Annotated in this window: 50 protein-coding genes and 3 tRNA genes (2 of these 53 cut by a window edge); 18 read left to right on the plus strand and 35 right to left on the minus strand. The window is 61.9% G+C overall.

Annotated features, from left to right (window positions below; genetic code table 11):
* From clpX to KI243_RS22405, 6 genes are all read right to left on the minus strand, one after another.
* Positions 1 to 142: the 5' end (the start) of an ATP-dependent Clp protease ATP-binding subunit ClpX gene (gene clpX / locus KI243_RS22380; protein WP_008048848.1), read on the minus strand. The gene continues 1,142 nt to the left of window position 1, outside the view; 142 of the gene's 1,284 nt are visible here — the first part of the coding sequence; the start codon lies at positions 140 to 142; its stop codon lies beyond the left edge, outside the window.
* Positions 143 to 254: 112 nt separating this feature from the next.
* Positions 255 to 890, minus strand: coding sequence for an ATP-dependent Clp endopeptidase proteolytic subunit ClpP (clpP, locus tag KI243_RS22385; protein WP_017129550.1), 636 nt, complete (start codon positions 888 to 890; stop codon positions 255 to 257).
* A gap of 93 nt (positions 891 to 983) precedes the next feature.
* On the minus strand, positions 984 to 2,294 hold the full coding sequence (gene tig / locus KI243_RS22390) for a trigger factor (protein ID WP_103032735.1): 1,311 nt from the start codon (positions 2,292 to 2,294) through the stop codon (positions 984 to 986).
* A 414-nt stretch (positions 2,295 to 2,708) separates the two neighbouring features.
* Positions 2,709 to 2,793 (minus strand) — tRNA-Leu (locus KI243_RS22395).
* Positions 2,794 to 2,851: 58 nt separating this feature from the next.
* Positions 2,852 to 2,927: transfer RNA gene (locus tag KI243_RS22400), tRNA-His, on the minus strand.
* A 32-nt stretch (positions 2,928 to 2,959) separates the two neighbouring features.
* Positions 2,960 to 3,036, minus strand: a tRNA-Arg gene (locus KI243_RS22405).
* A 279-nt stretch (positions 3,037 to 3,315) separates the two neighbouring features.
* Here KI243_RS22405 and folD point away from each other — a divergent pair.
* Positions 3,316 to 4,170, plus strand: a complete 855-nt coding sequence (folD, locus tag KI243_RS22410) for a bifunctional methylenetetrahydrofolate dehydrogenase/methenyltetrahydrofolate cyclohydrolase FolD (protein WP_017129552.1) — start codon at positions 3,316 to 3,318, stop codon at positions 4,168 to 4,170.
* Between the two features lie 63 nt (positions 4,171 to 4,233).
* Here folD and KI243_RS22415 read toward each other — a convergent pair whose 3' ends face one another.
* The 6 genes from KI243_RS22415 to KI243_RS22440 all read right to left on the minus strand — a co-directional run bounded on the left by KI243_RS22415 (position 4,234) and on the right by KI243_RS22440 (position 10,218).
* Positions 4,234 to 6,000 (minus strand): ABC transporter substrate-binding protein, encoded by a 1,767-nt coding sequence (locus tag KI243_RS22415; protein WP_177086585.1) that lies wholly within the window; start codon positions 5,998 to 6,000, stop codon positions 4,234 to 4,236.
* 70 nt (positions 6,001 to 6,070) lie between these two features.
* Entirely contained in the window at positions 6,071 to 6,343 is a 273-nt protein-coding gene (locus KI243_RS22420; protein WP_017129554.1) for a DUF2160 domain-containing protein, read from the minus strand.
* Positions 6,344 to 6,354: 11 nt separating this feature from the next.
* Positions 6,355 to 7,155: a carbohydrate ABC transporter permease gene (locus tag KI243_RS22425; RefSeq protein WP_017129555.1), complete on the minus strand. Its 801-nt coding sequence runs from the start codon at positions 7,153 to 7,155 to the stop codon at positions 6,355 to 6,357.
* A gap of 8 nt (positions 7,156 to 7,163) precedes the next feature.
* Positions 7,164 to 8,030, minus strand: coding sequence for a sugar ABC transporter permease (locus KI243_RS22430; protein WP_017129556.1), 867 nt, complete (start codon positions 8,028 to 8,030; stop codon positions 7,164 to 7,166).
* Positions 8,027 to 9,124, minus strand: coding sequence for an ABC transporter ATP-binding protein (locus tag KI243_RS22435; RefSeq protein WP_017129557.1), 1,098 nt, complete (start codon positions 9,122 to 9,124; stop codon positions 8,027 to 8,029). The genes KI243_RS22430 and KI243_RS22435 overlap by 4 nt, the downstream gene beginning before the upstream one ends.
* Positions 9,124 to 10,218: an ABC transporter ATP-binding protein gene (locus KI243_RS22440; RefSeq protein ID WP_042937131.1), complete on the minus strand. Its 1,095-nt coding sequence runs from the start codon at positions 10,216 to 10,218 to the stop codon at positions 9,124 to 9,126. Before KI243_RS22440 ends, KI243_RS22435 begins: the two co-directional genes overlap by 1 nt.
* A gap of 294 nt (positions 10,219 to 10,512) precedes the next feature.
* Here KI243_RS22440 and KI243_RS22445 point away from each other — a divergent pair, with 294 nt between their 5' ends.
* The gene (locus tag KI243_RS22445; protein WP_177118377.1) at positions 10,513 to 12,351 is read left to right on the plus strand and encodes a sigma-54-dependent Fis family transcriptional regulator; all 1,839 of its coding nucleotides are present in this window, start codon (positions 10,513 to 10,515) and stop codon (positions 12,349 to 12,351) included.
* Between the two features lie 60 nt (positions 12,352 to 12,411).
* Here the strand turns inward: KI243_RS22445 and cysS are convergent, their stop codons facing one another.
* Together cysS and KI243_RS22455 are read right to left on the minus strand one after the other, a co-directional pair.
* Entirely contained in the window at positions 12,412 to 13,794 is a 1,383-nt protein-coding gene (cysS, locus tag KI243_RS22450) for a cysteine--tRNA ligase (protein WP_177086583.1), read from the minus strand.
* A gap of 18 nt (positions 13,795 to 13,812) precedes the next feature.
* A complete protein-coding gene (locus tag KI243_RS22455; protein WP_017129560.1) occupies positions 13,813 to 15,510 on the minus strand; it encodes a glutamine--tRNA ligase/YqeY domain fusion protein in 1,698 nt (565 codons plus the stop codon).
* A gap of 244 nt (positions 15,511 to 15,754) precedes the next feature.
* Between KI243_RS22455 and KI243_RS22460 the strand changes: the two genes are divergently transcribed.
* Both KI243_RS22460 and lpxH read left to right on the plus strand, forming a co-directional pair.
* A complete protein-coding gene (locus KI243_RS22460) occupies positions 15,755 to 16,258 on the plus strand; it encodes a peptidylprolyl isomerase (RefSeq protein ID WP_212809927.1) in 504 nt (167 codons plus the stop codon).
* Positions 16,255 to 17,001: a UDP-2,3-diacylglucosamine diphosphatase gene (gene lpxH / locus KI243_RS22465; RefSeq protein ID WP_017129562.1), complete on the plus strand. Its 747-nt coding sequence runs from the start codon at positions 16,255 to 16,257 to the stop codon at positions 16,999 to 17,001. Before KI243_RS22460 ends, lpxH begins: the two co-directional genes overlap by 4 nt.
* 13 nt (positions 17,002 to 17,014) lie before the next feature.
* Here lpxH and KI243_RS22470 read toward each other — a convergent pair whose 3' ends face one another.
* The 4 genes from KI243_RS22470 to KI243_RS22485 form a co-directional block, all read right to left on the minus strand.
* Positions 17,015 to 18,544, minus strand: coding sequence for a DHA2 family efflux MFS transporter permease subunit (locus tag KI243_RS22470; RefSeq protein WP_017129563.1), 1,530 nt, complete (start codon positions 18,542 to 18,544; stop codon positions 17,015 to 17,017).
* A 63-nt stretch (positions 18,545 to 18,607) separates the two neighbouring features.
* Positions 18,608 to 19,810 (minus strand): HlyD family efflux transporter periplasmic adaptor subunit, encoded by a 1,203-nt coding sequence (locus KI243_RS22475; RefSeq protein ID WP_212809928.1) that lies wholly within the window; start codon positions 19,808 to 19,810, stop codon positions 18,608 to 18,610.
* Positions 19,811 to 19,825: 15 nt separating this feature from the next.
* Positions 19,826 to 21,295, minus strand: a complete 1,470-nt coding sequence (locus KI243_RS22480; RefSeq protein ID WP_103032663.1) for an efflux transporter outer membrane subunit — start codon at positions 21,293 to 21,295, stop codon at positions 19,826 to 19,828.
* Positions 21,285 to 21,767, minus strand: coding sequence for a MarR family transcriptional regulator (locus KI243_RS22485; protein WP_017129566.1), 483 nt, complete (start codon positions 21,765 to 21,767; stop codon positions 21,285 to 21,287). Before KI243_RS22485 ends, KI243_RS22480 begins: the two co-directional genes overlap by 11 nt.
* Positions 21,768 to 22,073: 306 nt before the next feature.
* Here KI243_RS22485 and KI243_RS22490 point away from each other — a divergent pair, with 306 nt between their 5' ends.
* Positions 22,074 to 22,256: a type II toxin-antitoxin system HicA family toxin gene (locus KI243_RS22490; protein ID WP_017129567.1), complete on the plus strand. Its 183-nt coding sequence runs from the start codon at positions 22,074 to 22,076 to the stop codon at positions 22,254 to 22,256.
* Between the two features lie 23 nt (positions 22,257 to 22,279).
* On the plus strand, positions 22,280 to 22,684 hold the full coding sequence (locus KI243_RS22495; RefSeq protein ID WP_017129568.1) for a type II toxin-antitoxin system HicB family antitoxin: 405 nt from the start codon (positions 22,280 to 22,282) through the stop codon (positions 22,682 to 22,684).
* Here KI243_RS22495 and miaE read toward each other — a convergent pair.
* On the minus strand, positions 22,681 to 23,295 hold the full coding sequence (gene miaE, locus KI243_RS22500; protein ID WP_017129569.1) for a tRNA isopentenyl-2-thiomethyl-A-37 hydroxylase MiaE: 615 nt from the start codon (positions 23,293 to 23,295) through the stop codon (positions 22,681 to 22,683). The two genes, KI243_RS22495 and miaE, sit on opposite strands and share 4 nt — an antisense overlap.
* A gap of 239 nt (positions 23,296 to 23,534) precedes the next feature.
* On the opposite strand from miaE, the gene KI243_RS22505 reads away from it, so the two are divergent.
* Positions 23,535 to 24,395, plus strand: coding sequence for a universal stress protein (locus KI243_RS22505; protein WP_017129570.1), 861 nt, complete (start codon positions 23,535 to 23,537; stop codon positions 24,393 to 24,395).
* A 30-nt stretch (positions 24,396 to 24,425) separates the two neighbouring features.
* On the opposite strand, the gene KI243_RS22510 is transcribed toward KI243_RS22505, so the two are convergent.
* On the minus strand, positions 24,426 to 24,896 hold the full coding sequence (locus KI243_RS22510) for a DUF1289 domain-containing protein (RefSeq protein WP_017129571.1): 471 nt from the start codon (positions 24,894 to 24,896) through the stop codon (positions 24,426 to 24,428).
* A gap of 404 nt (positions 24,897 to 25,300) precedes the next feature.
* Between KI243_RS22510 and acnB the strand changes: the two genes are divergently transcribed.
* Positions 25,301 to 27,901, plus strand: a complete 2,601-nt coding sequence (gene acnB, locus KI243_RS22515; protein WP_017129572.1) for a bifunctional aconitate hydratase 2/2-methylisocitrate dehydratase — start codon at positions 25,301 to 25,303, stop codon at positions 27,899 to 27,901.
* A 204-nt stretch (positions 27,902 to 28,105) separates the two neighbouring features.
* Here the strand turns inward: acnB and queF are convergent, their stop codons facing one another.
* Both queF and KI243_RS22525 read right to left on the minus strand, forming a co-directional pair.
* Positions 28,106 to 28,936: an NADPH-dependent 7-cyano-7-deazaguanine reductase QueF gene (gene queF / locus KI243_RS22520; RefSeq protein ID WP_177086581.1), complete on the minus strand. Its 831-nt coding sequence runs from the start codon at positions 28,934 to 28,936 to the stop codon at positions 28,106 to 28,108.
* Between the two features lie 81 nt (positions 28,937 to 29,017).
* Complete coding sequence (locus KI243_RS22525) at positions 29,018 to 29,554, minus strand: cupredoxin family protein (protein ID WP_017129574.1); 537 nt, start codon at positions 29,552 to 29,554, stop codon at positions 29,018 to 29,020.
* Between the two features lie 155 nt (positions 29,555 to 29,709).
* Between KI243_RS22525 and KI243_RS22530 the strand changes: the two genes are divergently transcribed.
* Positions 29,710 to 30,387 (plus strand): heavy metal response regulator transcription factor, encoded by a 678-nt coding sequence (locus KI243_RS22530; protein ID WP_177086580.1) that lies wholly within the window; start codon positions 29,710 to 29,712, stop codon positions 30,385 to 30,387.
* A complete protein-coding gene (locus KI243_RS22535) occupies positions 30,387 to 31,757 on the plus strand; it encodes a heavy metal sensor histidine kinase (protein ID WP_177086579.1) in 1,371 nt (456 codons plus the stop codon). Before KI243_RS22530 ends, KI243_RS22535 begins: the two co-directional genes overlap by 1 nt.
* A gap of 116 nt (positions 31,758 to 31,873) precedes the next feature.
* On the opposite strand, the gene KI243_RS22540 is transcribed toward KI243_RS22535, so the two are convergent.
* The 3 genes from KI243_RS22540 to KI243_RS22550 form a co-directional block, all read right to left on the minus strand.
* Positions 31,874 to 33,118, minus strand: a complete 1,245-nt coding sequence (locus tag KI243_RS22540; RefSeq protein WP_212809929.1) for a lipoprotein-releasing ABC transporter permease subunit — start codon at positions 33,116 to 33,118, stop codon at positions 31,874 to 31,876.
* A 70-nt stretch (positions 33,119 to 33,188) separates the two neighbouring features.
* A complete protein-coding gene (gene lolD, locus KI243_RS22545) occupies positions 33,189 to 33,872 on the minus strand; it encodes a lipoprotein-releasing ABC transporter ATP-binding protein LolD (protein WP_167331660.1) in 684 nt (227 codons plus the stop codon).
* A 7-nt stretch (positions 33,873 to 33,879) separates the two neighbouring features.
* Positions 33,880 to 35,130 carry a lipoprotein-releasing ABC transporter permease subunit gene (locus KI243_RS22550; RefSeq protein ID WP_212809930.1) on the minus strand — a complete coding sequence of 417 codons (1,251 nt, stop codon included), beginning with the start codon at positions 35,128 to 35,130 and terminating at the stop codon, positions 33,880 to 33,882.
* Between the two features lie 111 nt (positions 35,131 to 35,241).
* On the opposite strand from KI243_RS22550, the gene KI243_RS22555 reads away from it, so the two are divergent.
* Both KI243_RS22555 and KI243_RS22560 read left to right on the plus strand, forming a co-directional pair.
* Entirely contained in the window at positions 35,242 to 35,829 is a 588-nt protein-coding gene (locus KI243_RS22555) for a PilZ domain-containing protein (RefSeq protein WP_017129580.1), read from the plus strand.
* Between the two features lie 63 nt (positions 35,830 to 35,892).
* Positions 35,893 to 36,615 (plus strand): glycerophosphodiester phosphodiesterase family protein, encoded by a 723-nt coding sequence (locus KI243_RS22560; RefSeq protein ID WP_212809931.1) that lies wholly within the window; start codon positions 35,893 to 35,895, stop codon positions 36,613 to 36,615.
* Positions 36,616 to 36,657: 42 nt separating this feature from the next.
* On the opposite strand, the gene sthA is transcribed toward KI243_RS22560, so the two are convergent.
* On the minus strand, positions 36,658 to 38,052 hold the full coding sequence (gene sthA / locus KI243_RS22565) for a Si-specific NAD(P)(+) transhydrogenase (protein WP_042937136.1): 1,395 nt from the start codon (positions 38,050 to 38,052) through the stop codon (positions 36,658 to 36,660).
* A gap of 181 nt (positions 38,053 to 38,233) precedes the next feature.
* Positions 38,234 to 39,211, minus strand: coding sequence for an FAD:protein FMN transferase (locus KI243_RS22570; protein WP_212811246.1), 978 nt, complete (start codon positions 39,209 to 39,211; stop codon positions 38,234 to 38,236).
* A 353-nt stretch (positions 39,212 to 39,564) separates the two neighbouring features.
* On the opposite strand from KI243_RS22570, the gene KI243_RS22575 reads away from it, so the two are divergent.
* Positions 39,565 to 40,863 (plus strand): MFS transporter, encoded by a 1,299-nt coding sequence (locus KI243_RS22575; protein ID WP_017129584.1) that lies wholly within the window; start codon positions 39,565 to 39,567, stop codon positions 40,861 to 40,863.
* Between the two features lie 87 nt (positions 40,864 to 40,950).
* On the opposite strand, the gene KI243_RS22580 is transcribed toward KI243_RS22575, so the two are convergent.
* The gene (locus tag KI243_RS22580; protein WP_042937138.1) at positions 40,951 to 42,414 is read right to left on the minus strand and encodes a glyceraldehyde-3-phosphate dehydrogenase; all 1,464 of its coding nucleotides are present in this window, start codon (positions 42,412 to 42,414) and stop codon (positions 40,951 to 40,953) included.
* Positions 42,415 to 42,765: 351 nt separating this feature from the next.
* Here KI243_RS22580 and mfd point away from each other — a divergent pair, with 351 nt between their 5' ends.
* From mfd to KI243_RS22595, 3 genes are read left to right on the plus strand one after another with little or no spacing between them, the layout of a single operon-like run.
* The gene (mfd, locus tag KI243_RS22585; RefSeq protein WP_017129586.1) at positions 42,766 to 46,215 is read left to right on the plus strand and encodes a transcription-repair coupling factor; all 3,450 of its coding nucleotides are present in this window, start codon (positions 42,766 to 42,768) and stop codon (positions 46,213 to 46,215) included.
* A gap of 12 nt (positions 46,216 to 46,227) precedes the next feature.
* Entirely contained in the window at positions 46,228 to 46,794 is a 567-nt protein-coding gene (locus tag KI243_RS22590) for a CsiV family protein (RefSeq protein ID WP_017129587.1), read from the plus strand.
* A gap of 19 nt (positions 46,795 to 46,813) precedes the next feature.
* A complete protein-coding gene (locus tag KI243_RS22595) occupies positions 46,814 to 49,504 on the plus strand; it encodes a DEAD/DEAH box helicase (RefSeq protein WP_177086878.1) in 2,691 nt (896 codons plus the stop codon).
* 3 nt (positions 49,505 to 49,507) lie between these two features.
* On the opposite strand, the gene nagZ is transcribed toward KI243_RS22595, so the two are convergent.
* Both nagZ and KI243_RS22605 read right to left on the minus strand, forming a co-directional pair.
* A complete protein-coding gene (nagZ, locus tag KI243_RS22600) occupies positions 49,508 to 50,506 on the minus strand; it encodes a beta-N-acetylhexosaminidase (RefSeq protein WP_177116377.1) in 999 nt (332 codons plus the stop codon).
* A gap of 36 nt (positions 50,507 to 50,542) precedes the next feature.
* Positions 50,543 to 51,253, minus strand: coding sequence for a TetR/AcrR family transcriptional regulator (locus KI243_RS22605; protein ID WP_177086576.1), 711 nt, complete (start codon positions 51,251 to 51,253; stop codon positions 50,543 to 50,545).
* 251 nt (positions 51,254 to 51,504) lie between these two features.
* Between KI243_RS22605 and lexA the strand changes: the two genes are divergently transcribed.
* Positions 51,505 to 52,113, plus strand: coding sequence for a transcriptional repressor LexA (gene lexA / locus KI243_RS22610; protein WP_042937141.1), 609 nt, complete (start codon positions 51,505 to 51,507; stop codon positions 52,111 to 52,113).
* A 10-nt stretch (positions 52,114 to 52,123) separates the two neighbouring features.
* A complete protein-coding gene (gene sulA / locus KI243_RS22615; RefSeq protein WP_017129591.1) occupies positions 52,124 to 52,591 on the plus strand; it encodes an SOS-induced cell division inhibitor SulA in 468 nt (155 codons plus the stop codon).
* Positions 52,592 to 52,695: 104 nt separating this feature from the next.
* On the opposite strand, the gene KI243_RS22620 is transcribed toward sulA, so the two are convergent.
* The 5 genes from KI243_RS22620 to fadA form a co-directional block, all read right to left on the minus strand.
* Positions 52,696 to 52,929 (minus strand): hypothetical protein, encoded by a 234-nt coding sequence (locus KI243_RS22620; protein ID WP_010449609.1) that lies wholly within the window; start codon positions 52,927 to 52,929, stop codon positions 52,696 to 52,698.
* A gap of 129 nt (positions 52,930 to 53,058) precedes the next feature.
* Positions 53,059 to 53,580: a DUF6586 family protein gene (locus tag KI243_RS22625; protein ID WP_177129453.1), complete on the minus strand. Its 522-nt coding sequence runs from the start codon at positions 53,578 to 53,580 to the stop codon at positions 53,059 to 53,061.
* 180 nt (positions 53,581 to 53,760) lie between these two features.
* Positions 53,761 to 56,382, minus strand: coding sequence for a type I DNA topoisomerase (gene topA, locus KI243_RS22630; protein ID WP_017129593.1), 2,622 nt, complete (start codon positions 56,380 to 56,382; stop codon positions 53,761 to 53,763).
* A 115-nt stretch (positions 56,383 to 56,497) separates the two neighbouring features.
* Positions 56,498 to 56,734, minus strand: a complete 237-nt coding sequence (locus KI243_RS22635; protein ID WP_177086572.1) for a DUF1653 domain-containing protein — start codon at positions 56,732 to 56,734, stop codon at positions 56,498 to 56,500.
* Between the two features lie 88 nt (positions 56,735 to 56,822).
* On the minus strand, positions 56,823 to 57,671 hold the 3' portion of the coding sequence (gene fadA, locus KI243_RS22640) for an acetyl-CoA C-acyltransferase FadA (protein WP_040063197.1). Its footprint extends 327 nt past the window's final position; 849 of the gene's 1,176 nt are visible here — the last part of the coding sequence; its start codon lies off the right edge, out of view; its stop codon occupies positions 56,823 to 56,825.

Here is a 57,671-nt window from a genome sequence, read left to right on the forward strand (position 1 = left end):
TGTCGTTGCACAAGTCGACGCACTCGTCGCAGATAAAGACCGAGGGGCCGGCAATCAATTTGCGTACTTCATGCTGGCTTTTGCCACAGAAGGAGCAATAGAGCAGCTTGCCGTTGTCCTCGCCGTTGCGGGTGTCAGTCATTCGTTCGATCCAAATCCGATAGGCTTGCAACACAAGATGAAGGCTATTGCGGGCTTTTTCAAGCCCGCCGGTGATCGGACCTGCCGACCACCCCTATTTTGAGCTGCTTATTTTAAGCGGGGCGCTGGGTGATCACTTCATCGATCAGGCCATATGCCTTCGCAGCTTCTGCACTCATGAAGTTGTCGCGGTTGGTATCGCGCTCGATTTCTTCAAGAGTACGTCCGCTGTGCTTGGCCATCAGCGTGTTGAGGCGTTCGCGAATGAAGAGGATTTCCTTGGCGTGGATTTCGATATCCGACGCCTGGCCCTGGAAACCGCCCAGTGGCTGGTGAATCATCACGCGCGAGTTCGGCAGGCAGAAACGCTTGCCTTCGGCACCGGCGGTCAACAGGAACGCGCCCATGCTGCATGCCTGACCGATACAGGTGGTCGACACGTTTGGCTTGATGAACTGCATGGTGTCGTAGATCGACATGCCAGCCGTCACCGAACCGCCCGGGGAGTTGATGTACAGATGGATGTCCTTGTCCGGATTTTCCGCTTCAAGGAACAGCAATTGCGCACAGATCAGGTTGGCCATGTAGTCCTCTACCGGGCCCACCAGGAAAATCACCCGCTCCTTGAGAAGACGCGAGTAGATGTCATAGGCGCGCTCGCCACGAGCGGACTGCTCGACAACCATCGGGACCAGGCCGCCTGCGGCCTGGATATCAGAGTTCTGCTGAATATAGGAATTACGGAACATGCTCTGCAGTCACTCCCAAATAGTCATGTCTCGAATACGCATAAGCCAGCACGAGGCTGGCTTATGGTGTGTATTTTCCAACGAGTCAGAAAATCAGTCGGCTTGTGGAGCTTCCACCGGCTTGACTGCTTCTTCGTAGGAGACCGATTTATCGGTCACATTCGCCTTCTGCAGAACAGTATCCACAACTTGTTCTTCCAGCACAACCGAACGAACTTCGTTCAGCTGCTGGTCGTTCTTGTAGTACCAGGACACAACCTGCTCGGGTTCCTGGTAGGCCGAAGCCATTTCCTGGATCAGTTCGCGAACGCGGGTTTCGTCTGGCTTGAGGTCGAATTGCTTGACCACTTCAGCCACGATCAGACCCAGCACGACACGGCGCTTGGCTTGTTCTTCGAACAGCTCGGCCGGCAGTTGGTCAGGCTTGATGTTGCCGCCGAACTGCTGAACAGCCTGCACGCGCAGACGGTTGACTTCGTTGTCCAGCAGCGCCTTGGGCACTTCGATCGGGTTGGCGGCCAGCAGACCGTCCATTACCTGGTTCTTGACCTTGGACTTGATCGCCTGACGCAGCTCGCGCTCCATGTTCTTGCGAACTTCGGCGCGGAAGCCTTCCAGACCGCTTTCCTTGATACCGAACTGGGCGAAGAACGCCTCGTTCAGCTCAGGCAGGGTCGGTGCGGAAACGCTGTTCACGGTCACGGTGAACTCGGCGGTTTTGCCCGCCAGGTCCAGGTTCTGGTAGTCAGCCGGGAAAGTCAGGTTCAGAACGCGTTCTTCACCAGCCTTGGCACCGACCAGACCATCTTCGAAGCCCGGGATCATGCGGTTGGAACCCAGCACCAGCTGGGTGCCCTTGGCGGAACCGCCAGCGAACGCTTCGCCGTCGACCTTGCCAACGAAATCGATGTTCAGCTGGTCTTCGTTCTGGGCGGCACGCTCGGCCACTTCGAAACGGGTGTTCTGCTTGCGCAGGATTTCCAGCATGTTGTCCAGGTCGGCATCAGCCACTTCAGCGCTCAGGCGCTCGACGGCGATGGACTCGAAACCGGCAACGGTAAATTCAGGGAACACTTCGAAAGTCGCGACGTATTCCAGATCCTTGCCTTTTTCCAGCACTTTCGGCTCTACCGAAGGCTGGCCGGCAGGGTTCAGCTTCTGCTCGACCACGGCTTCATAGAAGGAAGCCTGGATCACGTCGCCTACCGCTTCTTGACGTGCATCAGCTTCATAACGCTGACGGATCACGCTCATTGGCACCTTGCCAGGACGGAAGCCTGCAATCTTGGCCTTTTGGGCAGTCTGCTGCAGACGCTTGTTGACCTGGGTCTCGATGCGCTCAGCTGGCACGGTGATGCTCATGCGGCGCTCAAGAGCCGATGTATTTTCAACAGAAACTTGCATGGATATTCCTCGTTGCACAGACGTTAGCCGGCCGTTTCCGACCTCAGAAGCAAGGGCATGCATTCTAGTGGGTCATACTCAAGAAGTCACCCTACTGAAAACGGGTAAAAAACAGCAGGCAATTATTCGCCGGAACAGGCTGTTGGCAGCCTGTCCGACAACACGCATTCACTCGCGTCGCAGAGCCTCGGCCGGCCCCTCTATATATAGAAGGATCGTTCGACCGACGCCCCGACGATCGGTCCGCCAAACAGACCGAAGGTTGAACCGGTATCACCCAGCAACAATAGAGTGACGGCAAAGACCGCCACCCTACCCGCCCCGAACCGGCGGCACTCCTGGATCTGCCGGAGCCGGAAACAAAAACGGCGCAGCCCTTTTCAGGTGCTGCGCCGTTTTTTATTTCAAGCTAATTGGTGCGGACGAAGAGACTCGAACTCTTACGCCTCGCGGCGCTGGAACCTAAATCCAGTGTGTCTACCAATTCCACCACGTCCGCGGGTCAAACTTTTAAAGCAAAGACGCCAGATGATTAATCTGGCGTCTTTATTCGAATATGGGGTGGACGATGGGGATCGAACCCACGACAACAGGAGTCACAATCCTGTGCTCTACCAACTGAGCTACGCCCACCATATTGCGTTACTTGTGCCAAAGCTGCCTAATGGCGCACCCGGCAGGACTCGAACCTGCGACCATCCGCTTAGAAGGCGGATGCTCTATCCAGCTGAGCTACGGGCGCCTTATTAATCTGTATTCTATTACGACTACAAACTAAGAGCTTCAATCTTGCTGAGCTAGACATCAACTCTGCTCGACCTTCTCAACCAGTGCTAGGCTGTGCCCGACAAGTGCGACGAATGTTATAGGTGAGCCTGAGGGTCGTCAACTCTTTTTTGAAAAAAATTCAGAAATATAAAGGAGTTAGGGGAATAACCAGACCAAGCGCCTTTGCCCTTGGGCCATGGCATGCGAGAATGCGCACTCTTTTTCAACCCCTTTCGATGGTTAATCACGCGTCATGACTGCACAACTAATCGACGGCAAAGCGATCGCCGCCCGCCTGCGCCAGCAGATCGCCCAACGTGTCGCCGAGCGTCGCCAGCAGGGCCTGCGTACGCCAGGCCTCGCAGTGATTCTGGTCGGCAGCGATCCTGCCTCCCAGGTTTATGTCTCGCACAAGCGCAAGGACTGTGAGGAAGTCGGCTTCATTTCCCAGGCCTATGACCTGCCCAGCGAAACCACCCAACAGGCACTGACCGAGCTGATCGATCGCCTGAATGACGATCCGAGCATCGACGGCGTGCTGCTGCAACTGCCCCTGCCGGCCCACCTGGATGCTTCAAAGCTGCTGGAGCGCATCCGCCCGGACAAGGACGTGGATGGTTTCCATCCCTATAACGTCGGTCGCCTGGCCCAACGCATCCCGCTGCTGCGCCCCTGCACGCCGAAAGGCATCATGGCCCTGCTGGAAAGCACCGGGGCCGACCTCTACGGGATGGATGCGGTGATTGTCGGCGCGTCGAACATCGTCGGCCGGCCAATGGCCATGGAGCTGCTGCTGGCCGGCTGTACCGTGACCGTGACCCACCGCTTCACCAAGGACCTCGCCGGCCACGTCGGCCGTGCCGACCTGGTGGTAGTCGCCGCCGGCAAGCCGGGACTGGTCAAGGGCGAGTGGATCAAGGAAGGCGCCATCGTCATCGACGTGGGCATCAACCGCCAGGAAGACGGCAAGCTGGTCGGCGACGTGGTGTATGACACTGCCCTGCCCCGCGCCGGCTGGATCACGCCGGTACCGGGCGGCGTCGGCCCGATGACCCGCGCCTGCCTGCTGGAAAACACCCTGTATGCAGCCGAGTCGCTGCATGCCTGACGGCCAGCCGTCATCAACGACAAAGGCACCCTCGGGTGCCTTTGTCGTTTTACAGCCCCCGAATTACTTGCGGGCAGCCGCCCAGCTTTTCAGCAGCTCGTTGTAGTTGATGGTCTCGCCCTTGGGCTTCTCGTTGGCCAGCTTGCGCTGCGGTGCGGCGCCACCGGCAGCCTCACCCTTCTTGTACCACTCCTCGGCCGTGGTTTCCGGGTTCATCTTCGGCGCGCAACCGCTCTTCTCCTGCGCCTTGGAACGCTCAAGCCGGGTCAGGATCGCGTCCTGATCCTTGGCCAGGCCATCCAGCGCCTGCTGCGCGGTCTTCTCGCCGGTCACGGCTTCGGCCACATGGCTCCACCACAACTGCGCCAGCTTCGGATAATCCGGCACGTTGGTACCGGTCGGCGTCCACTGCACCCGCGCCGGGCTGCGGTAGAACTCCACCAGGCCGCCCAGCTTCGGCGCCAGCTCGGTCATGGCCTGGGAATTGATGTCCGACTCGCGAATCGGCGTCAGGCCAACGATGGTTTTCTTCAGGGACACGGTTTTCGAGGTCACGAACTGCGCGTAGAGCCAGGCCGCCAGCCGCTGTTTCTCAGGCGTCGAATAAAGGAAGGTCCAGGAACCGACGTCCTGATAACCCAGCTTCATGCCTTCCTTCCAGTAGGGTCCCTTGGGTGACGGTGCCATGCGCCACTTGGGCGTGCCGTCGGCATTCATCACCGGCAATCCCGGCTTGGTCATGTCGGCGGTGAACGCGGTATACCAGAAGATCTGCTGGGCGATATTGCCTTGCGACGGCACCGGCCCGGATTCGGAGAAGGTCATGCCCGCCGCCTCGGGTGGTGCATAGGCCTTGAGCCAGTCGATGTATTTCTGGGTGGCGAAGACCGCTGCCGGGCCGTTGGTATCGCCGCCGCGGGTGATGCTCGAGCCCACCGGATGGCAGTTCTCCACCCGGATCCCCCACTCGTCCACCGGCAAGCCGTTGGGCAGGCCCTTGTCGCCGCCGCCGGCCATGGAGAACCAGGCATCGGTGAAGCGCCAGCCGAGGGACGGATCCTTCTTGCCGTAGTCCATGTGGCCATAGACGCGCTTGCCGTCGATCTCCTTGACGTCCTCGCTGAAGAACTTGGCAATGTCCTCATAGGCCGACCAGTTGACCGGCACCCCCAGCTCATAACCGTACTTGGCCTTGAACTTGGCCTTCAGGTCCGCGCGCTCGAACCAGTCGGCCCGGAACCAGTAGAGGTTGGCGAACTGCTGGTCGGGTAGCTGGTAGACCTTGCCGTCCGGAGCGGTGGTAAAGGACAGGCCGATGAAGTCCTTGATGTCCAGGGTCGGCGAAGTGACCTTCTTGCCAGCATCGCTGGCCATCAGCTCGTCCAGGGACTGCGCCTTGCCATAGCGGAAGTGCGTACCGATCAGGTCGGAGTCGTTGACCCAGCCATCATAGATATTCTTGTCCGACTGCATCTGGGTCTGGATCTTCTCGATCACATCGCCTTCCTGCAGCAGGTCGTGGGTCACCTTGATCCCGGTGATTTCGGTAAAGGCCTTGGCCAGGGTCTTGGACTCATATTCGTGAGTGGTCAGGGTTTCCGAGACCACCTTGATATCCATCCCGCGAAAGGGCTCGGCAGCCTTGATAAACCACTCCAGCTCCGCGAGCTGCTGCTCGGGGGTCAGGGTCGAGGGCTTGAACTCCGCGCCAATCCATTTTTTTGCCGCGTCTTCGTAGGCATCCGCCCAGGCTGTCGCGCTCAAGCCACTGAGCGCCAGCATCGAAGCCAACGTCACGCTATGTCGAAGCTTATTGTTTTTATAGAACATAGACACCTCCAGATGATTCCCACGTAGCTCGCTTCCCAAGAGATCCGGGATCAGTCGCCGTGCTTGCCGGCTAACCCCAGCGCATCACCACCAACAGCCATACCAGGGCCAGCAACGACCCGATCCACAGGCTCCAGTCGGTGACACCGATTACCAGCAGATGCAGGTAGGCGCTGCCCAGGAGCCCGATAAACAAACGATCGCCACGACTGGTGGTGATCGGCAGAAAACCCCGTCGTTCGATACAGGGTGAACGCAGCTCCCAGACCGTCATGCCGATCAGCAGCAGCGCGATAGCCCCGAAGAAGGCGGCGGTCAGTGGAGTCCAGGCCATCCAATCCATCATGCGACTCCTCAGACCCGGCCGAGGGCAAAGCCCTTGACCACATGGTTACGAACAAACCAGATCACCAGCACGCCAGGCAGGATAGTCAACACCCCCGCCGCCGCCAGTACCCCCCAATCGATCCCCGAGGCCGACACCGTGCGGGTCATCACCGCAGCGATGGGTTTGGCGTTGACCGACGTCAGGGTGCGCGCCAGCAACAACTCGACCCAGGAAAACATGAAGCAGAAAAATGCCGTCACGCCGATCCCCGAACCAATCAGCGGAACGAAGATCTTCACGAAGAACTTGGGAAAGCTGTAGCCGTCGATATAGGCGGTTTCATCGATTTCCTTCGGCACGCTGGACATGAAGCCCTCCAGGATCCAGACCGCCAGCGGCACGTTGAACAGGCAATGGGCCAGGGCCACGGCAATTGGCGTGTCGAACAGGCCGATGGACGAGTACAGCTGGAAGAACGGCAGCAGGAACACCGCCGGCGGCGCCATGCGGTTGGTCAGCAGCCAGAAGAACAGGTGCTTGTCGCCGAGAAACCGGTAGCGTGAGAACGCGTAGGCCGCCGGCAGCGCCACCGTGAGGGAAATCACCGTGTTGAGGCTGACGTAGTACAACGAGTTGATGTAGCCGCTGTACCAGCTGGGATCGGTGAAGATCACCCGATAGTTCGCCAGGGTGAAATCCTGCGGAAACAGGGTCAGCCCGCCGAGGATCTCGGTATTGCTCTTGAACGACATGTTCAGCAGCCAGTAGATCGGCACCAGCAGGAACAGAATGTAGATCAGCAGGGGAATCAGCTTGCGTGCATTCATGACGGACCTCAGCGCTTGGCATCGGCGTGGGTCATGGCGGTATAGAACAGCCAGGACACCAACAGGATGATCAGGAAGTACACCAGCGAAAACGCCGCCGCCGGGCCCAGGTCGAATTGCCCGATGGCCATCTGGGTCAGGGTCTGGCTGAGGAAGGTGGTGGCATTGCCCGGCCCGCCGCCGGTCAGCACGAAGGGTTCGGTGTAGATCATGAAGCTGTCCATGAAGCGCAGCATCACCGCGATCAACAGCACGCTCTTCATCTTCGGCAACTGGATATGCCGGAACACCGCCCAGGCCGAGGCCCGGTCGATGCGCGCCGCCTGATAATAGACGTCCGGAATCGCCCGTAGCCCCGAATAGCACAGCAGCGCCACCAGCGAGGTCCAGTGCCAGACATCCATCACCAGCACCGTGACCCAGGCGTCCATGGTATTGGCCGCATAGTTATAGCTCAGGCCCAGGGCATTGAGGGTCCAGCCCAGCAGGCCTATATCCGCGCGACCGAAGATCTGCCAGATGGTCCCGACCACGTTCCACGGGATCAGCAGCGGGATCGCCAGCACGATCAGCACCAGCGAGGACCAGCGCCCCTTGGTCGGCATGGTCAGGGCGATGGCGATTCCCAGCGGGATCTCGATCGCCAGGACACAGGCCGAATAGATGAACTGGCGCAGCAGCGAATCATGCAGGCGCGGGTCCTGCAGCACCTGCCGATACCAGTCGGCGCCGACGAAGTAGCGGCTGGACTGGTCGAAGATGTCCTGCACCGAATAGTTGACCACCGTCATCATCGGCACCACCGCGCTGAACGCCACCAGCAGGAAAACCGGCAGGACCAGCCACCAGGCCTTGTTGTTCTGTACCTTGTTCATGGGTTGGCCTCCAGCAGGCGATCATCGGCATAGACCATCAGCCATTGCGCCGGGAAACTGATCCAGGCCTGGCCCTGCGGCACCGGCTTGTCTTCCTGCAGGCGCACCTTGAGCACCTGGCCATCCAGGTCCAGGGTCATGATCTTGTAGGTCCCGAGATCCTCGACATGCCGGACTTCGGCACACAACGCCTCTTCGTAGGCTTCATCCCAGACATGCACGAACTCCGGACGAATACCGACCTGCAGGCGACTCCAGCCACCGGCGGCGATCCGCTGCTGCAAGGCTTCGGAGAGTTCCAGGTGGGTATCGGCAAAGCCGACGCCGCCGGGCCGGGGCTGCACGTCGATCAGGTTCATCCCGGGACTGCCGATGAAATAGCCGACAAAGGTGTGGCTCGGCCGCTCGAACAGCTCCCGCGGCGTGCCGAACTGGACGATCTGGCCGCCATACATCACGGCGATCTTGTCGGCAAAGGTCGAGGCCTCCAACTGATCGTGGGTCACGTAGACCATGGTGATATTGAATTGCTCATGGATCTGCTTGAGCTTGCGCCGCAGCTTCCACTTCAGATGCGGGTCGATCACCGTCAGCGGTTCGTCGAAGAGAATCGCCGAGACGTCATCGCGCACCAGCCCGCGCCCCATCGAAACCTTCTGCTTCTCATCGGCGCTGAGGTTGCTGGCCTTGCGTTGCAGCAGCGCCTGCAGGTCGAGCACCTCGGCGATTTCCTGGACCTTGCTCAACACCCGCGACTCGGCCATGCCCTGGTTGCGCAGGGGAAAGGCCAGGTTGTCGAACACCGTCATGGTGTCGTAGACCACCGGGAACTGGAACACCTGGGCAATATTGCGTTTTTCCGGGCTCAGGTCGTTGACCACCGTGGTGTCGAACAGCACCTGTCCCTGCGACGGGCTGAGCAGCCCGGAAATGATATTGAGCAAGGTCGATTTGCCACACCCCGACGGCCCGAGCAGCGCATACGCACCACCCTGCTCCCAGACATGGTTCATCTCGTGAATCGCGTAATCCTCGGGCCCCGCCGGATTCTTGCTGTAGCTGTGGGCCAGGTTCTGCAAATGAATCTGCGCCATCAGGCAACCCTCGCGACACGTCGACCGGGGGCCTGGACCAGGCGGCCCTGCCCGTCGAACACAAAGAGTTTATGGGTCGGAATGTAGATACGGATCGAGGCATCGACGTCGTAGGCATGCACCCCGGGCAGATGCAGCACCAGTTGGAAATGCTCGTTGCGCACATGGAGAAAGGTTTCCGAGCCGCTGATTTCCGCCAGCTCCACGGTCACCGCCAGCTCCAGGTCGTCGTCGTTGCTCGGCACCAGGCAGATATGGCTCGGCCGTACGCCGAAACGGAACTCGCCTTCGCCGATGGGGCGCAGGTCGACGTTCAGCGGAAAGTGCACGAAGTTGGCGAAACTGACCTCATTGCCGAGAATCCGCCCCGGCATCAGGTTGATCGGCGGCTCGGAAAACAGCTCGGCCGCCAGCACCGTCTGCGGCTGGTGATAGACCGCCGGCGTGCTGCCGCTCTGGATCACCCGCCCCTCGTGGACAATGGTGGTGGTGCCGCCCAGGGCCAGGGCTTCGTTGGGCTCGGTGGTGGCATACACCGCAATGGTATGGCGCGCCTTGAACAGCTCGCGCATTTCCTGGCGCAGTTCTTCGCGCAGCTTGTAGTCGAGATTGACCAGCGGCTCGTCGAACAGGATCAGCTCGGCATCCTTGACCAGCGCCCGGGCCATGGCGGTGCGTTGCTGCTGACCACCGGAAAGCTCGAGGGGATGCCGCTGCAGGAACTTCTCGATCCGCAGCATCCGCGCGGTCTCCAGGACCTTGGCCTGGATCTGCTCCTCCGGTATCCGCGCCTGGCGCAGGGGCGAGGCAATGTTCTCGAATACCGTCATGGTCGGGTAGTTGATGAACTGCTGGTAGACCATCGACACATTGCGCAAGCGCACCGGACGCCCGGTGACATCCACGCCATTCATCAGCACCCGCCCGCCGTCGGGCTTGTCCAGGCCGGCCATCAGGCGCATAAGACTGGTCTTGCCGGAGAGCGTACGCCCCAGCAGGACATTGAAGGATCCGGGTTCGAAACTCAGGCTCGCCTCATTGATCCAGGTCTGCCCCTCGACCACACGGCTGACGCGTTCCAGCGTTAAAGACATGGCTCGACCTTTTTTATTATTGAAATCAAATGCCACACATCGCCCGAGAGACAGAGCGACATCCGTGCCAGAAACGCAAAACAGCGCGCAACCCCTCGGGGCAGAGCGCCGGACAGTGGAAATCGGAGGGTGTGGCAGATTCGCCAGTGAACAGAAATGAACAACCATCTGTGAACAGATGAACACTCCGGCGGTTGACAATGAACAAATGTGAACAACACTGGATGAATGCTTTTTGGCTCGATCGCGGCCGCCCACAACAAAAACAATAAAGCACCCCGGAGATCGACTGCCATGGCCGTTGCCCCTCTCAGTCACGACACCATCATCCAGGACTCCTGGAGCCGCTGCCGCCGCTTCGGCCTGAGCCACCAGTCCGCGCCGGCGTTCGACCAGTTGCCGGCCAACGAGGTCGCGCACTTGCTGGACAGCCAGCAGGCACTGGTGCAGACCACCCACCAGGAAGTGCTGCCGTACTACGAGAACATTCTCAGCAACTCCAACTGCCTGATCATGCTCGCCGACAATCAGGGCCAGGTCCTCACATCCTGGGGCACCCAACGGTTTATCGAGCCGCAGTTGCTGCGCGGCTTCAGCCCCGGGGCCAGCTGGAAGGAGCACTACACCGGCACCAACGCCATCGGCACCGCCCTGGCCTGCGAGCAGGCGGTGCATATCGAGCACGACGAACATTTCCTCAAGGCCAACCGTTTCATGACCGGCTCGGCGGCACCGATCTTCGACGCCAGCCGGCAGGTTATCGCCGTACTGGATGTGTCCAGCGACAGCTACCTGCCGCCCTCCCACACCCTGGGCATGGTCAAGATGATGAGCCAGACGGTGGAGAACCGGCTGATCCTCAATCTGTTCAAGGGCGAACATTTCCAGCTGGTCTTCAACACCGGGCTGAACAACCTCGACAGCCAGTGGGCCGGACTGCTGATCTTCGATGAAAGCGGCCAGGTGCTGTCGGCCAATCGCCGCGCGGACAACCTGCTGGGCATCAGCCTGTCGCGGGTCGGCATCGACAGCCTGTTCAATGTGTCCTTGCTGGAACTGCTCAATCAGCCGGAAGGCCTGCCGTTTTCCCTGCAGGCCGCGGGTCGCAACCGTTTTCATTGCCTGCTCAAGCGGCCGAAGTACACACCGATCAAGCCGCGGGTATTTGCCGAAACCAGGCCTCGAACCGACACCCCGACCGACAGATCAGGTCTCAAGGCCCTGCATTGGGGCGACAACCGGGTGGAAAAAGCCATTCGACAAGCCGAGCGCCTGCAGGAGAAAGGCATTGCCTTGCTGATCCACGGCGAGACAGGGGTCGGCAAGGAAGTTTTCGTCAAGGCCCTGCACCGGGCCGGCTCGCGGGCCGCACAACCGCTGATCGCGGTGAACTGCGCGGCCATTCCGGCGGAACTGGTGGAATCGGAGCTGTTCGGCTACGAGAAAGGCGCCTTTACCGGTGCCAACCAGAAAGGCCATATCGGACTGATCCGCAAGGCCGACAAGGGCACGCTGTTTCTCGATGAAATCGGTGACATGCCGCTGCCGACCCAGGCCCGCCTGCTGCGGGTGTTGCAGGAACGTTGCGTACAGCCGGTGGGCAGCAGCGAGGCTTATCCGGTGGATATCCGCCTGGTTTCGGCAACCAACCGTTCGTTGCGCCAGCACATCGCCAATGGCCTGTTTCGCGAAGACTTGTACTACCGCATCGGCGGCCTGACCCTGGAGTTGCCGCCATTGCGCGAGCGTACCGACAAGCAGGCGGTGTTCCAGCACATCTGGGAACGACATCGTGAAAGCCCGCAATGGGCCGGGCTGAGCCGGGAGGTGCTGGAACTGTTTGAGCGCCATCCCTGGCCCGGCAACATCCGCCAGCTCGACAGCGTGATCCAGGTGGCACTGGCGATGGCCGAGGACCAGCCGATCCGTGCCGAGCATCTGCCGGATGATTTTTTCGTCGACCTCGGCCTGGACAGTGGAGAATCTGTCCCGTTGCAAAACCCGCAGGCTCTGGACAACGTCGAGGACCTGAACCAGTTACTGAAAGCCTCCGGCGGGAATATTTCCCACCTGGCGCGGCAGCTCGGGGTCAGTCGCAATACCTTGTACAAGCGCCTGCGCGCCCTGCCATGATCGCCTTGCCCGACAAACAGAAGCCCGCACAAGGCGGGCTTCTGTCGATTCAAGGTGTACTCAGTCGGCAACGCGCCAGGTCGTGCCGCCCTTGCCATCTTCCAGCACCACACCCATGGCGGTGATCTGGTCGCGGATACGGTCGGATTCCGCCCAGTCCTTGTTGGCTCGCGCCGCCAGGCGTGCCTGAATCAGCGCTTCGACTTCAGCCGCGTCGACCCGCCCTGCCGCGCCTGCCTGCAGGAAGTCATCGGCTTCCAGTTGCAGGACACCGAGCACACTGGCCAGCTCCTTCAGGCGCGCCGCCAGACCGGCCGCCGCATTGAGATCGTTCTCGCGCAGGCGGTTGATCTCGCGCACCATCTCGAACAGCACCGCACAGGCTTCCGGCGTACCGAAGTCGTCGTTCATCACCTGGGTGAAACGCTCGACAAAGGCTTCGCCGCCGGCCGCCGGCACGTTCGGCAGGCCTTTCAACGCGTGGTAGAAACGCTCCAGGGCGCCCTTGGCGTCCTTGAGGTTGTCTTCCGAATAGTTGATCGCGCTGCGGTAGTGACTCGACACCAGCAGGTAACGCACGACTTCCGGATGGTACTTGTCCAGCACATCTCGAATGGTGAAGAAGTTGTTCAAGGACTTGGACATCTTCTCGCCATTGATGCGGATCATGCCGCAGTGCATCCAGGCATTGGCGTAGGTCTTGCCGGTGGCCGCCTCGCTCTGGGCGATTTCGTTTTCATGGTGCGGGAATTCGAGGTCGCTGCCGCCGCCATGAATGTCGAAGGTCTCGCCCAGGCAGCAGGTGGACATCACCGAGCATTCGATGTGCCAGCCCGGACGCCCGGCGCCCCACGGCGACTCCCAGCTCGGCTCACCCGGCTTGGCGGCTTTCCACAGGACGAAGTCCAGCGGATCCTGTTTCGACTCGTCGACCTCGATCCGCGCACCGATGCGCAGGTCTTCGATCTTCTTGCGCGACAGCTTGCCGTAGCCCATGAACTTGCCGACGCGGTAGTACACGTCACCGTTGCCCGGCGCGTAGGCGTAGCCCTTGTCGATCAGGGTCTGGATCATGGCGTGCATGCCCGGGATGTGATCGGTGGCCCGCGGCTCCATGTCCGGCTTGAGGATGTTCAGGCGCGCCTCATCCTCGTGCATCGCGGCGATCATGCGTTCGGTCAGCGCTTCGAACGCTTCGCCGTTCTCGTTGGCCCGATTGATGATCTTGTCGTCGATGTCGGTGATGTTGCGCACATAGGTCAGGTCATAACCGCTGAAACGCAGCCAGCGGGTCACCAGGTCGAAAGCGACCATGCTGCGGCCGTGGCCCAGGTGGCAGTAGTCGTACACGGTCATCCCGCACACATACATGCGGACCTTGTTGCCATCCAGCGGCTTGAAGACTTCTTTGCTCTTGGTGAGCGTGTTGTAGATGGTTAGCACAAAACGTTCCTTAACTGATCACTGACCCCAGGAGTCGCGCAGGGTCACCGTACGGTTGAATACCGGGGCGCCCGGTTTCGAGTCCTTGATATCCGCGCAGAAGTAGCCTTCGCGCTCGAACTGGAAACGGTCTTCCGGTTGTGCGTTGCCCAACGAAGGTTCGGCACGACAACCCGTAAGGACCTGCAGGGAGTCAGGGTTGATGTTGTCCAGGAAACTTGCGCTGTCTTCGGCCTTCTCCGGATTCGGCGAGCGGAACAGACGATCGTACAGGCGCACTTCACACTCGACGCTGGCCGCTGCCGGCACCCAGTGGATCACGCCCTTGACCTTGCGGCCCTCGGGGTTCTTGCCCAGGGTTTGCGGATCGTAGGAGCAACGCAGTTCGACGATATTGCCCTCGGCATCCTTGATCGCCTCGTCGGCACGGATCACATAGCTGCCGCGCAGGCGCACTTCACCGGTCGGCTCCAGGCGCTTGTAGCCCTTTGGCGGCTCTTCCATGAAGTCGTCACGGTCGATATAGATCTCACGGGCGAATGGCAACTGGCGCACGCCCATGTCTTCTTTCGGATGGCACGGCAGTTCGAGGTTCTCGACCTGGCCTTCCGGGTAGTTGGTGATGACCACTTTCAACGGGCGCAGCACGCACATGGCACGCGGGGCGCTGTGATCGAGGTCGTCACGGATGCTGAACTCCAGCATGCCGAAGTCCACCACGCCGTCGGAACGGTTGGTACCAACCATCTCGCAGAAATTGCGGATGGATTTCGGCGTGTAGCCGCGACGGCGGAAGCCCGACAGCGTCGACATGCGCGGGTCGTCCCAGCCGTTGACGTGCTTCTCGTCCACCAGTTGCTTGAGCTTGCGCTTGCTGGTGATGGTGTAGTTCAGGTTCAGCCGCGAGAACTCGTACTGGCGCGGCTTGCACGGCACCGACAGGTTGTCGAGGAACCACTCGTAGAGCGGACGATGGCTTTCGAACTCCAGGGTGCAGATGGAGTGGGTAATACCTTCGATGGCATCCGACTGACCGTGGGTGAAGTCGTAGATCGGGTAGATGCACCACTTGTCACCGGTCTGGTGGTGGTGGGCATGACGGATGCGATAGAGGATCGGGTCGCGCAGGTTCATGTTCGGCGAGGCCATGTCGATCTTGGCCCGCAGCACGCGCTCGCCGTCCTTGAATTCGCCGGCTTTCATGCGGGCGAACCAGTCGAGGTTCTCTTCCACCGACCGATCGCGGAACGGGCTGTTCTTGCCCGGCTCGGTCAGGCTGCCACGGTATTCCCTGGCCTGCTCGGGGGTCAGGTCGTCGACATAGGCCTTGCCGGCCTTGATCAACTCGACCGCCCAGTCATGCAACTGGTCGAAATACTGCGAGGCGTAACGCACTTCGCCGGCCCACTGGAAACCCAGCCACTTGACGTCGCTTTCGATGGCGTCGATGTATTCCTGATCTTCCTTGGCCGGGTTGGTGTCGTCGAAACGCAGGTGCGTGACGCCGCCGAATTCCTGGGCCAGGCCGAAGTTCACGCAGATCGACTTGGCGTGACCGATGTGCAGGTAGCCGTTGGGCTCCGGCGGAAAACGGGTGACGATCTGGGTGTGCTTGCCCGAATCCAGGTCGGCCTGAATGATCGGGCGCAGGAAGTTGACCGGGACAGCCGGGCCGGTCTTGGCGTTCGAAGTAGGGTCGACAGTGGGCTTGCTCATAAGATCCTTGGACGTGACAAGTGCGTGGCCCGGATAGGCCGAGTCAATCAAAGCCCCTATCATAGCCGAACCTGTCAAGCCCCTGACAGGGCCACCCGGAAAACGGCTGCTTTTAATACCGTCGGGATAAAAACCCCTCGAAATGCCCGACGAGCACGTTAAACTCCCCGGCCAGGTTGTGGCGTGAACCGTTATCGGGTTCGGCCACAGTTCCACGAATTCCCTGAATAGAGCGATAGCTACCATGACCCAAGTCAAACTGACCACCAACCACGGCGAGATCGTTCTCGAACTGAACGACGAGAAAGCCCCGCTGACCGTTGCCAACTTCATTGAATACGTCAAGGCCGGCCACTACGAGAACACCGTGTTCCACCGTGTCATCGGCAACTTCATGATCCAGGGCGGCGGTTTCGAGCCAGGCATGAAGGAAAAGAAAGACAAGCGCCCAAGCATCCAGAACGAAGCCGACAACGGCCTGCCGAACGAGAAGTACACCGTGGCCATGGCACGCACCATGGAGCCGCATTCGGCTTCCGCCCAGTTCTTTATCAACGTGGCTGACAACAGCTTCCTCAACCACAGCGCCAAGACCGTCCAGGGCTGGGGCTACGCGGTCTTCGGCAAAGTGGTTGCCGGCACCGAAGTGGTCGACAAGATCAAGGCGGTTGCCACCACCATGAAGGCCGGCCACCAGGACGTTCCAGCAGAAGACGTGGTCATCGAGAAAGCCGAGATCGTTGAGTGATACTGCTGATTTCAGATTTGCATCTGGAAGAGGAGCGCCCGGACATCACCCGGGCGTTTCTGGATTTCCTCGCCGGGCGCGCCCGTTCGGCACAAGCGTTGTACATCCTCGGCGACTTCTTCGAAGCCTGGATCGGCGACGATGCCATGACCCCGTTCCAACGTTCGATCTGCGCCGCGCTGCGCGAGGTCAGCGATGGCGGCACCCCGATTTTCCTGATGCACGGCAACCGCGATTTCCTGCTCGGCACGGCCTTCTGCAAGGCCGCCGGCGCCACCCTGCTCAAGGACCCGAGCGTGGTGCAGATGAATGGCGAGCCGGTGCTGCTGATGCACGGCGACAGCCTGTGTACCCGCGATGAAGCCTACATGCGCCTGCGGCGCTACCTGCGCAATCCGGTCACGCTGTTTATCCTGCGCCACCTGCCGCTGCGCACCCGCCACCGGCTGGCGCGCAAGCTGCGCAGCGAGAGCCGTGCCCAGACCCGCATGAAAGCCAACGACATCGTTGACGTGACCCCCGAGGAAATCCCACGGATCATGCAGCAGCATGGCGTGCACACCCTGATCCATGGCCATACCCACCGTCCGGCCATCCACAAGCTGCAACTCGGCACGCAAGCGGCGAAACGCATCGTGCTGGGGGACTGGGATCGCCAGGGTTGGGCCTTGCAGGTGGATGAGCAGGGATTCCAGCTGGCGCCCTTCGATTTCGCTCCACCGCCGGCCCTCCCCGCTCACTGATCCCCCCGCTACATCAATGCCCCGCCGCCGCGGGCCCGGCCTTGGCCGCGAACGGCGGCTTGGCCAGCCACACCAGCAGCATCAGCCCCATGAACCCCCAACCCAGCAGCGTGAAGTAATCCACGGTCGAGAGCATGTACGCCTGGCTGGTGAGAATCTGGTCCAGCCGGCCATAGGCCTGGCTGCCCGCTCCACCGAGATTTTCCAGGGCGTTGCGGGTCGCCGGATCGAACGGGGTCATGCTTTCACTCAGGTAGGCATGGTGCTGGTCCGCCCGGCGAATCCAGATCCAGGTGGTCAGCGATGCCGCGAAGCTGCCCCCGAGGGTCCGCAGGAACGTGGCCAGGCCGGCGCCGTCGGCAATCTGGTGCGGCGGCAGGTCCGACATCAGGATGCTCAAGGTTGGCATGAAGAACAGCGCCACGCCGATCCCCATGAACAGTTGCACCAGGGCCACATGCTCGAAATCCACCTCATTGGTGAACCCGGCCCGCATGAAGCAGCTCAGGCCGATCGCCAGGAAGGCGAATCCCGCCAGCAGGCGCAGGTCGACCTTGTTGGCATACTTGCCGACAAAGGGTGACATCAGCACCGGCAGGATGCCGATCGGCGCTACCGCCAGCCCGGCCCAGGTCGCGGTGTAGCCCATCTGGGTCTGCAGCCACTGGGGCAGGATCAGATTGATGCCGAAGAACCCGGCATAGCCGAGGATCAGCACGATGGTGCCGATACGGAAGTTGCGGTAGGCGAACAGGCGCAGGTTGACCACCGGGTGCTTGTCGGTCATCTCCCAGATCACGAAGGCCGCCAGGGCGATCACCGAGATCACCGCGCCGACAATGATGAAGTTCGACTCGAACCAGTCCAGGTCGTTACCTTTGTCGAGGATCACCTGCAGCGCACCGACGCCAATGATCAGGGTCAGCAGGCCGACATAGTCCATCGGCTGGCGACTGGTCACCACCGGCCGCGCCTTGAGCTGCTGGCGCACGATCATGGTGGCGAAGATGCCGATCGGCACGTTGATGAAGAAGATCCATGGCCAGCTGTAACTGTCGGTGATCCAGCCACCGAGAATCGGCCCGGCAATCGGCGCGACCACCGTGACCATCGCCAGCAGCGCCAGGGCCATGCCGCGCCTCGCCGGCGGATAGACGGCAATCAGCAGCGTCTGGGTCATCGGGTACAACGGCCCGGCCACGAGGCCCTGGACGACCCGGAAGCCCACCAGTTCGGGCATCGACGTGGAAATGCCACAGAGGAACGAGGCCAGCACGAACAGCAGCGTGGCCCAGATAAACAGTTTCACCTCACCGAAGCGCCGGCTCAGCCAGCCGGTCAGCGGCAGGGCAATGGCGTTGCTCACGGCAAAGGAGGTGATGACCCAGGTGCCCTGCTCCGAACTCACCCCCAGGTTGCCGGAAATGGTCGGCAGGGCAACGTTGGCGATGGTGGTATCGAGCACCTGCATGAAGGTCGCCAGCGACAGGCCGATGGTGCTGAGCAAAAGGCTGGGCGGAGTAAAAGACGCGTTCGAGCTCATCGCGAATCCTTTGGAACGAGGCAGGTGCTGCGACCACCGGGGTCGCAGCCGGGGATTGGCGACTCAGCGTTGCGCGGTTTTGGTCGTCGCTGCGCTGTTTTCATGGATCAGCCGGGTAATCACCGCATCGGCGTCAGCCAGTTGCTGCTGATAGACATTGGTGGTGAACGAGGCCTTTTGCGGCGGTTGCTGGGCCAGCACCGGACCGCTCTGGTCATGCAGGTTGACTTCGACCTGGGTCGACAGCCCGACCCGCAGCGGGTGCTTGGCCAGCTCTTCGGCGTTGATATGAATCCGCACCGGCACCCGCTGAACGATCTTGATCCAGTTACCGGTGGCGTTCTGCGCCGGCAACAGAGCGAAGGCACTGCCGGTCCCCGCGCCAAGGCTGTCGATGGTGCCGCTGTATTTCACGTCGCTGCCATACAGGTCGGCCTCGATGTCCACCGGCTGGCCGATACGCATCTGCTGCAACTGGGTTTCCTTGAAGTTGGCATCGATCCACAGTTGGTCCAGCGGGATCACCGCCATCAGCGCGGTTCCCGGCTGCACACGCTGACCGAGCTGCACGGTACGCTTGGCGACATAACCGGTCACCGGCGCGATCAGGGTGGTCCGGGCATTCGCCAGATAGGCTTGGCGCAGCTGGGCGGCAGCGGCTTTGACATCGGGGTGATTGGACACCACCGTGTCGTCCACCAGCGCATTGATGGTGTTGAGCTGCTGCTGGGCGTTGCTCAGGGCGCTCAGTGCCGAGGTCAGGTCATCCCGGGCGTGGGACAGCTCTTCCTGGGAGATCGCCCCGCCGGCGGCGAGGTTCTTGCGGCGGGTGAAGTTGTCCTGGGCTTTCTGCACCGCGGCCTGCTGTGCGACGACCTGGGCCTTCATGCCATCGACGTTGCTATACAGGCCACGGACCTGACGCACGGTCTTGGCCAGGTTGGCCTCGGCGCTCTGCAGGCCGACCTGGGCATCGCTCGGGTCGAAGTTCAGCAGCACCTGGCCCGCGTGGACCAGGTCACCGTCGTCGGCGCCGATGCTCACCACCGTACCGGTGACCAGCGGAGTGATTTCCACCACGTTGCCGTTGACGTAGGCATCGTCGGTGCTTTCGCTCCAGCGACCGTAGAATTCGTGCCAGCCCCAGACGGCCAGGCCACCGACGATCACCACCAGGGCGAGCACCGAGAGCATGATCTTGCGTTTACCGGAGTTGCCGGTATCCGGGGCGTTTTCAACAGCGTTTGTTTCGGCAGGGCTAGCCATGGCAAGTACCTTGAATTAATGGGGCTGTGCGGCCGGGTCTGGTGTGTTCGAGGCGATGTTCTCGGCGTGGAAGCCGCCGCCCAGGGCCTGCATCAGTTGGATGGAAAGATCGATCTGCTGGGCATTCAGGTCCGCCAGCTGGCGCTGGGACTGCAACAGGGTCTGCTCGATGGTGAGCACATCCAGGTAGTTGCCGATGCCCGCGCCATAGCGCTGGACCACGGTGTTGTAGGACTCCTGGGCGATGTCGGCCGCGTGTTGCTGGGCGACGACCTGCTGGCCCATGGCCCGCAACTGCCCGATGGTGTCGCTGACATCACCGAGTGCCTTGACCAGGCTCTTGTTGTACTGCGCCACCGCCAGGTCGTAATCGGCGTCCTTGGCATCGAGCCCGGCGCGCAGGCGGCCACCGTCGAAGATCGGCAGCGAAACCGTCGGCGCGATACTGAAGAAACGACTGGCCGAGCCGAACAGCGCATCGCCCAGCAGGGATTCGGTGCCGGCCGCGGCGCTCAGGTTGAGGTTCGGGTAGAAGCGGGTCTTGCCGGCGGCAATGTCCTTGCTCGCGGCTTCGACACGCCAGCGCGCCGCCACCAGGTCGGGACGCCGGCCCAGCAGTTCCGCCGGCAAGGTCGACGGCAGGGCGACCGCGCCGGGCTGGAGGATCTTCGGTCGGGCGATTTCATTGCCACGATCCGGGCCCTTGCCCAGCAGCACCGCCAGGGCAACCTTGGCACTCTGCAGTTTCCTGCTGGCATCGATCACCTGTTCCTCGGAACTGGCAGCCAGGCTTTCGGTTTGCTGGTACTGGTAATGACTGTCGATCCCGGCGCTCAGGCGACGCTGGCCGAGTTCGAGCAACTGCCGGGTGCGCTTGAGATCGTCGTTGGCCAGGTCATAGACGATATGCGCCTCGCCCAGGTTGCTGTAGGCCCGGGCGACATCCCCGGCCAGGGTCAGGCGTGCCGCCTGCTGGTCGACTTCGGCGGCCCGGGCCTGGCCGAGCGCGGCTTCCCAGGCGTCACGCTGACCACCCCAGAGATCGAAGGTGTAGTTGAAGTCGAGGCCCACCTTGCGCACGGTGTCGTAGGTGCCACCCTGCCCGCTCGGGTCCTGGTCCCGTGCCAGCCGCGAACGGCTGACACCGGCGCTGGCATCCAGGGTTGGCATGCGCGCGGCGTCGGCGGCATAGGCCGCAGCGGTCGCCTGATGGGTCCGGGCACTGGCGATCTGCATGTCCGGGCTGTCGCGCAGGGCTTCGCGGATCAGTCCGTCGAGCTGTGGATCGCCAAGGCTTTTCCACCAGTCGCTGGTCGGCCAGGCCGCCGGCGACAAGGTAATGCCCTTGAGGGATTGCTCGGCCCTGAGGTTTTTCGCCTCGAGGCTCACGCCCGAAGTCGTCAGGCCCTGGTAACTGGCACAGCCCGCCAGGGCCATTGCCAGGAACACCAGGCTCAAACCGCCACGCAGGGTTTTACTGTTCATTTTTACCACCCAGCCGCAGCTCGATGATCGAGTCACCGGCCGCCAGCAAAATCTTCTTGAGAATACTTTCCAGGGTTTGCAATTCGTCCCGGGTAATCGCCCCCGCCAGCTCGTTCATCGCATCGGCACCGATCTCCGGCAGCCGGTCTGCCAGGCCCTGTCCTTGCGCCGTCAGCACCAGCCGGACCTGGCGGCGATCGCCCTCGGAACGTTGGCGGGCCAGCAATTCCTTCTGTTCGAGACGATCGAGCATTCGCGTCATCGAGCCGCTGTCCAGGGACAGGTGGCGACACAGCTCGGCCGGGGAGTCGACGCCGAACTGGGCCATGATGATCAGCACCTTGAACTGCGCGGCAGTGATGCCATACGGCACCATATGGGTGTCGATGATCCGGTCCTTGAGCAGGGCAGCACGCCCCAGGAGCAGGCCGAGATGGCAATTGTGGAAGTCGTCCGGCAAGAAATGCTTCATAGGATCACCAGGAAAGCTGCCTAGGCAGAGAGTTGTGTAGATATTACTGCTTAGGCAGCGAATGTCAAAGCAATTGTTAGCAAGCTTTGTATTAAGCCGATAAAAGGCCTGCCCCGGGGACGTTCAGGCATAAGAGGGATGGGCTTAGAAGAAAATGGGCTGAACGGCAGGGTTTCGGGATCGTCTCAGCCACTACGTGACGAACGGCACGCCCCTCAAAAAGATAACTCTAGACACACCTTTAAAACCGATGTCTGATAGAGCAACAGCTAGGCTTCCCTGACATACCCGAAAAAGGAGTCATAGGTGAAGAGCAGGGATTTGATCGCCGAACTGGAGGCCGCCGGCTGGATGCTGCAACGAATCAAGGGTAGTCATCATGTGTTCGTTCACAGCACCAACCCTCATTCGATTCCCGTGCCACATCCCAAGAAGGATCTGCCACTCGGAACTATCAGAAGCATCAGAAAACGGGCGGGCCTGCTATGAACCCAGTTACGAAGGAGGAGCTCATGCAATATCCCATCGCCATTGAATGGGGTGATGAACACACCGCCATTGGCATCCAGGTTCCGGATATTCCCGGCGCCGTGACTGCCGGCGACACCTTCGAGGAGGCTTATAATGCCGCCATCGAGGTCGCCCATATAATGCTCGAGGAAATCGCGTCGGACGGACAACCGATCCCCATGCCCTCCTCGTCGCTTTCGCACCGGAAGAACCCCGACTTCGCCGACATGGGCTGGGGCATGCTGGAGCTGGATATATCGCCCTATCTGGGCAAGACCGAGAAGGTCAACGTCACCCTTCCCGGTTTCGTGATCCAGCGCATCGACCGTTATGTACGCGATCACCAGATCAAGAGCCGATCGTCGTTCCTGGCCGATGCGGCGCTGGAAAAACTGGTTCGTGCCTAAGCGATAGCCGTGGCGGGCACACCGCTGTGGAACCTGAACTCGATATCCGGCGACTCGATCAGTTCCTGTTCGACCGCCCGCACTTTTTCGATGACCCGGCCTATATCGTCGGCATCGCCGTATTGATAGGCCAGTTTCAGATAGCCCTGGAAATGCCGCGCTTCGCTCTTGAGCAAGCCGAAGTAGAACTTGCCCAGTTCTTCGTCAAGATGCGGCACCAGGGCTTCGAAACGCTCGCAACTGCGCGCTTCGATAAAGGCGCCGACCACCAGGGTATCCACCAGCTTCACCGGCTCGTGGCTGCGCACTACCTTGCGCAGTCCCGAGGCGTAACGGCCGGCGGACAGTTGCCGCAGTTCGATCTTGCGACGCTTCATCAGGCGCATGACCTGCTCGTGATGCACCAGCTCTTCCCGGGCCAGCCGTGACATCAGGTTGATCAGGTCGACATGGGAGTGGTACTTGGCAATCAGGCTCAGGGCCGTGCTCGCCGCCTTGAACTCACAGTTCTTGTGGTCGATCAGCAGCGTTTCCTGGTCGGCCAGCGCCGCTCGCACCCAACCGTCCGGCGTCCGGCAGCCGAGGAATTCATGGATTTCCGGCAGATTCACAGGAAGGCTCCCGCCAGTACGGGGCACGCAGGGTCGAACAACGAAAGAATCGGCAACATGGGGCTCACAGACACGGGCTCGCAGGACAGAAGGGAATCAGGCAACTCAGGGTCGCCGATTATACGGGTCCCGGGCCGGACCACCAGCCATCTCCCTTGATATGCATCAAGTCCAGAGTCGGCGCAGCCCAACTATAGTTGTGTATATGCCGCCTTCAGACCCTCCGGAGAGACCCGACCATGCAAGCCATCCGCAGCATTCTGGTGATACTCGACCCTGAACACGCCCACAGCCTGGCGCTCAATCGCGCCAAACTGATCGCCAAGGTCACCGATGCGCACCTGCACCTGCTGATGTGCGACCCCAAGCACGATCACAGCGCCCTGCTCTCGCTGCTCAAGAGCCAGTTGCATGACGACGGCTACAGTGCCACCGCGGAACAGGCCTGGGAAAAAACCCTGCACGACACCATCATCGGCGTGCAACAGGCTGAAGGCTGCGGACTGGTGATCAAGCAACATCGGCCCGACAGCCCGCTGAAAAAAGCCCTGCTGACACCCTCGGACTGGAAACTGCTGCGCTTCTGCCCCTGCGCCGTACTGATGGTCAAGACCGAAGCGCCATGGGCCGGCGGGGTGATCCTGGCCGCCGTGGATGTCGGCAACTCGGACGAAGAGCATCGGCACCTGCACGCCAACATCATTGACCATGGCTATGACATCGCCAGCCTCGCCAAGGGCCGGCTGCATGTGATCACCGCCCATCCTTCGCCCATGCTCTCGGCCGCCGACCCGGTGTATCAGCTCAAGGAAACCATCGAAGCCCGCTATCGCGAGCAATGCCGCGCCTTCCAGGCGGAATTCGATATCGACGACGAACACCTGCATGTCGCCGAAGGCCCCGCGGACGTGCTGATCCCGCACATGGCCCACAAGCTCGGCGCGGCGGTCACGGTTATCGGAACAGTGGCCCGCACCGGTATCTCGGGAGCCCTGATCGGCAATACCGCCGAAGTGGTCCTGGACTCACTGGAAAGCGACGTCCTGGTGCTCAAGACCCAGGAAATCACCGATCACCTGGAGGAACTGGCCAGAGGTTGAGGTCGGCGCCGGAGGCCCACTACAGGTTTCTCAGGCGCCGAACGCGTCCTTGAGAAACCCCGGCGCGATATAACGCTGGTAGTGCGCTTCGGACAACAGGAAAAACTCCCGATCAATGGCATCGCGCAGTTCCGGCAGGTTCCAGTCGCGGAACTCCGGCAGCAGCACCATGCCATAGGCGTCCAGCTGGCTGATCACCCGCGCGCCGCGGGCAATCAGTTGATAGGCCCAGCAATATTCCGACTGGTGCGGCACGAAGCGAATCTTGCGGGTCTCCAGTTGCTCGCGCAGCCTGACCGGATCGAACACCTCCAGCTTGGCCACCATCACCTGCACCAGCAATTGCTCCAGGCGCAACCAGACCGCGCGTTTCTCCTCCTCGTTGTAACCATTCCAGTGGATCACTTCATGGTGGAAGCGCTTGCAGCCGCGACACACCAGATCACCGTAAACAGTGGAGCAGAGGCCGACGCAGGGAGTCTTGATGGTCTGATTGGGCATGGGCAGGGAGCACGCGGAAAAGCAAAACAGGTCCGCATGTTAGCCCTTTGTCTAAGAGGGGTCACCCCCGAACCTGTAGGGCTTAACTTACCTTTCTCTGGAATATGCCGTAGAATCGGCCTGCCTTTTTAGGCGCCAATGTCCGTTGGAAGCTGTTTTCAAAGCGTCACGAGCACAGTTGATCCTGAAGAACGGCGTTGGCGTGAGAATTTCCGCCCGGAAATCCTCGCGCCGACCCTCATCCGCTCCCGTTCCGAAGGCGTAAAACTTTGAAAACAGCTTCTGTTGGAAATCGTGGAAACTCTGGCTAAGCGGCTCAAAAAGCCCCGCAGCGCATGAGTGCCGTGCATTTCTGGATGAGCGTCCCGGACACCCATTTGGGACCACTGATGAGGGTAATAACTGTGCTTGAAGCCTACCGCAAACATATCGAAGAGCGCGCAGCCCTGGGTATCGTGCCCCAGCCGCTTAACGCCGAACAAACCGCAGGCCTGGTCGAGCTGCTGAAGAATCCCCCGGCTGGCGAAGAAGCTTTCCTCGTTGACTTGATCACCAACCGCGTTCCGCCTGGAGTGGACGAGGCCGCCTACGTCAAGGCCGGTTTCCTCTCCGCCCTGGCCAAGGGCGAAGTCAGCTCCCCCCTGATCGACAAGAAACGCGCTGTTGAACTGCTCGGCACCATGCAGGGCGGCTACAACATCGTGACCCTGGTCGACCTGCTGGACGACGCCGAGCTGGCACCGGTTGCCGCGGCACAACTCAAGCACACCCTGTTGATGTTCGATGCTTTCCACGACGTCGCGGAAAAAGCCCGTAACGGCAACACCCACGCCAAGGCCGTGATCCAGTCCTGGGCCGACGGCGAGTGGTTCAAGAACCGCCCGACCCTGGCCGACAAGATCAGCCTGCGCGTATTCAAGGTCACCGGCGAAACCAACACCGACGACCTGTCGCCGGCTCCAGACGCCTGGTCGCGTCCTGACATCCCGCTGCACGCCCTGGCCATGCTGAAAATGGCCCGTGACGGTATCGTCCCGGACCAGCAAGGCGCCATCGGCCCGATGAAACAGATCGAGCAGATGCGCAACGACGGCTTCCCGATCGCCTACGTCGGTGACGTGGTCGGTACCGGTTCGTCGCGTAAATCGGCGACCAACTCGGTGCTGTGGTTCTTCGGCGACGACGTTCCCTACGTGCCGAACAAGCGCGCAGGCGGCTTCTGCTTCGGCAGCAAGATCGCCCCGATCTTCTACAACACCATGGAAGATGCCGGCGCACTGCCAATCGAATTCGACGTCACCAACATGAACATGGGCGACGTGATCGACCTGTACCCGCATGCTGGCAAGGTCACCAAGCACAACAGCGATGAAGTCCTGGCCACCTTCGAAATGAAGACCCCGGTACTGCTCGACGAAGTCCGTGCCGGCGGTCGTATCCCGCTGATCATCGGCCGTGGCCTGACCGAGAAGGCGCGTGCCGAACTGGGCCTGCCACCTTCGACCCTGTTCAAGCTGCCGGAAGCCCCGGCTGAAAGCACCAAGGGCTACACCCTGGCGCAGAAAATGGTCGGCAAGGCCTGCGGCGTGACAGGCGTTCGTCCTGGCACCTACTGCGAGCCGAAGATGACCACCGTCGGTTCCCAGGACACCACTGGCCCGATGACCCGTGACGAGCTGAAGGACCTGGCTTGCCTGGGCTTCTCCACCGACCTGGTGATGCAGTCGTTCTGCCACACCGCGGCCTATCCGAAGCCGATCGACGTCACCACCCACCACACCCTGCCCGACTTCATCATGACCCGTGGCGGTGTTTCCCTGCGTCCGGGCGACGGCATCATCCACAGCTGGCTGAACCGCATGCTGCTGCCGGACACCGTCGGCACCGGTGGTGACTCCCACACCCGTTTCCCGATCGGTATCTCGTTCCCGGCCGGTTCCGGCCTGGTGGCTTTCGCCGCCGCCACCGGCGTCATGCCGCTGGACATGCCGGAATCGATCCTGGTGCGTTTCAAGGGCAAGCTGCAACCTGGCGTCACCCTGCGTGACCTGGTCCATGCCATCCCTTACTACGCCATCCAGAAAGGCCTGCTGACCGTCGAGAAGAAAGGCAAGAAGAACGCCTTCTCCGGCCGCATCCTGGAAATCGAAGGCCTGGAAACCCTGACCGTCGAACAGGCTTTCGAACTGTCCGACGCCTCGGCCGAACGTTCCGCCGCCGGTTGCACCATCAAGCTGTCCAAAGAGTCGATCGCCGAGTACCTGAAGTCGAACATCACCCTGCTGCGCTGGATGATCGGCGAAGGTTACGGCGATGCCCGCACCCTGGAGCGTCGTGCACAGGCGATGGAAGCCTGGGTCGCCAACCCTGAGCTGCTGGAAGCCGACAAGGACGCCGAGTACGCCGAAATCATCGAAATCGACCTGGCCGACGTCAAGGAGCCTGTGCTCTGCGCGCCGAACGACCCGGACGATGCCCGCCTGCTGTCCAGCGTTGCCGGTGAGAAGATCGACGAAGTGTTCATCGGTTCCTGCATGACCAACATCGGCCACTTCCGCGCTGCCGGCAAGTTGCTGGATCAGGTCAAGGGCCAGTTGCCAACTCGCCTGTGGCTGTCGCCGCCGACCAAGATGGACGCTCACCAGCTGACCGAGGAAGGCTACTACGGCATCTACGGCAAGGCTGGCGCGCGCATGGAAATGCCGGGCTGCTCGCTGTGCATGGGTAACCAGGCACGGGTAGAACCGAACTCCACCGTGGTGTCGACGTCGACCCGTAACTTCCCGAACCGTCTGGGCGACGGCGCGAACGTCTACCTGGCTTCGGCCGAGCTGGCGTCCGTAGCATCGATCCTGGGTCGCCTGCCGACCGTCGAGGAATACATGGAGTACGCGGGCAAGATCGACAGCATGGCTGCCGATGTCTACCGCTACCTCAGCTTCGACCAGATCGCCGAGTTCCGTGAAGCCGCGGCGAACGCCAAGATCCCGGTTGTTCAAGCCTAAGCGACACCCGCAATAGAAAAAGCCCCGACTCGTCGGGGCTTTTTCATGCCTGCGCAAATCTGATTTTTACCCAGGGAAACATGGCCTTGAAAACGCTATGAAACTGTGGGAGCCGGCTTGCCGGCGATGAGGCCCTGGAGTTTTGCATCGTCCTTTCGATCGCCATCGCCGGCAAGCCAGCTCCCACAAGGTCAGCGTTCAGCCTTACTGCCGAACCAACCGCAGGTTCTGGAACTCGACCGCCTCGGTGCTGCGGTACGGATTGATATCCAGCCCGCCCCGCCGTACATAACGCGCATACACCGTCAGTTTCTCCGGCTTCAGCAGACGCTGCAGGTCGAGGAAGATCCGCTCCACGCACTGCTCATGGAAATCCGAGTGCTGGCGGAAGCTCACCAGGTACGCCAGCAGGCTCGCGTGATCCAGCGCCGCGCCACGATACTCGACGACAACGCTACCCCAGTCCGGCTGGCTGGTGACCGGGCAATTGGACTTGAGCAGATGGCTGTGCACGCTCTCCTCGATCACCCGCGACTCATCGCAACGTAGCAGCTCGGGACGCGGATGGGCATAGTCGCTGACACTGATATCCAGGTCGTCGATGCATACGCCCGGCAAGGCCACCACGCCCTCGGCCTGCACGTCGCCCAGGGAGCGGACCCGCACGCCCACCGGCTTCCCGGCGGCAGCCGACAGATCGGCACGCAACACCGCCTCCAGGCTCGCGGTATCGGTGAATGGCGTCTGGTTCAAGGAGTTGAGGTACAGCTTGAAGGACTTGGATTCGATGATATTCGGCGAATCCGCGGGAATGCAGAACTCGCCGATCGCCACCACCGGTTTGCCCGACGGCAGCAGCCAGGACAGCTCGAAGCAGTTCCAGAAATCCACGCCCCGATAAGGCAAGGTATCGGCGCTCAGGCCCAGTTCGGCCCATTTCGCCGCGCGCGGGATCGGGAACAGCAAGGACGGGGTGTAGGTAGCGATGTACTCACTGGACTTGCCCAGCGGCGAGTGTTCGGCTGCGGGATGCATAACGGAAACCTGAAAGAATGAACCCGACAAGTCTATCGGGTTTACGTCCGGCTTTCAGCGTGGGGATGAAACCCGCTTGACTCAGCGGTCGACTTTCAGCTGGCCGACCATGCCCGCCTGGTAATGACCGGGAATATTGCAGGCAAACTGCAGGTTATCGGCCTTGCTGAAGGTCCAGGTCAGTTCGGCGGTCTTGCCCGGCTCCACCAGCACACTATTGGGATCGTCATGTTTCATCCCGTGATCCATGCCCGCCATGGCGGAATGATCCATCCCGGCCATCTGCATGCCGGTCGGCGTCAACATGCCGCTCTGCTGCATCTTGAGCATTTCCTGCTGGTGCGCGGCATGCATCGAGGCTTCGCCAAGGTTGAACTCATGCAGCAATCGGCCTTTGTTGATCAACACGAAACGCACGGTCTCACCGGCCTTGACCTCCAGCTCCTTGGCGCTGAAGGCGATATCGGTCATGGTCACTTCGATAGTGCGAGTGGCCTTCGCGGCGGGTGCGGGCTGGCCGAAGTCATAGTGGGCCGGCGAGGCCCAGGCCGGCAGACTCAGCATCAGCAGGCCGGCAAGCGCCAGACCGTTACGCACAAACCCAGTAGCAACAAACATACTCACACTCCAACGGGATGGGCTTCACTCTGTGCAAGACTGTAGAGGCGGGCCGCTGCCAGCAAGCTGACGAACAGATTACAACTTTGTCAGCTTCGGCTGGAGCGACCGGACCACCTGTATAACGTCACTGTTCTATTTGCCATGAGTCATCCATGAAACTGCTGATCGTCGAAGACCAAGCGAAAACCGGCCATTACCTGCGCCAGGGCCTGAACGAGGCCGGATTCAACAGCGAACTGGTGGCGGACGGCACCACCGGCCAGCATCTGGCGCTGACCGGCGACTACGACCTGCTGATCCTCGATGTGATGCTGCCCGGTCGTGACGGCTGGCAGATCCTGCAAGCGGTCCGCGCGGCCGGCCTGGATATCCCGGTGCTGTTCCTGACCGCCCGCGATGCAGTCGAAGACCGTGTCCACGGCCTGGAACTGGGGGCCGACGATTACCTGGTCAAGCCTTTCGCCTTCTCCGAACTGCTGGCGCGGGTGCGCAGCCTGCTGAGGCGTGGCGGCAGCACCCAGGAAACCAGCCTGCAGGTGGCCGACCTGCGCCTGGACCTGATTCGTCGTCGGGTCGAACGGGCGGGCCAGCGCATCGACCTGACCGCCAAGGAGTTCGCCCTGCTGGAAATGCTCCTGCGCCGCCAGGGCGAGGTGCTGCCCAAATCGCTGATCGCCTCCCAGGTCTGGGACATGAATTTCGACAGCGACACCAATGTCATCGAGGTGGCCATCCGCCGTCTGCGCCTGAAAATCGACGATCCCCATCCGAACAAGCTGATTCACACCGTGCGCGGCATGGGCTACGTGCTTGAAGAGCGGACACTCTGATGCGCCGCCTGTCCCTCGCCGGCCGCCTGGCACTGTTGTTCGCGGCCTGCACCGCCATGGTTTCACTGGTGGCCGGCGTGCTGTTCAGCCGTGCCAGCGAGTCGCACTTCATCGAACTTGACCAGCAACTGCTGGACGGTCGACTGGTCGCCCTGCGCAACACCCTCGGCCAGGTGGATGACTTCGGCGACTTCCAGCTCAAGGTCGAACGCCTGCGAGCCGAAATCAACCTGCGGCCGGACCTCGCCCTGAGAATCCATGGTGCCAATGGCCAATCCTGGTTCGACGCCGCCCGCGCCCTGCCCGACGCCTTGCCCGCGCAACCGGGGCTGACCAGCCTGCAGATCGACGGAACCGCCTACCGGGTCTTCAACGCGCCCCTGACGCCCGGCCAGGCCAGCTCGCCGCGGCTGACCCTGATACTCGACATCACCCATCACCAGCACTTTCTGCAACGCATGCAGCAGTTGATCTGGCTGACGGTCGGTCTCTCGGCCCTGGCTACCGCCCTGCTCGGCGCCTGGGCTGCCCGTAGCGGCCTGCGCCCATTGCGGCGCATGAGCGATGTGGCGGGCAGTATCTCCGCCAGTTCCCTGACCCGACGCCTGGACACCGGGCAGATGCCGCCGGAACTGGCCGAGCTGGCGCAGGCTTTCAATGCCATGCTCGGACGCCTGGAGGACTCCTTCCAGCGTCTCTCGGCCTTTTCCGCCGATATCGCCCACGAGTTGCGCACCCCGCTGTCGAACCTGTTGACCCACACCCAGGTCACCCTGACCCGCCCGCGTCCACTGGAGGACTACCGCGAGGCCTTGCACAGCAACCTCGAGGAACTGCAATGGATGGCGCAACTGGTCAACGACATGTTGTACCTGGCGAAAGCCGACCATGGCCTGCTCAGCCCCAGGCACGAGCCGCTGGAACTGGCGGATGAGGTCGATGTGCTGCTGGAGTTCTTTGCACCGCTGGCGGAAGACAACCAGGTACGCCTGACAAGGGAAGGGGCAGCCAGCCTGTCGGGCGACCGGAGCATGCTGCGCCGTGCCGTGTCCAATCTGCTGGACAACGCCCTGCGCTTCACGCCTGCGGGTGGCGAGATCCGTATCCGCCTGGAGACGACCCGGTCCGGGTTGCGGATCAATGTGGAGAACAGCGGCGAGGGCATTGCGGCACCATTGTTGCCCCGGTTGTTCGACCGTTTCTACCGGGCGGACCCGGCCCGCCATGAAGGCAGCAGCGAACATGCGGGGCTCGGGCTGGCGATTACCCGATCGATCATCCAGGCCCATGGCGGGCAGATTCGTTGCGAATCAGAAGCCGGCTGGACACGGTTTATCATCGAGTTGCCGCGCCAGCAGTCAAACCTGTAGGAGCCGGCTTGCTGGCGATTACGATTTATCCGGCGATAGAGATGTGGACTTTGAAACCGCTATCGCCAGCAAGCCGGCTCCTACAGGGGATGACAGGAAGATCGCGCCCCAAAAACTTACGAATATCTCAAGGCATGCGCCGGTTCGATCTTCGCCGCCCGATACGCCGGGTACAGGGTCGCCAGGAAGCTGAGGATAAACCCGGCCGAACAGATCAGCACCACATCCCCGGCCTGCAACTGCGACGGCAGGTTACTGACGAAATACACATCGGAACTGAAGATGTGCTGCCCGCTGATCCGCTCGATCCAACCCACCAGTTCACTGACGTTCAGCGCCGCGATCACCCCGAGCACACCACCGATCAAGGTTCCGACAATACCGATCACCGTGCCCTGGACCATGAAGATCGCCATGATCTGCCGGGGCGTGGCGCCGATGGTGCGCAGGATCGCGATATCCGCGCCCTTGTCGTTCACCACCATGATCAGCGTCGCGATGATATTGAACGCCGCCACGGCAACGATCAGCAGCAGCAGCAGGCCGATCATGGTCTTTTCCATCTTCATCGCGCTGAACAGGCTGCCCTGGGTGTGGGTCCAGTCATCCGCCGTGAACCCGGCCCCCAGCCCACCGGCAATGCGGGTCGAGACCTGCGGCGCGGCATACAGGTCCTTGACCGCCAGGCGCACGCTCTGCACCTGGTTCGGTTGCCAGTGCTGGATATCCGCCGCGTCGGCCATATGGATCAGGGCCATCGAACCGTCCAGCTCGGCACCGACCTTGAATACTCCGACCACGTTCAGGCGCTGCATGCGCGGGGTGATGCCACCGGGCGCGGAACTCAGCTCCGGAACGATCAGGGTCAGCTTGTCGCCGACATTCAGGCGAAAGCGCCGCGCGGTGATCTCGCCGATCACCACGCCGAACTCGCCCGGCTTCAGGTCATCCAGCTTGCCCTGGACAATGTGCTGGGCAACGATCGAGACCTTGCCTTCCTGGGCCGGATCGACACCGCTGATCTGGATCGGCTGCATCGACCCCTTGTACGAGAGCATCCCGTCCATTTCGGTGAACGGCACCGCCGCGGTCACCTCGGGGTTCTTCATCGCCGCGGCGGCCACCGGCTGCCAGTCATCGATGGGCTTCACGCCGACGATGGTCGCATGGGGCACCATGCCGAGAATGCGCGACTGCATTTCCTTCTGGAAACCGTTCATCACCGACAGCACCACGATCATCGCCAGCACGCCCAGGGCGAGGCCGATCATCGAGGTCATCGAGATAAACGAGACAAAACGGTTGCGGCGCTTGGCGCGGGTATAGCGCGTGCCGATGAAAATCGATAACGGTCGGAACATTCGCAGGCCACCGTAGAGAAAGTAAGGGACCCGGCACTCGCACTACGGCAAGCGGCCGGGTCCTGGCGAATCAGATTGCAACCAGCTTGCCGTCTTCCAGATGCAGCACTCGGTCCATCTGGCGGGCCAGGTTCATGTCATGGGTCACCACCAGGAACGCCGTGCGCATCGAGGTGCTGAGTTCCAGCATCAGGTCCTGGATACCCTGGGCAGTGTGGTGGTCGAGGTTGCCGGTCGGCTCGTCGAGCATCACCAGGCCGGGTTTGTTCACCAGTGCCCGGGCAATCGCCACGCGCTGGCGCTCACCGCCGGACAGCTCGGCCGGCTTGTGCTCCAGGCGGTGGCCCAGGCCCACCCGCTCCAACAACGCGGTAGCGCGCTGGCGTGCTTCGGGAATCGCCGTGCGACCGATCAGCAACGGCATGCAGACGTTCTCCAGCGCGGTGAACTCCGGCAGCAGGTGGTGGAACTGGTAGACGAAACCCAGGGAGCGGTTGCGCAGCAGCCCACGGGCCTTCTCACCCAGCGCCGAGAGTTCTTCGCCGGCCAGCCAGACACTGCCCTGGGACGGCGTATCCAGCCCGCCCAGCAGGTTGAGCAAGGTACTCTTGCCGGAGCCGGAACTGCCGACGATCGCCACCCGCTCGCCCGCGTGCAGCTCAAGCTGCAGGCCGGACAGCACCACCACCGACTCCGGCCCCTCCTCGTAGGATTTGCCCAGGTTGCGGCAACTCAGCACTGCTTTATCACTCATGCCCAATTCACTCATAACGTAGCGCCTCCGCAGGCTGGGTGCGCGCCGCACGCCAGGCTGGATACAGGGTGGCGAGGAAACTCAGGAGCAACGCCGCGCCGCAGACCATCAAGACGTCCTCGGCCATCAGCTGGGACGGCAGGTAGTCGATGAAATACACGTCGGCATTGAGGAACTTGTGGCCGATCAGGCCTTCGAGGGCGGAGATCGCGGCACTGACATTGAGCGCGGCGAAAATCCCCACGGCCGCGCCGATCAGCGTGCCCACCACGCCGATCACGGTGCCCTGGACCATGAAGATCGCCATGATCTGCCCGGGCGTGGCGCCCAGGGTGCGCAGGATCGCGATATCGCCTTTCTTGTCGTTCACCACCATCACCAGGGTCGAGATGATGTTGAACGCCGCCACCGCGACGATCAGCAGCAACAGCAGGCCGATCATGGCCTTTTCCATCTTGATCGCCTGGTACAGGTTGCCGTGGGTACGGGTCCAGTCGCGGGCGTAGTAGTGGCTGTCACCCAACTGCTGGGCGATTTCCCAGGCGGTACGTGGTGCCTGGAACAGATCGTTGAACTTCAGGCGCAGGCCCTGGACCTGATCCGGCTTCCAGCGATGCAGGCGCGCAAGATCGTCGAGATTGGTCAGGCCGAGATAGCCGTCCAGCTCACCGGCCCCGACATGGAAGATGCCGACCACGGTAAAACGCTTCATCCGCGGAAACATCCCCGCCGGCGTCACCGTGACTTCCGGGGCGACGAAGGTCAGCTTGTCGCCGAGACCGACACCGAGCTTGGTCGCCGCCTTGTCGCCGATGACGATACCGAAGCTGCCGGGCGACAACGCATCGAGCAGCCCCTGCTGCATGAACTGGTCGATGATCGAGACCTTGCGCTCCTGCGCCGGGTCGATGGCATTGAGCAGCACCTTCTGCACCTGGCCGTTGTTGGTCAGCAACCCCTGCATCTGGGTGAACGGGGCCACGGCGGCGACTTTCGGATTCTGCAGGACCTTGCCCGCCAGGCTCTGCCAGTCGCCGATCGGCTCGTCCGACTCGATGGTCGCATGGGGCACCATGCCCAGGACACGGTTGCGCATCTCACGGTCGAAACCGTTCATCACCGAAAGCACCACGATCATCACCACCACGCCGAGGGCGAGGCCGATCATCGAAGTCAGGGAAATGAAGGAAACAAAGTGATTGCGACGCTTTGCACGGGTGTAACGCGTGCCGATGAATACGAAGAGTGGTCTGAACATGTCGGAGGCTAGTTCGAAGGCAAAGAAGTTCGGAGGAAAAGAAGACGTCCATGTGGCGAGGTGGGGTCAGCAGCTTTACACTCAGACCATCACCTCTGCCTTGGGTTCGCCATGTCGACATTAGATGAAGAAGATCGCCGCGAATACTACCGTATCGAGGACACGATCGCACTGGAAATCCGCCCCCTGTCTGCCGCCGATGCCGCGGACAAGGAAGTGTTGCAGGATGCGTCGCCACTCTTCAATCTGCTGAGCGAACTGCACCTGAGCGAATTCGAATCGCAGCATCTGCTGCGTCAGGTCAGCGAGCGCGACCGGGCCCTGTCGGCCTACCTGAAATCCCAGAACAAGCGCATCGACCTGCTGAGCCAGGTGATGGCGATGACCGTGCTCGGCGAGTTCGGCGAACCGCAGGCGGTGATCATCTCCGAAGGCGGCATCGAGTTCAGTCATCACATGGCCTACCCGGCCGGCACTCACCTGGCGGTCAAGCTGGTGCTGATGCCGCAGGCTCTCGGCCTGCTGCTGCGGGCCAAGGTGACCCACTGCGAACCGCAGAGCTTCGGTACCTTCGAAATCGGCACCGAGTTCGAATCATTGACCGATGCCCAGCGCCAGTTGCTGGCCCGCTATATCTTGCAGAAACAGGCGCTGCAACGACGCCTGGCCCGCGAGCAAAACGATCCCGAGGCGAGTTGAGCCCTGGATTCATCGTGCGACCCCGATTATTTGCAGGATCATTTTTTCCTTGAAGGAGCAGTCGTGACTCTGATTTATGGCCATCGTGGTGCCAAAGGCGAAGCACCGGAAAACACCCTGACCAGCTTCCAGGAGTGCCTCAAACACGGCGTGCGCCGCTGCGAACTGGATTTGCACCTGTCCATGGATGGCGAGTTGATGGTGATCCATGATCCGACCCTCAAGCGCACCACCGACCGGCGCGGCAAGGTGGTCGAGCATTCGGCCGCCGACCTGGTGACCTATGACGCGCGCAAGGGCGGCCCGGGCTGGATCACCCCCTGCCCGATCCCGCGCCTGGAAGAGCTGTTCGAGCAGTGCGGTTTCGAACACTGGCAACTGGAGGTCAAGAGCGCCTCGCGCACCCGCGCCGCGACCACCGTCCTGGCGATCCGCGAGATGGCCCAGCGCTTCGGCCTGCTGGACAAGGTCACCGTCACCTCCAGTTCCCGCGAAGTGCTCAAGGCTGCCCTGGAGCTGACCCCGGACCTGTCACGCGGACTGGTAGCCGAGTACGCCTGGCTCGACCCGTTGAAGGTCGCCCAGAGTTATGGCTGCGAGATTCTGGCGTTGAACTGGACACTCTGCACCCCGGAACGCCTGATCAAGGCCCAGCGTCAGGGTCTGCATGTGTCGGTGTGGACAGTCAACGAGCCGGCGCTGATGCGCAGGCTCGCCGACTTCGGCGTCGATAGCCTGATTACAGACTTTCCCGGTTTGGCCACGGCCACACTTGGGAAAGGCTGAAATCGGTCTCCCCGGCCGGCTCAGGCCACCGGCCGGAGCCGCTCAAAAAAGCCGGTTGAGACCATCGTAGGCCGCTACCCGATAGGCTTCGGCCATGGTCGGGTAGTTGAAGGTGGTGTTGACGAAGTACTTCAGCGTGTTGTGCTCGCCCGGCTGGTTCATGATCGCCTGGCCGATGTGCACGATCTCCGATGCCTGGTAACCGAAGCAGTGAACGCCCAGGACTTCCAGGGTTTCACGATGGAACAGGATCTTCAGCATGCCTTGCGGCTCGCCGGCGATCTGTGCCCGGGCCATGCTCTTGAAGAACGCCTTGCCGACTTCGTAAGGCACCTTCGCCTTGGTCAGTTCATGCTCGTTCTTGCCGATCGAGCTGATCTCCGGAATGGTGTAGATCCCGGTCGGTACGTCGTTGACATAACGCCAGCTGCCGTTGTCGACAATGCTGCCCGCCGCCGAACGCCCCTGGTCGTGCGCGGCACTGGCCAGGCTCGGCCAGCCGATCACGTCACCGGCGCCATAGATGTTCGGCACGCAGGTGCGATAGTTCTCGTCGACCTCGATCTGGCCGCGGCCGTTGACCTTGACGCCGATGTTCTCCATGCCCAGCTTGTCGGTGTTGCCGGTACGGCCGTTACACCAGAGCAAGGCATCGGCCTTGATCTTCTTGCCCGACTTCAGGTGCAGGATCACCCCGTTGTCCAGGCCTTCGACACGCTCGTACTCTTCGTTGTGGCGCACGGTGATGTTGTTGTTGCTGAAGTGGTAGCTCAGCGCCTGGGAAATCTCCGAGTCGAGGAAGCTGAGCAACTGGTCGCGGTTGTCCACCAGTTCCACCAGAACCCCCAGGCCACTGAAGATCGAGGCGTACTCGCAACCGATCACCCCGGCACCGTAGATGATCAGCTTGCGCGGGGTATGGCCCAGGCTGAGGATGGTGTCGCTATCGTAGATACGCGGGTGGTGGAAATCGATATCGGCCGGGCGATAGGGACGCGAACCGGTGGCGATGATGATGTGCTTGGCCACCAGTTTCTCGACCACGCCGTTGGAGCAGACCACTTCGATGGTCTGCTCGTCGGCGAAGCTGCCGGTGCCGAAGAACAGGTCCACGCGGTTGCGGGCGTAGTAGCCGGTGCGCGAGGCGACCTGCTTGGAGATCACCTTCTCCGCGCTCTTGAGCACGTCCGGGAACGAGAACCAGCGCGGCTCACCGATGGCCCGGAACATCGGGTTGGTGTTGAACTGCATGATCTGCCGCACAGAGTGACGCAGGGCCTTGGACGGGATGGTCCCCAGGTGGGTGCAGTTACCGCCGACCTGCCGACGGCTGTCGACCATCGCCACCTTGCGCCCTGCTTTGGCGGCGTTCATTGCCGCACCTTCTCCAGCGGGGCCGGAACCCAGTACCACTACGTCGTAGTTGTAGACAGCCATGCGTACTCCTCAGAACAGGCCGAGGCACCCCTCTGGCACCTGCGGCTAAATCATGTCGCGGCCAGCGACATGAAGGATCAAATCTCGGTGTGCAGTCTATAGAAGCGTCAACGCCGCGCACATTAACCCTTGGTCGCGTCGTAGGCTAGTCTTGCCTGCACTACATGTCAGGCGCCCCATGTTAATGCGCCTTGCTTTTCAATAATCGGTCAAACGCCGAATTCGTTCGTGTGACGAAACCTTTATCGGCACGAATCACAAAAAATGCGGCGATATCGTGTTTTTCCGCATAGTCCCAGCCGCGCTCGGGCCCCAGGATCAGCAACAGCGTCGACAAGCCATCGGCCATCAGGGTCGAGGGATGAATCACCGTGACCGCCGCCAGGTCGTGGGTGATCGGCGCGCCGGTGCGGGCATCGAAGGTATGGGAATAGCGTCGGCCATCCTGCTCGAAATAGTTGCGATAGTCACCGGAAGTGGACACCCCGTAGCCGTCGATATCGACGACCCGCTGCGCGACCTGGCGATCGTCCCGCGGCTCCTCCAGCGCGACACGCCAGGGGCTGCCATCGGGTTTCCTGCCGACCGCCTTGAGCTCCCCCGTGGCCTCGGCCAGAAAGCTGTCGATGCCCATCGCCGTCAGCCGCCGGGCAATCCGGTCCACGGTGTAGCCGGCGGCAATGCTGTCGAAATCGACCTGCACGGCCGCATCCTTGCACAACTGCTCGCCATCGATACGCAGGTGAGCATGCCCGACGCGCTGGCGGGCCTCGGCCAGTTGCGCGGCCTCCGGCACCTTCTCCGCGCGCCCTTGCGGGCCGAATCCCCAAAGGTTCATCAGCGGCTCCACCGTCAGGTCGTAGGCGCCGTCGCTGGCCAGCGAAAGCTGCTCGCCGACACGCACCAACTCAAGGATCGGCGCCGGCATGACCTGGCAGCGGTTGGCCGGCAGATCGTTGAAATGCTCGATGTCCGAATCACTGCGATAGGTCGACATCTGTTGGTCGACCTGCGCCAGGATCGCTTCCACCTCGCGCCTGACCTCGCTGACCGCCGGCCCGCCCGCGCGCCGCACATACTGGATGGAGTAGGTGCTACCCATGGTCGGGCCGCCAAAACGCTCCAGCGAGTCCCCCCCATCACAGCCGGAAACCAGCAGGAACGCCGCAGCAGCGAGCAATCGCAGGGTTGTTCTTAGCAAAATCCGGGCCTCCGGGGCAATGGCACAGGTTGTGAAGGCGCCATTCGAGGCTGCGCATTGCACCAGAGTTTAAAGGACATTCGCCAGGACCACCGTTGCGCGAAACCCTGCTCACGCAAAAACCCAATGAACCGCTCTAGTCCGCGGACTGTGCCATTTAGCCAGCAAGCTTGGTTTTTTTGTTGCCCGATAACCCTAATACACATATCGTTACAAAACTGTTCTGCCAGCGTGCGTATGCCTGAAAGGATCAGTAAGGACGAGCAAAGACGAAGGATTGCTTATAAGACAGCCAAAGTGAGTGAATAAAAATGGCCTCGAGTACGGGCAAGGGCAAGGCGATCTTTCGCGTTGTCAGCGGCAACTTTCTTGAGATGTTCGACTTCATGGTCTACGGCTTCTACGCCACGGCCATCGCTAAAACCTTCTTTCCTGCCGACAGTGCATTCGCTTCCCTGATGCTTTCGCTGGCCACCTTTGGTGCCGGCTTCCTGATGCGTCCGCTGGGTGCGATCTTCCTCGGCGCCTATATCGACCGCCATGGTCGTCGCCAGGGGCTGATCATCACCCTGGCCCTGATGGCCGCGGGCACGGTGCTGATCGCCTGTGTACCGGGTTACGCGACCCTGGGCGTGGCCGCCCCGCTGCTGGTCCTGCTGGGCCGACTGCTGCAAGGTTTCTCCGCCGGCGTGGAGCTGGGTGGCGTCTCGGTCTACCTGGCCGAGATCTCGACCCCGGGCCGCAAGGGCTTTTTCGTCAGCTGGCAGTCCGCCAGCCAACAGGCCGCGGTGGTCTTCGCCGGCTTGCTGGGCGTGGGTCTCAACCACTGGCTGAGTCCCGAGCAAATGGGTGAATGGGGCTGGCGCGTGCCGTTCCTGGTCGGTTGCATGATCGTCCCGGCGATTTTCATCATCCGTCGCTCGCTGGAAGAAACCCCCGAGTTCCAGGCGCGCAAACATCGTCCGACCCTGCAGGAAGTGATGCGCTCGATCGGTCAGAACTTCGGCCTGGTACTGGCAGGCATGGCGCTGGTGGTCATGACCACGGTGTCCTTCTACCTGATCACTGCCTATACCCCGACCTTCGGTAAAGCCGAGTTGCACCTGTCGGACTTCGACGCCTTGCTGGTGACCGTGTGCATCGGCCTGTCGAACTTCTTCTGGCTGCCGGTGATGGGTGCCGTTTCCGACAAGATCGGCCGCAAGCCGCTGCTGCTGGCGGCGACCATCCTGGCGATCCTCACAGCCTACCCGGTACTGTCCTGGCTGGTGGCGGATCCGAGCTTCAGCCGCCTGCTGATCGCCGAACTGTGGCTGTCGTTCCTCTACGGTTCGTACAACGGCGCGATGGTGGTTGCCCTGACCGAGATCATGCCGGTCGAAGTCCGTACCACCGGCTTCTCCCTGGCCTACAGCCTGGCGACCGCGACCTTCGGCGGCTTCACTCCGGCGGCCTGTACCTACCTGATCCACGTGCTGGACAACAAGGCGGCACCGGGCATCTGGCTCAGTGGCGCGGCCGTGTTGGGCCTGATCGCCACCCTGGTGCTGTTCCGTGGCAACAAGCACGAACTGCGTACCGCACAGATGGCGGCTTCCAGCCAAGCCTGAGTGGACGCCCGTGGCGAGCGGGCAATCCCCCTCGCCACAAACAAAAACGCCCCGACTGGTCGGGGCGTTTTCATGTGCGGCTAGCGCTTAGCGCGGGAACGCTGGCGGGTTGACCCCGGCCATGTCTTCCATCACGCGCACCACCTGGCAGCTGTAACCGAACTCGTTGTCGTACCAGACGTACAGGACAACGCGGTTGTCGTTGCAGATAGTGGCTTCGGCATCGACCACACCGGCGTGACGCGAACCGACGAAGTCGGTGGATACCACTTCCTGCGAGTTGACGAAGTCGATCTGCTTGTGCAGATCCGAGTGCAGCGCCATGTAGCGCAGGTACTCGTTCATCTCTTCACGGGTGGTGGCAGTACCCAGGTTCAGGTTCAGGATCGCCATCGACACGTTCGGCGTCGGTACGCGGATCGCGTTACCGGTCAGCTTGCCGGCCAGTTCAGGCAAGGCCTTGGCAGCCGCGGTGGCTGCGCCGGTCTCGGTGATCACCATGTTCAGCGCGGCGCTGCGGCCACGGCGATCGCCCTTGTGGAAGTTGTCGATCAGGTTCTGGTCGTTGGTGTACGAGTGAACGGTTTCAACGTGGCCGTTGACGATGCCGAACTTGTCGTTGACGGCCTTGAGCACCGGCACGATGGCGTTGGTGGTGCAGGACGCCGCGGAAACGATCTTGTCGTCAGCGGTGATTTCACCGTGGTTGATGCCGTGAACGATGTTCTTCAGCTTACCCTTGCCCGGCGCGGTCAGGACCACGCGGTCGATACCCGGGCAGGCCAGGTGCTGGCCCAGGCCATCGGCGTCACGCCATACACCGGTGTTGTCTACCAGCAGGGCGTCCTTGATGCCGTACTGGGTGTAGTCCACCTCGGTCGGGTTCTTCGCGTAGATCACCTGGATCAGGTTACCGTTGGCGGTGATGGTGTTGTTTTCTTCGTCGATGGTGATGGTGCCATTGAACGAACCGTGCACCGAATCGCGACGCAGCAGGCTGGCGCGCTTGGTCAGGTCGTTCTCGGCGCCCTTGCGCACGACGATGGCGCGCAGGCGCAGGCCGTCGCCGCCACCGGTTTTCTCGATGAGGATGCGCGCCAGCAGGCGGCCGATACGACCGAAGCCGTACAGCACCACGTCAGTGCCCTTGCGTGCGGAAACATTCTGCTGACCGACGACATCGGCCAGTTCTTCGCGGACGAACTGCTCGGCAGTGCGGCCATTGCCCTGGGCCTTGAACTTCACGGCCAGCTTGCCGAGGTCCACCGAAGCGGCGCCCAGCTTGAGCTCGCTCATCGCCTTGAGCAGCGGGAAAGTCTCGTGGACGGACAGTTCGGCATCATCACTCTGACGATGGCGAGCAAAGCGGTGAGCCTTGAGAATCGCGATGACAGACTGGTTGATCAGGCTGCGGCCATAGATCGAACTCACCACATTGTTATTGCGGTAGAGCTGACCGATAAGCGGGATCATCGCTTCTGCAAGCGCTTCACGATCAATCCACTCACCAAGACACTGGTCGGGCTTCTGAGTCACGGGAACCTTCCACATGTAGGGGCTGAAAAAAGGGGCTACATTATGCAGCCCAGCCGCCCTGCGAGCAATGCACGACTGTCGCGCAAACCCGCATAAAATCCCTTTGCAAAAAATCGCACCCCGCTCCAGCCCAGTAAACACGCGGGTTTCAGCGCGCCCCATTTTGGCGCACCGACTATCACTTGTCTGTAACCCTCCGAAACATAAGTGCAATGCGGCACTACATATTCAGGTAAAAAGCGCTATTTCTTGTCATAGCCACTACATTTCCCTTCACCTGTAATAGACACAGTCTGCAACTGACAGGCGGCACCCAGGGCCGTTACAATTACCGACTTTGTCGCAACGCTTGGAGCTCAACCTTCCGTGCCCGTTCTGCGTCTACCGCTACTCCCTGCCGCGGCAGGTAAACAGCACTGGGGCAATCTCCCCGGTGCCGCCCTGAGCCTGGCCATTGCCGAGGCTGCCAGCGCTGCCAAGCGCTTCACCCTGCTGCTCACCGCCGACAGCCAGAGCGCCGAACGGCTGGAGCAGGAGCTGAGCTTCTTCGCCCCCGATTTGCCGGTGCTGCATTTCCCGGACTGGGAAACCCTGCCCTACGACCTGTTCTCACCGCACCAGGACATCATCTCCCAGCGTATCGCCAGCCTGTACCGGCTGCCGGAACTGGAACATGGCGTGCTGGTGGTGCCGATCACCACCGCGCTGCACCGCCTGGCCCCGACCCGGTTCCTGCTGGGCAGCAGCCTGGTGCTGGATATCGGCCAGAAGCTCGATGTCGAGCAGATGCGCACCCGCCTGGAAGCCTCCGGCTACCGCTGTGTCGACACGGTCTACGAACACGGCGAATTCGCCGTGCGCGGCGCCCTGATCGACCTGTTCCCGATGGGCAGCAAACTGCCGTACCGCATCGACCTGTTCGATGACGAGATCGAGACGCTGCGCACCTTCGACCCGGAAAACCAGCGGTCCATCGACAAGGTCGATTCGGTACGCCTGCTGCCGGCCAAGGAATTCCCGCTGCAGAAGGAAGCGGTCACCCGCTTCAAGGCGCGCTTTCGCGAACGCTTCGACGTCGACTTCCGCCGCTGCCCGATCTTCCAGGACCTCAACAGCGGGATCACCCCCGCCGGCATCGAGTACTACCTGCCGCTGTTCTTCGAGGAAACCTCGACCCTGTTCGACTACCTGCCCCAGGACACCCAGGTGTTCTCCCTGCCGGGCATCGAGCAGGCCGCGGAAAACTTCTGGAACGATGTGCGCAACCGCTACGAGGAACGCCGCGTCGATCCGACCCGTCCGCTGTTGCCGCCGGCCGAACTGTTTCTGCCAGTGGAAGACTGCTTCGCCCGCCTGAAAAGCTGGCCGCGGGTCATCGCCAGCCAGCAGGACGTGGAAACCGGTGTCGGCCGCGAACGCTTCCCCGCCCGCGAACTGCCGAACCTGGCGATCGAGGCCAAGGCCAACCAGCCCCTGGCGGCGCTCTCCGCATTCCTCGAGCAGTTCCCCGGCCGCGTGCTGTTCACCGCCGAATCAGCCGGTCGCCGGGAAGTCCTGCTGGAGCTGCTGGAACGCCTCAAGTTGCGCCCGAAGACCGTCGACAGCTGGCCTGACTTCACCGCCGGCAAGGAACGCCTGGCGATCACCATCGCGCCGCTGGACGATGGCCTGGTGCTGGACGATCCGGCCCTCGCACTGATTGCCGAAAGCCCGCTGTTCGGCCAGCGCGTGATGCAGCGCCGACGCCGGGAAAAACGCGCCGACGCCAACAACGATGCGGTGATCAAGAACCTCACCGAGTTGCGCGAAGGCGCCCCGGTGGTGCATATCGACCACGGCGTCGGCCGCTACCTCGGCCTCGCGACCCTGGAAATCGACAACCAGGTCGCCGAATTCCTCACCATGGAATACGCCGAGGGCGCCAAGCTCTACGTGCCCGTGGCCAACCTGCACCTGATCGCCCGCTACACCGGCAGCGACGACGCCCTCGCGCCGTTGCACCGCCTGGGCTCGGAAGTCTGGCAGAAAGCCAAGCGCAAGGCGGCCGAACAGGTCCGCGACGTCGCCGCCGAACTGCTCGATATCTATGCCCGTCGCGCCGCCCGCGAAGGTTATGCATTCGCCGACCCGAAAGCCGACTACGCGACCTTCAGCGCCGGCTTTCCGTTCGAGGAAACCCCGGACCAGCAGACCACTATCGAAGCGGTGCGCGCCGACATGCTCTCGGCCAAGCCGATGGACCGCCTGGTCTGCGGCGACGTCGGCTTCGGCAAGACCGAAGTGGCCATGCGCGCCGCCTTTATCGCGGTCCACGGCGGCAAGCAGGTGGCGATCCTGGTCCCCACCACCCTGCTCGCCCAGCAGCACTACAACAGCTTCCGCGACCGCTTCGCCGACTGGCCGGTGACCGTCGAAGTGATGAGCCGCTTCAAGTCCACCAAGGAAGTGAACGCCGCCGTGGCGGAGCTGGCCGAGGGCAAGATCGATATCGTCATCGGCACCCACAAGCTGCTGCAGGACGATGTGAAGATCAAGAACCTGGGCCTGGTGATCATCGACGAAGAGCACCGTTTCGGCGTGCGCCAGAAGGAACAGCTCAAGGCCCTGCGCAGCGAAGTCGACATCCTCACCCTGACCGCCACGCCGATTCCGCGCACGCTGAACATGGCGGTGTCGGGCATGCGCGATCTGTCGATCATCGCCACCCCACCGGCCCGGCGCCTGTCGGTGCGCACCTTTGTCATGGAGCAGAACAAGAGCACGGTCAAGGAAGCCCTGCTCCGCGAGCTGCTGCGCGGCGGCCAGGTCTATTACCTGCACAACGACGTGAAGACCATCGAGAAGTGCGCCGCCGATCTCGCCGAACTGGTGCCGGAAGCCCGTATCGGCATCGGCCACGGACAGATGCGCGAGCGCGAACTCGAACAGGTGATGAGCGACTTCTACCACAAGCGCTTCAACGTGCTGATCGCCTCGACCATCATCGAGACCGGTATCGACGTGCCGAGCGCCAACACCATCATCATCGAGCGCGCCGACAAGTTCGGCCTGGCCCAGTTGCACCAGTTGCGCGGCCGGGTCGGGCGCAGTCACCACCAGGCCTACGCCTACCTGCTGACGCCCGGTCGCCAGCAGATCACCGCCGATGCGGAGAAACGCCTGGAAGCCATCGCCAATACCCAGGACCTCGGCGCCGGCTTTGTCCTCGCCACCAACGACCTGGAAATCCGCGGTGCCGGCGAACTGCTGGGCGACGGCCAGAGCGGGCAGATCCAGGCGGTGGGCTTCACCCTGTACATGGAAATGCTCGAACGCGCGGTCAAGTCCATTCGCAAGGGCGAACAGCCGAACCTCGACCAACCCCTGGGCGGTGGCCCGGAGATCAACCTGCGCCTGCCGGCACTGATCCCCGAAGATTACCTGCCGGATGTCCATGCCCGCCTGATCCTCTACAAGCGCATTGCCTCGGCGACCGACGAAGAGGGTCTCAAGGACCTGCAAGTGGAGATGATCGATCGCTTCGGCCTGCTGCCGGAACCGACCAAGAACCTGGTGCGCCTGACCCTGCTGAAACTGCAGGCCGAGCAACTGGGTATCAAGAAGATCGACGGCGGTCCGCAGGGCGGTCGCATCGAGTTCGCCGCGGACACCCCGGTCGATCCGCTGGCCTTGATCAAGCTGATCCAGGGACAACCCAACCGCTACAAATTCGAAGGTGCCACACTGTTCAAGTTCATGGTGCCGATGGAACGTGCGGAAGAACGCTTTAATACACTGGAGGCGCTGTTCGAGCGCCTCACCCCGAAATCTGCTTGATAAGGACGCCGTATGCGCCTGATCTCCTCGCTGGCCGTGTTGTTGGCCCTGTTCACCCCGGCAGCCTTTGCCGACGAGCTGTACCAGGTCGAAATGATCCTGGTCCGGCAGAACCTCGAACAACCGTTCCAGAGCCAGCCGGCTCCCGAGGACTGGGCCAGGGGTGCCAGGCCCGTCACCGCCGCTGACGAACGAACGCCCGCGCTGAACGACATGGTCGCCAAGCTCGGTGCCAGCGGCAACTATGAAGTATTGCTGCACAAGGCCTGGCAGCAGTCGCTCAGCGACCAGCCGAGCAAGGTCTCGATCACGGCCGGCGAGGAACAGTTCGGCCAGTTCCCGGTGGAGGGCACCCTGAGCCTGACGCTCAAGCGCTTCACCGACGTGGAGGCACAGTTCTGGGTCAACCGCTTCGACAACAACGGTGTGGTCAATGCCAGCGAACGCCTGAACCAGACCAGCCAGACCAAGAACGGCCAGCTCAATTTCCTCGACAGCGGCCACCTCGCCCTGCTGCTCAAGGTGACCTCGCTGTCAGCCTCCAAACGCGAAGCGCCGTCACAGAACCTGGACCAGTGACCCCCCGATGCCCTCGTCCCTGACGCCCTCCATGACCAAGCCACTCGCGCCGTCATGGGTCAGCCGCTTCAAGGAACAGAGCCTGGAACGTGGCCGCCGCTACGCCGTGGAAAACCGTGTGCGGATCGTCCAGGCCGGTGACAGCACCATCACCGCCAGTTGCGAAGGCTCCGGCGGCAATGTCTACCGCCAGACCATTCACCTGCGCGAGTCGGCCAAGGGCACCTTGCTGATCGTCGATGCCAACTGCACCTGCCCGGTTCGCATGAACTGCAAGCACACCGCGGCGGTCCTGCTGAAAGTCCAGGAGACCCTGGCCTACCCGGCCGCGGAAAAAGACGCCGAACTGCTGGAGAAGCTGCAGGCCGTGCTTGACGCCCGTCCTCCCGCCCCGCCCCAGCAGATCGTCGACGACGTCCAGCCCATACCACGGCTGTGGCTGGCCAGCGTCGAGTTCAGCGCCTTCGAACCGCGCAACGGACGCATGCAGCGTTACATCCAGCACCGCGCGGCACTGTCGTTCAACTACCTGGGCGAGTACGCCAGCGGCCAGAAAAACACCGACATCATCCAGCGCCAGGAACACCAGAGCCTGCGCATCAAGCGCCAGCCCGAGGCGGAAAAGGCCTGCCGCGAGCAACTGCGCCTGCTCGGCTTCAAGATCGCCACGCGTCAAAGCAAGGCCCTGCCGGAAAGCGCCGGCGAGCTGTACGAGATGGTCAACGACAGCGCCTGGCTGAACTTCACCCTCAACGAGCTGCCGGGTCTGCGCAGCCAGGGCTGGGAGTTGCAGATCGACGAGGATTTCGGTTTCGACCTGAGTACCGTCGACGACTGGTACGCCACCGTCGACGAAGCGCCGGAACGTGACTGGTTCGACCTCGAACTGGGCATCATCGTCAATGGCGAGCGCCTGAGCCTGCTGCCGATCCTGCTCAACCTGATGCGCTCCCACACCGAACTGCTCAACCCCGAGCGCCTGGCCCGGCGCCGGGACGACGAACTGATCCTGGTGAACATCCCCGCCTCGCCCAACGGCAGCCATGGGCCGCTCCAGGTAGCGCTGCCCTACGGCCGCCTCAAGCCGGTGCTGATCACCCTCGGCGAGTTCTACCTGGAAGAACCCGGCACCACCACCCTGCGCCTGAGCAGCGCCGACGCCACGCGCCTCAACCCCCTCGACGGCTTGCCGCTGCTCTGGGAAGGCGGCGAACAGATTCGCAGCTTCGCCGAACGCCTGCGGGATATCCGCGAGTACAACGCGAGCATTCCCGAGGGACTCAACGCCACCTTGCGCCCCTACCAGCACGAAGGCCTGAGCTGGATGCAATCGCTGCGGCAACTGGAAGTCGGCGGAATCCTCGCCGACGACATGGGGCTGGGCAAGACCTTGCAGACCCTGGCGCATATCCTCAGCGAAAAGAACGCCGGGCGCCTCGATCGCCCGTGCATGGTGGTGATGCCCACCAGCCTGGTCCCCAATTGGGTCGACGAGGCCGCACATTTCACCCCGCAACTCAAGGTCCTGGCCCTGTATGGCGCGGCGCGCAAAAAGCATTTCGAACACTTGCAGGACTACGACCTGATCCTCACCACCTATGCCCTGCTGCCCAAGGACATCGAGAAACTCAAGCTGCAACCGCTGCATGTGCTGGTGCTCGATGAGGCGCAGTACATCAAGAACCCCGGCAGCAAGGCCGCCCATGCCGCTCGCGAGCTGGACGCGCGCCAGCGCCTGTGCCTGAGCGGTACGCCCCTGGAAAACCACCTCGGCGAACTCTGGTCGTTGTTCCACTTCCTCCTGCCGGGCTGGCTGGGAGACATCAAGAGCTTCAACCGCGACTACCGCGTGCCCATCGAAAAACGCGCCAGTGAAGTCCGCCTGCAACACCTCAATGGCCGGATCAAACCCTTCCTGCTGCGGCGGACCAAGGAACAGGTGGCCACCGAGCTGCCGCCCAAGACCGAGATCATCCACTGGGTCGAACTCAACGAAGCCCAGCGCGACGTCTACGAGACCATGCGCCTGGCGATGGACAAGAAGGTCCGCGACGAAATCACCCGCAAGGGCGTGGCCCGCAGCCAGATCATCATTCTCGAAGCCCTGCTCAAGCTGCGCCAGGTCTGCTGCGACCTGCGCCTGGTCAACGGCGCGACCCTGCCGGCCCGCGGCAGTGCCTCCGGCAAGCTCGACAGCCTGATGGAAATGCTCGATGAGTTGTTTGCCGAGGGTCGGCGGATCCTGCTGTTTTCACAGTTCACCTCGATGCTCGCGCTGATCGAGACGGAACTGCAAAAGCGCAACGTGGCCTACGCCCTGCTGACCGGACAGACCCGCGACCGGAGGACACCGGTCAAGGATTTCCAGAGTGGGAAACTGCAGATTTTCCTGATCAGCCTCAAGGCCGGCGGCGTCGGCCTGAACCTGACCGAAGCCGATACCGTGATCCACTACGATCCATGGTGGAACCCGGCAGCGGAAAACCAGGCCACCGACCGGGCGTACCGGATCGGCCAGGAAAAGCCGGTGTTCGTCTACAAGATGATTGCCCGCGGCACGGTGGAGGAAAAGATCCAGCATCTGCAACAGGAGAAATCCGACCTCGCCGCAGGTGTGCTCGACGGGCGCAAGGCCGGCGACTGGCAGCTGCAGAACGAGGATATCGAGGCCCTGTTCGCACCGCTGCCGGACAAGAAAACCGGTCGCTAGCCGTCAATCGATCAGCTGGGCATCCCTGAGAGCGCCAATGGCAGTCAGCCAACGCGGCTCCTGGCGATAATCGGTGCGGGCAAATGCCTGGCCGCGCATCCGCGCAATGCGTGGCGACGGCGTCACCTTGAGCCGCTGCGCGGCACTCAAGGCCAACTCCGCGGCAGCCCGGTCGTTGCACACCAGGCCCATGTCGCAACCGGCCGAGAGGGCAGCCTCGATGCGACTGGCGGCATCGCCCACCACATGAGCTCCCGCCATGGACAGGTCATCGCTGAAGATCACCCCGTCGAATTGCAGTTCGCCGCGCAGGATCTCCTGCAACCAGCGCCGGGAAAAACCGGCAGGCTGCGCGTCGACCTGTGGATAAATCACATGGGCCGGCATCACCGCCGCCAACTGCCGGCTCAGGCGTGCGAAAGGCACCAGGTCATGGGCGCGGATCACTTCCAGGCCGCGCTCGTCGACCGGGATCGCCACGTGGGAATCCGCCTCGGCCCAGCCGTGTCCCGGGAAATGCTTGCCGGTAGCGGCCATGCCTGCATCGCTCATCCCACGGATAAAAGCACCGGCAAGCAAGGCGGCACGCTCGGGGTCACCATCGAAGGACCGACTGCCGACCACCGCGCTGCGCTGATAGTCCAGATCGAGTACCGGCGCGAAACTCAGGTCGAGTCCCACCGCCAGGACCTCGGTCGCCATCAGCCAGCCACATTGCTCGGCCAGGTACTCGGCGTTCGGGTTGTCGGCAATGGCGCGCATCGCTGGAAGACGTACGAAGCCCTGGCGCAGACGCTGTACCCGGCCGCCTTCCTGGTCGACCGCCAGCAACAGGTCGGGGCGAATGGCGCGGATCGACGCGCTCAACTCACGAACCTGGCGCGGATGCTCGATATTGCGCGCGAAGATGATCAGCCCGCCCACTTCCGGCTGGCGCAGCAACTGGCGATCTTCAGCCGTCAGCCAGGTACCGGCGATATCGACCATCAGGGAGCCTTGCAGGGCAGTACTCATAGAAAATCCTTGTGAAAAAGTACGTCAGACCTTGGCGGTGGCCGGCGCGGTCGACTTGCTGCGCGGACGCAGCTGCGCGGCCGCCATGGTTTCATCGGTCACGCCGCTGTCGGCACGCATGCCGGCGGCGAGGAACGGCACCATCAGGCGCATCACCGTCTCGATCGAGGTATTGACGCCGAAATCGGTCTCGGCAATCGCCCGCAGCGCCTTGATCCCCGACATGCTGAACGCGGCCGCACCCAGCATGAAGTGTACGCGCCAGAACAGTTCGATCGGGGGAATACGCGGGGCCGCTTCATTGACCAGCAGCATGTAGCGACGGAACACCTTGCCGTACATGTCTTCCAGGTAACGCCGCAGGTGGCCCTGGCTCTGGCTGAAGGCCAGGCCCAGCAGGCGCATGAAGATCGACAGATCGTTGCCGCTGCGGGGCTGCACCACCAGGGCCTGCTCGACGAGGATTTCCAGCAGTTCCTCCAGGGTCGGCTTGACCTCGGGCTTGGCCTGGCGCCGCTCCAGCTCGCGATCGAGGCTGATGCAGAACGGCCCGAGGAAGCGCGAGAACACGGCCTGGATCAGGGCCTTCTTCGAGCCGAAGTGGTAGTTCACCGCCGCGAGATTGACGCCCGCCTTGCTGGTGATCAACCGCAATGAGGTCTCGGCGAAACCTTTTTCCGCGAACAATTGCTCGGCAGCATCGAGAATGCGTTCAACGGTTTCCGACTGGGCCATGATTATTCCGCCTGACAAACACTTGTTTGAAACATACGTTTCAGGCCATGGAATGTCAAGCCTGACGGTCCATTTGCGGCCAGCCAGTCAGGTATTAAATCATAGAAACCGGGGCCTGTAGCGCAGCACCCGATACGGCTGTCGACCCCCTTCCCGGCAACCGTCCGGCGGACACCTTGAAAAGGAGGATTGCCAAGCGCCTTCCACTGTATATAATCCCAGTCACTGTATAAAAAGACAGAGCGATCGAGATGCTAAAACTGACGCCACGCCAAGCTGAGATTCTGGCTTTTATCAAACGCTGCCTGGATGACAACGGCTATCCGCCAACCCGTGCGGAGATTGCCCTGGAACTGGGCTTCAAGTCGCCGAACGCCGCCGAAGAACACCTCAAGGCCCTGGCCCGCAAGGGTGCGATCGAAATGACCCCTGGCGCTTCGCGCGGTATCCGCATTCCCGGTTTCGAGGCCAAGGCCGACGAATCCACCCTGCCGATCATCGGCCGGGTCGCCGCGGGCGCACCGATCCTCGCCCAGCAGCATGTCGAGGAATCCTGCAACATCAACCCGACCTTCTTCCATCCCCGGGCCGACTATCTGTTGCGCGTTCACGGCATGAGCATGAAGGACGTCGGCATTTTCGACGGCGACCTGCTGGCCGTGCATACCTGCCGCGAGGCCCGCAACGGCCAGATCGTGGTGGCGCGGATCGGCGAGGAAGTCACCGTCAAGCGCTTCAAGCGCGAAGGCAGCAAGGTCTGGCTGCTGGCGGAGAACCCCGAGTTCGCCCCCATCGAAGTCAACCTGAAAGATCAGGACTTCGTCATCGAAGGTTTGAGTGTCGGCGTCATTCGCCGCTGAAGGAGGCGTCATGCAATTTCCGCAAACTCCACAACACGCACAACTGCCCTTGTTCGAAGCGTTCATGGCGCAGCCGCTGGTCCCACTTCTCAAGGAGGTGGTTGAAACGCCCTGGAGCACCGAGCCCGAGGTCTTCAGCGAACTGTCGTTACGTGGCGGGAATTGCCTGAGCCTGCTCGCCCCCATCCTGCGCGAACTGAGCCAGGACCAGGATGCCCGCTGGCTGACCCTGATCGCCCCACCCTCGAGCCTGACCCAGGCGTGGCTGCGGGAAGCGGGACTGAACCGCGAGCGCATCCTGCTGCTGCAACCCAGCAGCGCCCAGAATGCCCAGCAACTGACGTGCGAAGCCTTGCGCCTGGGGCGTAGCCATACCGTGGTCAGCTGGCTCAATCCGCTGAGCAGCAGTGCTCGCCAGCAATTGATCAGCGCAGCCCGCAAGGGTGACGCACAAAGCCTGAATATTCGTTTGGGCTAGACACAAGCGCCAGACAGGCACTCTTCGCGCGTATCGCGCAGGGCTTCTCCAGGACAGAGAAGCCGATCAGAATTGACGAACCATGACAGAAACGGTTGGCAGCTTCAGTGAAGAACGCGCGGACCGTCTTCTTTCTCGATCTCGCCTTCCACCAGTCGCCCCGCCATCTGCACGCCCACGCTCAACATGGCCTTGGCCACTTCGACGTGCTGGCCCTGCAGGAAAGCCTTGGCATCTTCAGAGAAGTTCAGGGTAACCAGAGAACCTTCGTCCTCGGCCCGGCGCAGCTCGATACGGCCGTCCGGCAGCTCGACGATTTCTAGAAAGGACGTAGGCATAAAAGTCTGTTCTCCACGAAAGGCCAAGATTATATCAGTCATCCGTGGCAACCCGCTCAAGATCTCAACAGCTTTCTTTACTGCTTGATGAACAACTGACAGACGGGGCCTACAGCCCCACCCACTGAATCAGCACTCGCTCAGGCCATCGCGGAAGCGGATCGCCAGGCCCTTGAGGTTCTGCCGCCAGCCTTCCAGCTCCTCACGCCCCAGCTCCGGGGTTTCCTCCTCGTCCAGGCTGACCGCCACGATCAACGGCTGCAACACGTCGCCCTTGGCCTTCCTGGGCGCCTGGGGCGGCAGGTACAAGGCCGTGTGCGCGGCGATCAGGCGGGCCAGCCAGGTTTGCGGACTGTGCGCCAGTTCCACCAGTTCGGCCATTTCCGGAATGGCAATGGACTCCAGCACTTCCCGGGTCAGCAACAGCTCGGCCCGCGGGGCATTGGCCTGGGGCAGGCGGTAGAAACCGGCAATTTCATGGCACAGCCCGAGCAAGGCGCCGTACAGGTGGAACACCGCCGCTTCACGCTCGGCCTGGATCAGCGCCAACGCGTTCATCGCCCGGCTTTCCTCGGCCTTTCCCAGGGCTTCGAGCGCAAGGCCCGCGTAAAAGATCTTCTGGTTGGTGCGGGTATAGAGTTCGTTGGCCATGACGGCGCACTCCAGGACAAAAAAGCCACAGGCGGGTCAGACAGTTTCAGGGATCGACCCGGCTTGTCGCAAGCCCAAAAGACCAAGGCCGCGTGAAAACCCAGGTCCTCACACGGCCTTGCCAATACCAGCCTTGCGCCAGTGAGCCGTAATGGGCCCGCTGGCGCAAGACAGCAGACATCAGGCGCCCTGGCGCTTGTCCTCGACCTTCCACTTGCCGCCGTCGTAGAACGCCTTCCAGCCGGTCGGCTTGCCGTCCACTTCGCTCTGCACGTACTGCTCCTTGGTCTTGCGGCTGTAGCGAATGACCGCTGGACGACCGTCCGGGTCCTTCTTCGGCGCTTCACAGAGGAAGTGGTACTTCGGATCGATCTCGTCCTTGTGCGGAACGATTTCGCTCACCAGCGGTGCACGGGTCTCGCGGTTTTTCGGGAACTGGCTGGCCGCCAGGAACAGGCCGGACGCACCATCACGCAGGATGTAGGTGTCGTTGACCTTTTCGCACTTGAGTTCCGGCATTTTCACCGGGTCCATCTTCGGCGGCGCCGCGTCACCGCTCTTGAGCAGTTTGCGGGTGTTCTTGCAGGTCGGGTTGGTGCAACCGAAGAATTTGCCGAAACGGCCGGTCTTGAGCTGCATTTCACTGCCGCACTTGTCGCATTCCAGGCTCGGGCCTTCGTAGCCCTTGATCCGGTAGTTGCCTTCCTCGATCTCGTAGCCCGCGCAATCCGGGTTGTTGCCACAGATATGCAGCTTGCGCTTCTCGTCCAGCAGGTAGGCATCCATCGCCGTGCTGCAGATCGGGCAGCGATGCTTGCCACGCAGCACCAGGGATTCCGACTCGCCCTCGTCGTCCGCGGCGATCTCATCGCCCGGAACCAGGTTGACGGTAGCCTTGCAGCGCTCTTTCGGCGGCAGGCTGTAACCCGAGCAACCGAGGAACACGCCGGTGGAGGCGGTACGGATCTGCATCGGCCGGCCGCAGGTCAGGCACGGGATATCGGTCATGACCGGCTGGTTGGCACGCATGCCGTTTTCCGCGCCTTCGGCCACTTCGAGCTTCTTCTTGAAGTCGCCGTAGAACTCGTCGAGCACGTTTTTCCAGTCGCGCTCGCCCTGGGCCACGTCGTCGAGGTTCTCTTCCATGCCGGCGGTGAAGCCGTAGTCCATCAGGTTCGAGAAGCTTTCCGCCAGACGCTCGGTGACGATGTCGCCCATCTTCTCGGAATAGAAGCGGCGGTTGTGCAGCGCCACGTAGCCACGGTCCTGGATGGTGGAAATGATCGCCGCATAGGTCGAAGGACGACCGATGCCACGTTTTTCCATTTCCTTGACCAGGCTGGCTTCGGAGTAACGCGCCGGCGGCTTGGTGAAGTGCTGGCTCGGATCGAGCTGGATCAGCTTCAGCGCATCGCCCTGGGCCATGTCCGGCAACACGTCGTCATCGCCCGGCTTGGCGATCTGCGGCATGACGCGGGTATAGCCGTCGAACTTCAGGATGCGGCCCTTGGCACGCAGCTCGAAGTCACCAGCGCCCACGGTCACGGTGGTCGACAGGTATTGCGCCGGCAGCATCTGGCAGGCCAGGAACTGGCGCCAGATCAGCTCGTAAAGGCGCTCGGCATCACGCTCCATGCCCGACAGCTTGCTCGGCTCGGTATTGGCGTCGGAAGGACGAATCGCTTCGTGAGCCTCCTGGGCGCCCTCCTTGCTGCTGTAGATGTTCGGCGAGTCCGGCAGGTACTTCTTGCCGAACTCGCTCTCGATGTAGGTCCGCGCCATCGCCACGGCATCGACCGAGAGGTTGGTCGAGTCGGTACGCATGTAGGTGATGTAGCCGGCTTCATACAGACGCTGGGCCATCATCATGGTCTTCTTCACCCCGAAGCCCAGGCGATTGCTCGCCGCCTGCTGCAGGGTGGAGGTGATGAACGGGGCCGACGGCTTGCTGCTGGTCGGCTTGTCTTCGCGCTTGACGATGCTGTAGGCCGACGCCTTGAGCTTCTCCAGTGCCGCCATGGCCTGGGCTTCGTTCAGCGGCTTGAAGGCTTCGCCTTTCTCGCGCGCCACTTCGAAACGCACCTTGGCGCCCTTGGTGGTGCCCAGGTCGGCGTGGATCTCCCAGTATTCCTCCGGGTTGAAGGCACGGATCTCGCGTTCGCGCTCGACCACCAGCTTCACCGCCACCGACTGCACACGGCCGGCGGACAGGCCGCGGGCGATCTTGGCCCACAGCAGCGGCGAAACCATGTAGCCCACCACGCGATCGAGGAAACGTCGCGCCTGCTGGGCATTGACCCGGTCCAGGTCCAGTTCGCCCGGCTTGGAGAAGGCTTCCTGGATCGCCTTCTTGGTGATTTCGTTGAACACCACGCGCTTGTAGCGACTGTCGTCCCCCCCGATGGCTTCCCGCAGGTGCCAGGCAATGGCCTCCCCTTCGCGGTCCAAGTCGGTTGCGAGATAGATGGTGTCGGCATCCTTGGCGAGCCGGCGCAGCTCTTCGATCACCTTCTCCTTGCCGGGAAGGATTTCGTAGCGGGCCTTCCAGCCGTGATCCGGATCGACGCCCATGCGCGAGACCAGCTGCTTGCGCGCCTTCTCCTTCGCCGAGAGCACGGGAGCTTCGCCAGCGGCGGCCTTGCCACGCTTGGCGGCAGGTTCCTTGGCGGCACTCGCCGAACCGCTGGTGGGCAGGTCTCGGATATGGCCGATACTCGACTTCACCACGTACTGGGTACCCAAGTACTTGTTGATGGTCTTGGCCTTAGCCGGGGATTCCACAATGACCAGCGATTTGCCCATGGATCGGAAAATTCCTGAATGCTTGAAGTGAGAGCGCAGCCCGCGTCTGGCGCGGCACCGCTATATATAGTGGCAACAAGGTGAGGTCAAGCGCAGGGTTCTGCGCGACCGGCACTCATGGCCTGGAAAAAAGGCTCGGTTCGGCTTGCACCAAAGCAAAGCGTGGGACCCGTTCGCCGTCAACCTCGACCGACTCCAGGAACATGCTCAAAGGGCGCACCCAGAAGCCGTAATCGCCATACAGTGCTTGGTAGAACACCACTTCCTCTTCGGTCTCGGAATGCCGTGCCACGCTGAAAACGCGGTACTGCGGTCCCTTGTAGTGCTGATAGAGCCCAGGCTGCAATTTCATATATCGGCCCTCTTACAAAATAAAATAAAAAAATTTTCAGAAAAACAAAAACCGGGGCACTAGGCCCCGGCTTCCATCGACGAAACGCTTAGACGCGTTCGAAGACGGTGGCAATGCCCTGGCCGAGGCCGATGCACATGGTGGAGACCCCGAGGGTCCCGCCATTCTGCTTCATCACGTTGAGCAAGGTGCCGGAAATCCGCGCACCGGAACAACCGAACGGGTGGCCCAGAGCAATGGCGCCGCCGTGCAGGTTAACCTTCTCGTTCATCTTGTCGAGCACTTTCAGATCCTTCAGCACCGGCAGGGCCTGTGCGGCGAAGGCTTCGTTGAGCTCGAAGAAGTCGATATCGGAGATTGCCAGGCCTGCGCGCTTCAGCGCTTTCTGGGTGGCCGGTACCGGACCATAACCCATGATCGCCGGGTCCACACCTGCCACCGCCATCGAGCGGATCACCGCCAGGGGCTGGATGCCGAGGTCCTGGGCACGCTGCGCCGACATCACGATCATGCACGAGGCACCATCGGTGATCTGCGACGAAGTACCCGCCGTCACGGTACCGCCCTTGGGGTTGAATGCCGGCTTCAAGGCCGCCAGGCTTTCCAGGGTGGTTTCCGGACGAATGGTTTCATCGTAGTCGAAGACTTTCAGGAAACCGTTCTCGTCATAACCCTGCATCGGGATGATTTCGTCCTTGAACTTGCCTTCCACGGTCGCCTTGTGGGCGAGCTGGTGGGAGCGCACGCCAAAGGCATCCTGCTGCTCACGGGTGATGCCGTGCATCTTGCCGAGCATCTCGGCGGTCAGGCCCATCATGCCCGAGGCTTTCGCCGCGTACAGCGACATGTGCGGGTTCGGATCGACACCGTGCATCATGCCGACATGGCCCATATGCTCGACGCCGCCGACGACGAAGACGTCACCATTGCCGGTCAT

Source organism: Pseudomonas sp. Ost2 (assembly GCF_018326065.1).
Classification (GTDB): Bacteria; Pseudomonadota; Gammaproteobacteria; order Pseudomonadales; family Pseudomonadaceae; genus Aquipseudomonas; species Aquipseudomonas gingeri.

Coding starts and splice junctions, on each gene's coding strand:
- clpP (WP_017129550.1), bottom strand. CDS start 890: ATGTTCCGTAATTCCTATATTCAGCAGAACTCTGATATCCAGGCCGCA.
- tig (WP_103032735.1), bottom strand. CDS start 2,294: ATGCAAGTTTCTGTTGAAAATACATCGGCTCTTGAGCGCCGCATGAGC.
- folD (WP_017129552.1), top strand. CDS start 3,316: ATGACTGCACAACTAATCGACGGCAAAGCGATCGCCGCCCGCCTGCGC.
- KI243_RS22415 (WP_177086585.1), bottom strand. CDS start 6,000: ATGTTCTATAAAAACAATAAGCTTCGACATAGCGTGACGTTGGCTTCG.
- KI243_RS22420 (WP_017129554.1), bottom strand. CDS start 6,343: ATGGATTGGATGGCCTGGACTCCACTGACCGCCGCCTTCTTCGGGGCT.
- KI243_RS22425 (WP_017129555.1), bottom strand. CDS start 7,155: ATGAATGCACGCAAGCTGATTCCCCTGCTGATCTACATTCTGTTCCTG.
- KI243_RS22430 (WP_017129556.1), bottom strand. CDS start 8,030: ATGAACAAGGTACAGAACAACAAGGCCTGGTGGCTGGTCCTGCCGGTT.
- KI243_RS22435 (WP_017129557.1), bottom strand. CDS start 9,124: ATGGCGCAGATTCATTTGCAGAACCTGGCCCACAGCTACAGCAAGAAT.
- KI243_RS22440 (WP_042937131.1), bottom strand. CDS start 10,218: ATGTCTTTAACGCTGGAACGCGTCAGCCGTGTGGTCGAGGGGCAGACC.
- KI243_RS22445 (WP_177118377.1), top strand. CDS start 10,513: ATGGCCGTTGCCCCTCTCAGTCACGACACCATCATCCAGGACTCCTGG.
- KI243_RS22455 (WP_017129560.1), bottom strand. CDS start 15,510: ATGAGCAAGCCCACTGTCGACCCTACTTCGAACGCCAAGACCGGCCCG.
- KI243_RS22460 (WP_212809927.1), top strand. CDS start 15,755: ATGACCCAAGTCAAACTGACCACCAACCACGGCGAGATCGTTCTCGAA.
- KI243_RS22470 (WP_017129563.1), bottom strand. CDS start 18,544: ATGAGCTCGAACGCGTCTTTTACTCCGCCCAGCCTTTTGCTCAGCACC.
- KI243_RS22475 (WP_212809928.1), bottom strand. CDS start 19,810: ATGGCTAGCCCTGCCGAAACAAACGCTGTTGAAAACGCCCCGGATACC.
- KI243_RS22480 (WP_103032663.1), bottom strand. CDS start 21,295: ATGAACAGTAAAACCCTGCGTGGCGGTTTGAGCCTGGTGTTCCTGGCA.
- KI243_RS22485 (WP_017129566.1), bottom strand. CDS start 21,767: ATGAAGCATTTCTTGCCGGACGACTTCCACAATTGCCATCTCGGCCTG.
- KI243_RS22495 (WP_017129568.1), top strand. CDS start 22,280: ATGCAATATCCCATCGCCATTGAATGGGGTGATGAACACACCGCCATT.
- KI243_RS22505 (WP_017129570.1), top strand. CDS start 23,535: ATGCAAGCCATCCGCAGCATTCTGGTGATACTCGACCCTGAACACGCC.
- KI243_RS22510 (WP_017129571.1), bottom strand. CDS start 24,896: ATGCCCAATCAGACCATCAAGACTCCCTGCGTCGGCCTCTGCTCCACT.
- queF (WP_177086581.1), bottom strand. CDS start 28,936: ATGCATCCCGCAGCCGAACACTCGCCGCTGGGCAAGTCCAGTGAGTAC.
- KI243_RS22525 (WP_017129574.1), bottom strand. CDS start 29,554: ATGTTTGTTGCTACTGGGTTTGTGCGTAACGGTCTGGCGCTTGCCGGC.
- KI243_RS22530 (WP_177086580.1), top strand. CDS start 29,710: ATGAAACTGCTGATCGTCGAAGACCAAGCGAAAACCGGCCATTACCTG.
- KI243_RS22535 (WP_177086579.1), top strand. CDS start 30,387: ATGCGCCGCCTGTCCCTCGCCGGCCGCCTGGCACTGTTGTTCGCGGCC.
- KI243_RS22540 (WP_212809929.1), bottom strand. CDS start 33,118: ATGTTCCGACCGTTATCGATTTTCATCGGCACGCGCTATACCCGCGCC.
- lolD (WP_167331660.1), bottom strand. CDS start 33,872: ATGAGTGATAAAGCAGTGCTGAGTTGCCGCAACCTGGGCAAATCCTAC.
- KI243_RS22550 (WP_212809930.1), bottom strand. CDS start 35,130: ATGTTCAGACCACTCTTCGTATTCATCGGCACGCGTTACACCCGTGCA.
- KI243_RS22555 (WP_017129580.1), top strand. CDS start 35,242: ATGTCGACATTAGATGAAGAAGATCGCCGCGAATACTACCGTATCGAG.
- sthA (WP_042937136.1), bottom strand. CDS start 38,052: ATGGCTGTCTACAACTACGACGTAGTGGTACTGGGTTCCGGCCCCGCT.
- KI243_RS22575 (WP_017129584.1), top strand. CDS start 39,565: ATGGCCTCGAGTACGGGCAAGGGCAAGGCGATCTTTCGCGTTGTCAGC.
- KI243_RS22580 (WP_042937138.1), bottom strand. CDS start 42,414: ATGTGGAAGGTTCCCGTGACTCAGAAGCCCGACCAGTGTCTTGGTGAG.
- KI243_RS22590 (WP_017129587.1), top strand. CDS start 46,228: ATGCGCCTGATCTCCTCGCTGGCCGTGTTGTTGGCCCTGTTCACCCCG.
- KI243_RS22605 (WP_177086576.1), bottom strand. CDS start 51,253: ATGGCCCAGTCGGAAACCGTTGAACGCATTCTCGATGCTGCCGAGCAA.
- lexA (WP_042937141.1), top strand. CDS start 51,505: ATGCTAAAACTGACGCCACGCCAAGCTGAGATTCTGGCTTTTATCAAA.
- sulA (WP_017129591.1), top strand. CDS start 52,124: ATGCAATTTCCGCAAACTCCACAACACGCACAACTGCCCTTGTTCGAA.
- KI243_RS22620 (WP_010449609.1), bottom strand. CDS start 52,929: ATGCCTACGTCCTTTCTAGAAATCGTCGAGCTGCCGGACGGCCGTATC.
- KI243_RS22625 (WP_177129453.1), bottom strand. CDS start 53,580: ATGGCCAACGAACTCTATACCCGCACCAACCAGAAGATCTTTTACGCG.
- topA (WP_017129593.1), bottom strand. CDS start 56,382: ATGGGCAAATCGCTGGTCATTGTGGAATCCCCGGCTAAGGCCAAGACC.
- KI243_RS22635 (WP_177086572.1), bottom strand. CDS start 56,734: ATGAAATTGCAGCCTGGGCTCTATCAGCACTACAAGGGACCGCAGTAC.